The organism is Sinorhizobium kostiense (assembly GCF_017874595.1).
Classification (GTDB): domain Bacteria; phylum Pseudomonadota; class Alphaproteobacteria; order Rhizobiales; family Rhizobiaceae; genus Sinorhizobium; species Sinorhizobium kostiense.
Map to the genome: position 1 here is coordinate 674,421 of NZ_JAGILA010000002.1, position 57,671 is coordinate 732,091.

47 protein-coding genes, 1 tRNA gene and 1 pseudogene (2 of these 49 cut by a window edge) are annotated in these 57,671 nt (G+C 62.1%); 18 read left to right on the top strand and 31 right to left on the bottom strand.

Annotated features, from left to right (window positions below; translation table 11 throughout):
* The 3 genes from ileS to J2Z31_RS09755 form a co-directional block, all read right to left on the bottom strand.
* Positions 1–2,789, bottom strand: the 5' portion of a protein-coding gene (gene ileS / locus J2Z31_RS09745) for an isoleucine--tRNA ligase (RefSeq protein WP_209601695.1). The gene continues 121 nt to the left of window position 1, outside the view; the window shows 2,789 of its 2,910 coding nt (coding positions 1–2,789); the start codon lies at positions 2,787–2,789; its stop codon lies off the left edge, out of view.
* A 259-nt stretch (positions 2,790–3,048) separates the two neighbouring features.
* Positions 3,049–4,032: a bifunctional riboflavin kinase/FAD synthetase gene (locus tag J2Z31_RS09750; RefSeq protein WP_209601696.1), complete on the bottom strand. Its 984-nt coding sequence runs from the start codon at positions 4,030–4,032 to the stop codon at positions 3,049–3,051.
* A 12-nt stretch (positions 4,033–4,044) separates the two neighbouring features.
* Entirely contained in the window at positions 4,045–4,893 is an 849-nt protein-coding gene (locus J2Z31_RS09755) for a TIGR01459 family HAD-type hydrolase (RefSeq protein ID WP_209601697.1), read from the bottom strand.
* 438 nt (positions 4,894–5,331) lie between these two features.
* On the opposite strand from J2Z31_RS09755, the gene groES reads away from it, so the two are divergent.
* The gene (gene groES, locus J2Z31_RS09760) at positions 5,332–5,628 is read left to right on the top strand and encodes a co-chaperone GroES (RefSeq protein WP_012706990.1); all 297 of its coding nucleotides are present in this window, start codon (positions 5,332–5,334) and stop codon (positions 5,626–5,628) included.
* An 80-nt stretch (positions 5,629–5,708) separates the two neighbouring features.
* Positions 5,709–7,346, top strand: a complete 1,638-nt coding sequence (groL, locus tag J2Z31_RS09765) for a chaperonin GroEL (RefSeq protein ID WP_209601698.1) — start codon at positions 5,709–5,711, stop codon at positions 7,344–7,346.
* Positions 7,347–7,959: 613 nt separating this feature from the next.
* Here groL and J2Z31_RS09770 read toward each other — a convergent pair.
* From J2Z31_RS09770 to hisS, 5 genes are all read right to left on the bottom strand, one after another.
* Positions 7,960–9,177 carry an NAD(P)/FAD-dependent oxidoreductase gene (locus J2Z31_RS09770; RefSeq protein ID WP_209601699.1) on the bottom strand — a complete coding sequence of 406 codons (1,218 nt, stop codon included), beginning with the start codon at positions 9,175–9,177 and terminating at the stop codon, positions 7,960–7,962.
* An 81-nt stretch (positions 9,178–9,258) separates the two neighbouring features.
* A complete protein-coding gene (locus J2Z31_RS09775; RefSeq protein WP_209601700.1) occupies positions 9,259–9,966 on the bottom strand; it encodes a glutathione binding-like protein in 708 nt (235 codons plus the stop codon).
* 108 nt (positions 9,967–10,074) lie between these two features.
* Positions 10,075–10,770 (bottom strand): ATP phosphoribosyltransferase, encoded by a 696-nt coding sequence (gene hisG, locus J2Z31_RS09780; RefSeq protein ID WP_209601701.1) that lies wholly within the window; start codon positions 10,768–10,770, stop codon positions 10,075–10,077.
* A complete protein-coding gene (locus J2Z31_RS09785) occupies positions 10,767–11,909 on the bottom strand; it encodes an ATP phosphoribosyltransferase regulatory subunit (RefSeq protein ID WP_209601702.1) in 1,143 nt (380 codons plus the stop codon). Before J2Z31_RS09785 ends, hisG begins: the two co-directional genes overlap by 4 nt.
* Entirely contained in the window at positions 11,909–13,423 is a 1,515-nt protein-coding gene (gene hisS / locus J2Z31_RS09790) for a histidine--tRNA ligase (RefSeq protein WP_209601703.1), read from the bottom strand. Before hisS ends, J2Z31_RS09785 begins: the two co-directional genes overlap by 1 nt.
* Positions 13,424–13,528: 105 nt before the next feature.
* Here hisS and J2Z31_RS09795 point away from each other — a divergent pair, with 105 nt between their 5' ends.
* Positions 13,529–14,113: a hypothetical protein gene (locus J2Z31_RS09795; protein WP_234939348.1), complete on the top strand. Its 585-nt coding sequence runs from the start codon at positions 13,529–13,531 to the stop codon at positions 14,111–14,113.
* Between the two features lie 10 nt (positions 14,114–14,123).
* Here the strand turns inward: J2Z31_RS09795 and J2Z31_RS09800 are convergent, their stop codons facing one another.
* Positions 14,124–14,777: a DNA-3-methyladenine glycosylase I gene (locus tag J2Z31_RS09800; protein WP_209601704.1), complete on the bottom strand. Its 654-nt coding sequence runs from the start codon at positions 14,775–14,777 to the stop codon at positions 14,124–14,126.
* Between the two features lie 205 nt (positions 14,778–14,982).
* On the opposite strand from J2Z31_RS09800, the gene J2Z31_RS09805 reads away from it, so the two are divergent.
* Together J2Z31_RS09805 and J2Z31_RS09810 are read left to right on the top strand one after the other, a co-directional pair.
* Positions 14,983–15,732 (top strand): L,D-transpeptidase, encoded by a 750-nt coding sequence (locus tag J2Z31_RS09805; protein ID WP_408022028.1) that lies wholly within the window; start codon positions 14,983–14,985, stop codon positions 15,730–15,732.
* Positions 15,733–15,915: 183 nt separating this feature from the next.
* Positions 15,916–16,608, top strand: coding sequence for a L,D-transpeptidase (locus J2Z31_RS09810; RefSeq protein ID WP_209601706.1), 693 nt, complete (start codon positions 15,916–15,918; stop codon positions 16,606–16,608).
* A gap of 157 nt (positions 16,609–16,765) precedes the next feature.
* Here J2Z31_RS09810 and glcF read toward each other — a convergent pair whose 3' ends face one another.
* The 5 genes from glcF to J2Z31_RS09835 all read right to left on the bottom strand — a co-directional run bounded on the left by glcF (position 16,766) and on the right by J2Z31_RS09835 (position 22,662).
* Positions 16,766–18,061, bottom strand: coding sequence for a glycolate oxidase subunit GlcF (glcF, locus tag J2Z31_RS09815; RefSeq protein WP_209601707.1), 1,296 nt, complete (start codon positions 18,059–18,061; stop codon positions 16,766–16,768).
* Between the two features lie 47 nt (positions 18,062–18,108).
* A complete protein-coding gene (locus tag J2Z31_RS09820; RefSeq protein ID WP_209601708.1) occupies positions 18,109–18,489 on the bottom strand; it encodes a DUF4870 family protein in 381 nt (126 codons plus the stop codon).
* A gap of 40 nt (positions 18,490–18,529) precedes the next feature.
* Entirely contained in the window at positions 18,530–19,738 is a 1,209-nt protein-coding gene (glcE, locus tag J2Z31_RS09825; RefSeq protein WP_209601709.1) for a glycolate oxidase subunit GlcE, read from the bottom strand.
* Positions 19,735–21,174 (bottom strand): FAD-binding oxidoreductase, encoded by a 1,440-nt coding sequence (locus J2Z31_RS09830; RefSeq protein WP_209601710.1) that lies wholly within the window; start codon positions 21,172–21,174, stop codon positions 19,735–19,737. The genes glcE and J2Z31_RS09830 overlap by 4 nt, the downstream gene beginning before the upstream one ends.
* 213 nt (positions 21,175–21,387) lie before the next feature.
* Complete coding sequence (locus J2Z31_RS09835) at positions 21,388–22,662, bottom strand: DUF3422 family protein (protein ID WP_209601711.1); 1,275 nt, start codon at positions 22,660–22,662, stop codon at positions 21,388–21,390.
* 202 nt (positions 22,663–22,864) lie between these two features.
* On the opposite strand from J2Z31_RS09835, the gene J2Z31_RS09840 reads away from it, so the two are divergent.
* The 6 genes from J2Z31_RS09840 to J2Z31_RS09865 all read left to right on the top strand — a co-directional run bounded on the left by J2Z31_RS09840 (position 22,865) and on the right by J2Z31_RS09865 (position 29,164).
* Positions 22,865–23,653 (top strand): FadR/GntR family transcriptional regulator, encoded by a 789-nt coding sequence (locus tag J2Z31_RS09840; protein ID WP_209601712.1) that lies wholly within the window; start codon positions 22,865–22,867, stop codon positions 23,651–23,653.
* Between the two features lie 231 nt (positions 23,654–23,884).
* Positions 23,885–24,394 (top strand): NUDIX hydrolase, encoded by a 510-nt coding sequence (locus tag J2Z31_RS09845; protein WP_209601713.1) that lies wholly within the window; start codon positions 23,885–23,887, stop codon positions 24,392–24,394.
* 79 nt (positions 24,395–24,473) lie between these two features.
* Positions 24,474–25,994, top strand: a complete 1,521-nt coding sequence (locus J2Z31_RS09850) for an inorganic phosphate transporter (RefSeq protein ID WP_209601714.1) — start codon at positions 24,474–24,476, stop codon at positions 25,992–25,994.
* 11 nt (positions 25,995–26,005) lie between these two features.
* Positions 26,006–26,743 (top strand): 16S rRNA (uracil(1498)-N(3))-methyltransferase, encoded by a 738-nt coding sequence (locus J2Z31_RS09855; protein WP_209601715.1) that lies wholly within the window; start codon positions 26,006–26,008, stop codon positions 26,741–26,743.
* A 134-nt stretch (positions 26,744–26,877) separates the two neighbouring features.
* A complete protein-coding gene (locus tag J2Z31_RS09860; RefSeq protein WP_209601716.1) occupies positions 26,878–28,251 on the top strand; it encodes a glutamate--cysteine ligase in 1,374 nt (457 codons plus the stop codon).
* A gap of 88 nt (positions 28,252–28,339) precedes the next feature.
* Entirely contained in the window at positions 28,340–29,164 is an 825-nt protein-coding gene (locus J2Z31_RS09865) for a DUF937 domain-containing protein (protein ID WP_209601717.1), read from the top strand.
* Positions 29,165–29,393: 229 nt separating this feature from the next.
* On the opposite strand, the gene J2Z31_RS09870 is transcribed toward J2Z31_RS09865, so the two are convergent.
* Positions 29,394–29,684 carry a DUF1127 domain-containing protein gene (locus J2Z31_RS09870; protein ID WP_209601718.1) on the bottom strand — a complete coding sequence of 97 codons (291 nt, stop codon included), beginning with the start codon at positions 29,682–29,684 and terminating at the stop codon, positions 29,394–29,396.
* A 205-nt stretch (positions 29,685–29,889) separates the two neighbouring features.
* Between J2Z31_RS09870 and J2Z31_RS09875 the strand changes: the two genes are divergently transcribed.
* Positions 29,890–30,840, top strand: a complete 951-nt coding sequence (locus J2Z31_RS09875) for a LysR substrate-binding domain-containing protein (RefSeq protein ID WP_209601719.1) — start codon at positions 29,890–29,892, stop codon at positions 30,838–30,840.
* A gap of 195 nt (positions 30,841–31,035) precedes the next feature.
* Entirely contained in the window at positions 31,036–31,953 is a 918-nt protein-coding gene (gene oxyR / locus J2Z31_RS09880; protein WP_209601720.1) for a hydrogen peroxide-inducible genes activator OxyR, read from the top strand.
* 39 nt (positions 31,954–31,992) lie between these two features.
* On the opposite strand, the gene J2Z31_RS09885 is transcribed toward oxyR, so the two are convergent.
* The 3 genes from J2Z31_RS09885 to J2Z31_RS09895 all read right to left on the bottom strand — a co-directional run bounded on the left by J2Z31_RS09885 (position 31,993) and on the right by J2Z31_RS09895 (position 35,712).
* A complete protein-coding gene (locus J2Z31_RS09885; protein WP_209601721.1) occupies positions 31,993–32,868 on the bottom strand; it encodes a dienelactone hydrolase family protein in 876 nt (291 codons plus the stop codon).
* Positions 32,869–33,036: 168 nt separating this feature from the next.
* Entirely contained in the window at positions 33,037–34,539 is a 1,503-nt protein-coding gene (gene guaB, locus J2Z31_RS09890; RefSeq protein WP_209601722.1) for an IMP dehydrogenase, read from the bottom strand.
* 192 nt (positions 34,540–34,731) lie between these two features.
* Positions 34,732–35,712: an MBL fold metallo-hydrolase gene (locus tag J2Z31_RS09895; protein ID WP_209601723.1), complete on the bottom strand. Its 981-nt coding sequence runs from the start codon at positions 35,710–35,712 to the stop codon at positions 34,732–34,734.
* Positions 35,713–35,893: 181 nt separating this feature from the next.
* On the opposite strand from J2Z31_RS09895, the gene J2Z31_RS09900 reads away from it, so the two are divergent.
* A complete protein-coding gene (locus J2Z31_RS09900; RefSeq protein ID WP_209601724.1) occupies positions 35,894–37,303 on the top strand; it encodes a DHA2 family efflux MFS transporter permease subunit in 1,410 nt (469 codons plus the stop codon).
* Positions 37,304–37,336: 33 nt separating this feature from the next.
* On the opposite strand, the gene J2Z31_RS09905 is transcribed toward J2Z31_RS09900, so the two are convergent.
* Genes J2Z31_RS09905 through J2Z31_RS09915 form a run of 3 tightly spaced genes read right to left on the bottom strand, consistent with a single transcriptional unit; the run spans position 37,337 to position 40,038 of the window.
* Entirely contained in the window at positions 37,337–37,720 is a 384-nt protein-coding gene (locus J2Z31_RS09905) for a VOC family protein (RefSeq protein ID WP_209601725.1), read from the bottom strand.
* 3 nt (positions 37,721–37,723) lie between these two features.
* A complete protein-coding gene (locus tag J2Z31_RS09910; protein WP_209601726.1) occupies positions 37,724–38,455 on the bottom strand; it encodes an RlmE family RNA methyltransferase in 732 nt (243 codons plus the stop codon).
* Entirely contained in the window at positions 38,452–40,038 is a 1,587-nt protein-coding gene (locus J2Z31_RS09915; RefSeq protein WP_209601727.1) for a Ppx/GppA phosphatase family protein, read from the bottom strand. Before J2Z31_RS09915 ends, J2Z31_RS09910 begins: the two co-directional genes overlap by 4 nt.
* 315 nt (positions 40,039–40,353) lie before the next feature.
* Between J2Z31_RS09915 and J2Z31_RS09920 the strand changes: the two genes are divergently transcribed.
* Together J2Z31_RS09920 and J2Z31_RS09925 are read left to right on the top strand one after the other, a co-directional pair.
* A tRNA-Gln gene (locus J2Z31_RS09920) sits at positions 40,354–40,427 on the top strand.
* 304 nt (positions 40,428–40,731) lie between these two features.
* On the top strand, positions 40,732–41,433 hold the full coding sequence (locus tag J2Z31_RS09925; protein WP_234939349.1) for a hypothetical protein: 702 nt from the start codon (positions 40,732–40,734) through the stop codon (positions 41,431–41,433).
* A gap of 94 nt (positions 41,434–41,527) precedes the next feature.
* Here the strand turns inward: J2Z31_RS09925 and J2Z31_RS09930 are convergent, their stop codons facing one another.
* Entirely contained in the window at positions 41,528–41,740 is a 213-nt protein-coding gene (locus tag J2Z31_RS09930; RefSeq protein WP_209601728.1) for a hypothetical protein, read from the bottom strand.
* Positions 41,741–41,888: 148 nt separating this feature from the next.
* Here J2Z31_RS09930 and J2Z31_RS29185 point away from each other — a divergent pair, with 148 nt between their 5' ends.
* Positions 41,889–42,077, top strand: a complete 189-nt coding sequence (locus J2Z31_RS29185; protein ID WP_234939350.1) for a hypothetical protein — start codon at positions 41,889–41,891, stop codon at positions 42,075–42,077.
* A gap of 634 nt (positions 42,078–42,711) precedes the next feature.
* Positions 42,712–46,881, top strand: a complete 4,170-nt coding sequence (locus J2Z31_RS29750; protein WP_209601729.1) for a DUF3883 domain-containing protein — start codon at positions 42,712–42,714, stop codon at positions 46,879–46,881.
* A 1,060-nt stretch (positions 46,882–47,941) separates the two neighbouring features.
* On the opposite strand, the gene gcvA is transcribed toward J2Z31_RS29750, so the two are convergent.
* The 9 genes and pseudogenes from gcvA to J2Z31_RS09980 all read right to left on the bottom strand — a co-directional run.
* Positions 47,942–48,853 (bottom strand): transcriptional regulator GcvA, encoded by a 912-nt coding sequence (gcvA, locus tag J2Z31_RS09945; protein ID WP_173510780.1) that lies wholly within the window; start codon positions 48,851–48,853, stop codon positions 47,942–47,944.
* A gap of 124 nt (positions 48,854–48,977) precedes the next feature.
* On the bottom strand, positions 48,978–49,418 hold the full coding sequence (locus tag J2Z31_RS29935; protein WP_408022029.1) for a thiolase family protein: 441 nt from the start codon (positions 49,416–49,418) through the stop codon (positions 48,978–48,980).
* A gap of 21 nt (positions 49,419–49,439) precedes the next feature.
* Positions 49,440–50,179, bottom strand: a pseudogene (locus tag J2Z31_RS29940) (thiolase family protein); the annotation flags it as partial.
* Positions 50,180–50,278: 99 nt separating this feature from the next.
* A complete protein-coding gene (locus tag J2Z31_RS09955) occupies positions 50,279–52,348 on the bottom strand; it encodes an acetate--CoA ligase family protein (RefSeq protein WP_209601730.1) in 2,070 nt (689 codons plus the stop codon).
* 11 nt (positions 52,349–52,359) lie between these two features.
* Entirely contained in the window at positions 52,360–53,160 is an 801-nt protein-coding gene (locus J2Z31_RS09960; RefSeq protein ID WP_209601731.1) for an enoyl-CoA hydratase/isomerase family protein, read from the bottom strand.
* Between the two features lie 132 nt (positions 53,161–53,292).
* Positions 53,293–54,657 carry an MmgE/PrpD family protein gene (locus J2Z31_RS09965; RefSeq protein WP_209601732.1) on the bottom strand — a complete coding sequence of 455 codons (1,365 nt, stop codon included), beginning with the start codon at positions 54,655–54,657 and terminating at the stop codon, positions 53,293–53,295.
* A 95-nt stretch (positions 54,658–54,752) separates the two neighbouring features.
* Positions 54,753–55,946, bottom strand: coding sequence for a CaiB/BaiF CoA transferase family protein (locus tag J2Z31_RS09970; protein ID WP_209601733.1), 1,194 nt, complete (start codon positions 55,944–55,946; stop codon positions 54,753–54,755).
* Positions 55,947–56,025: 79 nt separating this feature from the next.
* Positions 56,026–57,021, bottom strand: a complete 996-nt coding sequence (locus J2Z31_RS09975) for a Bug family tripartite tricarboxylate transporter substrate binding protein (protein WP_066870905.1) — start codon at positions 57,019–57,021, stop codon at positions 56,026–56,028.
* A gap of 171 nt (positions 57,022–57,192) precedes the next feature.
* Positions 57,193–57,671, bottom strand: the 3' portion of a protein-coding gene (locus J2Z31_RS09980) for a tripartite tricarboxylate transporter permease (RefSeq protein ID WP_209601734.1). It continues 1,027 nt past the right edge of the window; only the last 479 of its 1,506 coding nucleotides appear in the window; its start codon lies off the right edge, out of view — the gene reads right to left on this strand; its stop codon occupies positions 57,193–57,195.

Below are 57,671 nucleotides of genomic sequence, written 5' to 3' on the forward strand. Positions count from 1 at the left end.
GCGAGCTGTGGCACGACGCTGACCGTGGGGACCTCCGACAGCGTGAAGGCGCCATCCGGCCCTTCGGATCCGTCGATGCGGATTGCCGAAGTGATGCAAATCTCGGCAAAGTCCTGCCCATCGAGAGCCCTGCGAAGCTCGGGGTCGGCGACATGCACAACCGGCGCCGCTTCGAGCGAAGAACCGATGCGCTTGTCCTTGCGCTCGATCTCCAAGGCACCAGTGACGACCTTGCGCACCTCGCGGATCTTCCGCCACTTCTCGGCGAGCGCATCGTTGCGCCATTCCGCCGGCACCGCCGGGAACTGCTCGAGATGCACCGAGGCGGCGTCCGGGTTGCGCGACAGCCAGGCCTCCTCCATCGTGAAGGGCAGCATCGGGGCTAGCCAGGTCACCAGGCAATCGAACTGAGTGCGGATGACCTGGAGCGCCGCCCGCCTGCGGAGCGACGAAGGTGCATCGCAGTAGAGCGCATCCTTGCGGATATCGAAATAGAACGCAGAAAGTTCGACGTTCGAGAAATCGATGAGCGAGCGGGCGATGCGTTTGAAATCGAAGGCGTCGTAGCTCTCGCGCACGAGACGATCGAGCTCGGCCAGGCGGTGCAGCATCAGTTGTTCGAGTTCCGGCATATCGGCAAGCGCGACCATCTCGCCCTTGTCGTGCGCGAGCGTGCCGAGCATCCAGCGGATCGTGTTGCGCAGCTTGCGATAGGCGTCGATGTTGGTCTGGATGATGGTCTTGCCGAGGCGCTGGTCCTCCCAGTAGTCCGTGGTCATGACCCAGAGGCGGAGGATGTCGGCGCCTGCATCCTTCATCACCTCCTGCGGGGTGACGGTGTTGCCCTTCGACTTCGACATCTTCTCGCCCTTCTCATCCATGGTGAAGCCATGGGTGATGACGGCCTTGTATGGGGCGCGGCCATGGGTCGCGCAGCTCTCGAGCAGCGAGGAATGGAACCAGCCGCGGTGCTGGTCGGAGCCCTCGAGATAGACGTCGGCCGGCCATTTCAGGTCCGCCCGGTCTTCGAGCGTGAAGGTGTGGGTCGAACCGGAATCGAACCAGACGTCGAGGATGTCCATGATCTGGTGCCAGCGGCCATGGTCGTGGGCGTCACCAAGGAATCGTTCCTTGGCGCCCTCGGCGAACCAGGCGTCAGCCCCTTCCTTCTCGAAGGCATCGAGAATACGGGCATTGACTTCATCGTCGACGAGGATTTTGCCGTCATCGTCGGCGAAGATCGCGATCGGCACGCCCCAGGCTCGCTGGCGCGACAAGACCCAGTCCGGGCGCTGCTCGATCATTGCGCGCAGGCGATTCTGCCCGGCACCCGGCACGAAGCGGGTTTCGTCGATCGCCGAGAGCGCGCGCGAGCGCAGCGTCGTGCCATCGCCGAAGTCCTTGTCCATGTAGACAAACCATTGCGGCGTGTTGCGGAAGATGACGGGTTTCTTCGAACGCCAGGAATGCGGATATGAATGCTTCAATCGGCCGCGCGCGAAGAGCGCATGGCGCGCGATCAGCGCCTTGATGACGCGGTCATTGGCATCGCCCTTCTTGCCCTTGTCGTCGATGACGCGGCCGGCGCCGCCTTCGGCATCGGGGCCGAAGCCGGGCGCATCGGCTGTGAAATAGCCGGCATCGTCGACCGTGAAGGGGATCGCCGAGGAGATGCCACGCGCTTCGAGTGCCCGGGCGCTATCCATCCAGGCCTCAAAGTCCTCACGACCGTGGCCCGGTGCCGTGTGCACGAAACCGGTGCCTGCATCGTCGGTAACGTGCTCGCCATCGAGGAGCGGCACCTTGAAGGCATAACCGCCGCCGAGGCCATGCAAAGGGTGGGCGCAGATAACGGCCGCCAATTCGCCGGCTTCGATGTCGCGGACGAAATTGAAAGTGACCTTCGCCTTGGCAGCCGATTCTTCCGCCAGACGCTTGGCGAAGACCAGCTTCTCGCCCGGCTGCGGACCGTAATCGTTCTCGGCGGTTGCGACCTCATAGAGACCGTAGGCATAGCGCGATGAGTAGGCGATGGCGCGGTTGCCGGGTATCGTCCAGGGCGTCGTCGTCCAAATGACGACGAATGCGCCGGCGAGCGCATCCGGGCCCTCGGCGATCGGGAACTTCACCCAGATCATGTCGCTTTCGACATCGGCATATTCGACTTCGGCCTCTGCAAGCGCCGTCCGCTCCACGACGGACCACATGACCGGCTTCGAGCCGCGATAGAGCTGGCCGGCCTTGGCGATCTTCATCAATTCGCCGGCGATGCGGGCTTCCGCATGGAAGTTCATCGTCGTGTAGGGATTCGCGAAATCACCCTCGATGCCGAGACGCTTGAACTCCTCCGTCTGAACCTGGATCCAGCCGCTGGCGAAATCGCGGCATTCCTTACGGAACTCGTTGACCGGAACCTCATCCTTGTTCCTACCCTTCTCGCGGTACTTTTCTTCGATCTTCCATTCGATCGGCAGGCCGTGGCAGTCCCAGCCGGGCACGTAGTTGGCATCGAAGCCGCGCATCTGGAACGAGCGGTTGATGACGTCCTTCAAGATCTTGTTCAGCGCATGGCCGATATGGATGTTGCCGTTGGCATAGGGCGGGCCGTCATGCAGCACGAACTTCTCGCGGCCGGCGGCGGAGGCGCGGAGCTTCTTGTAAAGCTCCATCTTCTGCCAGCGGGCAACGATTTCCGGCTCTTTCTGCGGCAAGCCGGCGCGCATCGGAAACTCCGTCTGCGGCAGGTAGAGCGTGGAGGAATAATCGATCTTTTCAGCGGTCTCTGTCATCTTCTTTGCATTCGCCTTTTCCGCGCGGGGATCGTCACGCATGCGGAAGAATGTCGGTCTCTTGGGGATGCTTAAGGGCGCGAAACGCCGAAAACCCGGACCTCCCGGCGCGGCCTAGCGCGCGCGGAAAGCCGGGCCAATAATTCGCTGATCAACGATCAATCGACGGTGCCGGGTCATAGTGGCCGGTTCTTTAAGGTGTTTTCCGCCTTTTGAAAAGGTCCGCCGGAGTCAGCCTACGGATTTCTTTGGCACGCCATCAAGCAAAATTCAGCTTGCGATCGATCTCGCTCAGCGGCTGGACACCGGCAAGCAGCGCGCGGGCTTCGCCCTCGTCGACTCTCATCTGCGCTATCAGCAGATCAAGGCCATCAAATTTGAGCTCGTCGCGAAGTCGGCCGAAAAACGAGACACCGCAGACCTCGCCATAGAGCTCGTCGGAGAAGTCGAAGACGAAGGTCTCGAGCAGGGCCTCGCCGTCGCTGTCGACAGTCGGCCGGCGGCCGAAGCTTGCGACACCGTCATGGAGCGTTCCGTCCGCCCGGCGGAACCGCACGGCATAGATGCCGCTCCTGAGCTCGACTTCCGGCGGCAGGCGCATATTCGCGGTCGGATAGCCGAGATCGCGCCCGAGTTTCTTGCCGCCGATCACCTTGGCTTCGACCGTGTAGCGGTAACCGAGGAGTCCTGCCGCGTGCACGACGTCGCCTTCGGCAAGGAGCGAACGGATGGCGCTCGAGGAGATGACCTCGGCGTTCTCGTCGCGGAAAGCATCCATCAGCGTCACGCCGAAGCCCTCCCGCTCGCCGGCGGCCATCAGGAAGGCCGGACCGCCTTCGCGGCCCTTGCCGAAATGGAAATCGAAGCCGGTGACGACATGGGAGGCGTGCAGCCATTCGCGCAGGATGCGATGAATGAAATCGGAAGCCGAAAGCTCGGAGAAGGTCCGGTCGAAGGGATATTCGATGACGGCGCCGAAGCCCATACCCTCGAGAATGCGGGCCTTCAGCGGCGCCGGGGTCAGTCGGAAGACCGGCTTGTCGGGGCGGAAGACGGTGCGCGGATGCGGCTCGAAGGTCAACACCAGCGCCGGCACGCCCCGGTTTCTCGCCTCGCCGAGGGCGCGATCGAGCACGGACCGATGGCCGCGATGGACGCCGTCGAAATTGCCGATGGCCACCACGCCGCCACGGAGATGCTCCGGAAGTGGATCACGGGTTTCGTTTCGATGAAAGACCGTCATTTCGTCTTCCCGTCAGCCGAGCCGCGGCATCCACCACTTCGGCGCCGCCCCTTCCCTCTTCAGGAAGGCGGCGAGCTTCGCCTCGTCGGTGCGGCTCTCGTGCATGTATTCCTGCGCGTGGATGCCGGCGCTGATATAGAGCAGATCAAGGCCGGCGTCCTGCGCGCCCTTGACGTCGGTCGGCATGCCGTCGCCGATGGCGATCACGCGGGCAAGATCGAACGCCCCCCTGACCGCCTTCGCCTCCGAAAGGGCGGCCCGATAGATCGCCCTGTAGGGCTTGCCGGCAATTCTCGCCTCTCCGCCGAGCTCTTCATACAACTTGGCGATGGCACCGGCACAGGGGATCAGGCGATGCCCACGCTCCACAACGAGGTCGGGATTGGCACAGATGAACAGTACGTTTCGCTTGGCAAGGGCGGTGAGCGTTGCCCGATAGTGCTCGGGCGTTTCGGTCTCGTCGTCATAGAAGCCGGCGCAGACGATTGTTTCGGCATCTTCCGACGAGACGATCTCGGTGCCAAGCCCTTCGAGCAGCGGCAGGTCACGATCGGCGCCGATGAAGAAAACCCGCTTCTCGGCCGCGGCGATCAATGCCCGCGTCACGTCGCCGGAAGTGACGATACGGTCGTAGGCCTCGTCGGGAACACCAAGGCCGCGGAGTTGAACCTTGACGCCCGGGTGCGGGCGGGGAGCATTGGTGATGAGGACCACGGTCAGCCCTTGCGCACGCGCCTCCGCAAGCGCCTCGCCTGCGGACACGAAGGCCTGGACGCCATTGTGGAGCACGCCCCAGACGTCGCAGAGCACCACGTCATAACGGTTGGCGATTTCCCGAAAACTGTTGATCCTGACGGCCATCTGGCCTCCCGCAAACTCAGCTTTCGGCTGACATCGCAAGGAAGGGGCGAGAATACAAGTCTCATGCACAGAAAATCGCCGCGCTTCCCACGGATTTGCCGGACTCGGCACATCTAAAGGAGACTGAGCAGCCAGCCAACAGCGGCGAAATCGCGTGTGTCTGGACCATGCCCGCAGGAAGCACCCCATGGTACGAGGTCCGTTGGTTGCTTTGAACGCGAAATCCCAGCGTGGCGTCTCGTCGGGCATTGAACGGCGCCCTTCGTGTCAACGCTCTCCGACTTGGTACCGATCGGCAAAAAATCTCGCGGCCAATCCTTGACTTGCCCGGTAGCCGGTCTTATCTCGGCGACGCTAGCACTCGCTTGATGTGAGTGCTAATACCATCCACCGGATCTCTCAATGATCCGCAATGTCATTTGATCGAGGGATTAGACAATGGCAAGCACCAACTTCCGTCCGCTGCACGACCGCGTTGTCGTCCGCCGCGTCGAGTCTGAGGAAAAGACCAAGGGCGGGATCATCATTCCGGACACCGCCAAGGAAAAGCCGCAAGAAGGCGAAATCGTGGCTGTCGGTTCGGGCGCTCGTGATGAAAGCGGCAAGGTTGTTCCGCTCGACGTCAAGGCTGGCGACCGCGTCCTCTTCGGCAAGTGGTCCGGCACCGAAGTCAAGATCAACGGCGAAGACCTTCTGATCATGAAGGAAGCCGACATCATGGGCATCATCGGCTGATCAGCCGGCAACCCCCCAAAAACTTCCGTAATTTGAAACCGGACTTGGGTCCGGAATTTCGATACCAGGAGCTTTGAAAAATGGCAGCTAAAGAAGTCAAGTTCGGCCGTACTGCGCGCGAAAAGATGCTGCGCGGCGTCGACATCCTCGCCGATGCAGTCAAGGTAACGCTCGGCCCGAAGGGTCGTAACGTCGTTATCGACAAGTCCTTCGGCGCCCCGCGCATCACCAAGGACGGCGTTTCGGTCGCCAAGGAAATCGAACTCGAAGACAAGTTCGAGAATATGGGCGCCCAGATGGTCCGCGAAGTCGCTTCGAAGACCAACGACATTGCCGGCGATGGCACGACGACCGCAACCGTTCTCGCCCAGGCGATCGTTCGCGAAGGCGCAAAGGCCGTTGCTGCCGGCATGAACCCGATGGACCTGAAGCGCGGCATCGACCTCGCCGTCGCCGAAGTCGTCAAGGACCTGCTCGCCAAGGCCAAGAAGATCAACACCTCGGACGAAGTCGCCCAGGTCGGCACGATTTCCGCAAACGGTGAAAAGCAGATCGGCCTCGACATCGCAGAAGCGATGCAGAAGGTCGGCAACGAAGGCGTCATCACGGTTGAAGAAGCCAAGACCGCCGAGACCGAACTCGAAGTCGTCGAAGGCATGCAGTTCGACCGCGGCTACCTGTCGCCGTACTTCGTCACCAACCCGGAAAAGATGGTCGCCGACCTCGAAGACGCTTTCGTTCTCCTGCACGAGAAGAAGCTCTCGAACCTGCAGGCGATGCTCCCGGTTCTCGAAGCGGTCGTCCAGACCGGCAAGCCGCTTCTCATCATCGCTGAGGACGTCGAAGGCGAAGCCCTCGCAACGCTCGTCGTCAACAAGCTGCGCGGCGGCCTGAAGATTGCTGCCGTCAAGGCTCCGGGCTTCGGCGACCGCCGCAAGGCCATGCTCGAAGACATCGCCATCCTGACGGGCGGCACGGTCATCTCCGAAGACCTCGGCATCAAGCTCGAAAACGTCACGCTCGACATGCTCGGCCGCGCCAAGAAGGTCTCGATCTCCAAGGAAAACACGACGATCGTCGACGGAGCCGGCCAGAAGGCCGACATCGAAGGCCGCGTCGCCCAGATCAAGGCCCAGATCGAGGAAACCACCTCCGACTACGACCGTGAAAAGCTGCAGGAGCGTCTTGCGAAGCTCGCCGGCGGCGTTGCCGTCATCCGCGTCGGCGGTGCGACGGAAGTCGAAGTGAAGGAAAAGAAGGACCGCATCGACGATGCTCTCAACGCCACGCGCGCTGCCGTCCAGGAAGGCATCGTACCGGGCGGCGGCGTTGCCCTGCTGCGCTCTTCCGTGAAGATCACCGTCAAGGGTGAAAACGACGACCAGGAAGCCGGCGTCAACATCGTTCGCCGCGCTCTCCAGGCTCCGGCCCGCCAGATCGTTGAAAACGCTGGCGATGAAGCCTCGATCGTTGTCGGCAAGATCCTCGAGAAGAACACCGACGATTTCGGCTACAACGCTCAGACCGGTGAATACGGCGACATGATCGCCATGGGCATCATCGACCCGGTCAAGGTCGTTCGCACCGCCCTGCAGGACGCAGCCTCGGTTGCCTCACTGCTCATCACCACCGAAGCCATGATCGCCGAGCTGCCGAAGAAGGACGCTCCGGCAATGCCGGGCGGCATGGGCGGCATGGGCGGCATGGACATGATGTGATAAGGCGAAAGCCTTAGCACAGCAGGGCCCATAAAGCTTCGCCCATGCAATTAAAAAACAGTTCAGCGCGTCAAGCGCGCTGAACGGGCGGCATGGACATGATGTGATAAGGCGAAAGCCTTAGCACAGCAGGGTCCATAAAGCTTCGCCCATGCAGTTAAAAGCAGTTCAGCGCGTCAAGCGCGCTGAACGGGCGGCATGGACGTGATGTGATAAGGCGAAAGCCTTAGCACAGCAGGGTCCATAAAGCTTCGCCCATGCAGTTAAAAGCAGTTCAGCGCGTCAGGCGCGCTGAACGGGCGGCATGGACGTGATGTGATAAGGCGAAAGCCTTAGCACAGCAGGGTCCATAAAGCTTCGCCCATGCAGTTAAAAGCAGTTCAGCGCGTCAGGCGCGCTGAACGGGCGGCATGGACATGATGTGATAAGGCGAAAGCCTTAGCACGATCAATCCGGATCAGAAGGGCGGCTCGAGAGCCGCCCTTCTTGTTGTGAAGATGGAACGTGAGCCACTGCTCTAGCTAACCGATGCACCCCTCATCCGGCCTGCCGGCCACCTTCTCCCCGCAAGCAGGGCGAAGGAGACTCGCGGCGCCCGCTCAGGTGATACCCTTTATCCCAGCAAAGCTTTCAGATCGCTCTGCGGGTCTGCCAAAACCTTGCGATCCGGCGTCTTCCCCGCTTCCAGCAGCTTCTTTCCCGTGACATAGGCCTTAGCGTCGTTGATCGCATCGACGGCGATCAGCTTGCCCTCGCGGAAATACCAGACCGAGACGCTGCCCTCGCGCTGGCCTGGGCGGACGAGTGTCTCGTCATGGCCGAGGCCGAAACCGGCGATCTGTAGCTTGACGTCGTACTGGTCCGACCAGAACCAGGGGTGCGGATCGTAAGGATTGGTCCCGCCCGCGATTATGGCGGCGACCGCCTCCGCCTGATCCACGGCGTTCTGGACCGACTCGAGACGGATGCGCATGTCCTGCCACGGGAGCACCGCGCAATCGCCCATGGCGAAAGTCGCCGGGTCGGAGGTCCTGCCATAGCGGTCGACGATGATGCCGTTCGCGGTTTCGAGACCCGCACCATGGGCGAGTGCGTCGTTCGCCGTCACGCCGATGCCGACGATGACCACGTCCACCGGAACAACCGAACCATCCGCAAGCTCGGCCGCCGAAACGCGGCCGTTGTCACCAATCAGACGGTGGAGCCCCATGCGCTCGCGAATATCGACCCCATGCGAGCGGTGGATGTCACGCACGATCGCCGAGGTGGCGGCGGAGGCAACGCGCTGCAGGATGCGGTCGGCCATCTCAATGACCGTCACCTCCAGCCCCAGGCTGCGAGCAACTGCGGCCGCCTCGAGGCCGATATATCCACCGCCGACCACCAGCACCCGCCGTCCCGGTTTCATTTCCTCGGCAAGCTGATCCGCGTCCCGGTAATCGCGCACCACGTAGACACCTGCGAGATCGCCGCCGATCGAGGCCGGCAGCCGGCGCGGCGTCGCCCCCGTCGCGAATGCCAGCGTCTCGTAGCCGAGCTTCGATCCGTCGCTGAGCGTGACCTCTCTTGCAACCCGATCGACGCGGGTCACGGTCGTCGACAGGCGGATGTCGACCTGATGCTCAGCATACCAGGTCTCCGGCCGATAAAGCAGCCGGTCCAGGGTCAATTCGCCCAACAGATACTTCTTGGAGAGCGGCGGGCGCTGATAGGGCAGGCTCGCCTCGGCGGCGATGACGGTGATCGGACGCTGATCATTGAGAGCCCGCAGTTTGGCGACCAGGGCGAAGGCGGCCTGACCGCCACCGATGACAACAAGCCTTCCCGACACCGTCTCCACCTGTTTCGATTCTATTCCGCTAACCGGTACCCGTCCGGCCGGAGTATCGTCAATCCGGCCGGAGCCGCGCTTCTACTCCTTTTTCGGAATTTCCAGGCCCCTTTGCGCGGCCGGGCGCGCCAAACCGCGCTCTACCCACGCCATGACGCTCGGGAAACTCTTGTAGTCGAGCACCTCGGCGCCCCCATAAAATTTGCGCGCGCCCTCGATCCAGGGAAAAGTCGCGATGTCGGCGATCGTGTATTCATCGCCCATCAGCCATTGCCGACCTTCGAGCCGAGCCTCGAGGACGCCGAGGAGACGCTTCGACTCGTCGCGGTAGCGCTCGACCGGATAGGGGTTGTTGGCGACTTTCTCGGGCGCCCACTTGAAGAAATGACCGAACTGGCCGAACATCGGCCCGATGCCGCCCATCTGGAACATTACCCAGCACAGCGTCTCGTAGCGGCCAGACGCGTCCGAGGGAATGAGCTTGCCGGTCTTCTCCGCGAGATAGACGAGGATCGCGCCGGATTCGAAGAGGCCTATCGGCTTGCCGTCCGGTCCATTCGGATCGATGATCGCCGGGATGCGGCCGTTCGGATTGAGTGAAACGAATTCGGGGGACTTCTGCTCGTTGCTGTCGAAGGCGATGCGGTGTGCCTCGTAGGGCAGTCCAAGCTCTTCGAGCGCGATCGAGATTTTCACGCCGTTGGGGGTCGGCAGCGAGTAGAGTTGGATAATGTCGGGGTTCTTTGCCGGCCAGCGGCTCGTGATCGGGAAAGAGGAAAGATCAGCCATAAAAGGTTGCCTCGAGTTGATCTTGGGAGGTTGATGCTACCGTCCCTACATAGGAGCGCTGATTGCATTTGTCAGGGCGGCGCGACTATTCGAGGTGGAACCGCCGCCTTAGATGGCCGCACGCACGGCAGCGATGATGCGATTGATCGTGGGATTGCCTTCGTGGGCCGTCTTTCGAGCTCTGACGAGGCAGGCCTCGGAGCGCAGAATCACCCCATCGGAGAGGATCTTCAGATGGTTCGCCCGCAAGGTGGAGCCTGTCGAGGTGATGTCGACGACGATGTCAGCCGAGCCGGAGGCGGGCGCGCCTTCGGTCGCGCCCAGACTTTCGACGATGCGGTAGAGCTGGATACCGTGACTGCCGGAGAAGAATTGCTGCGTCAGCCGCCAGTACTTGGTGGCAATCGCCAGGCGACGGCCATGACGGGCGCGGAAGTCGGCGGCAACGTCTCCGAGATCGGCCATCGTATCGACGTCGTACCAGATCTCCGGCACGGCAACGACGACCTCCGCATGGCCGAAGCCGAGCCGCGCCGCGAACTCCACGCGCCCATCGGCGTCGGCCAGACCTTCGCGCACGAGGTCTTCGCCGGTCACGCCGAAATCGACGGCACCGCACCCGACCTCGCGGGAAATTTCGGATGCCGAAAGGAAGGCGACCTCGACGTCGTCCCAACCCTCGATCCGGCCGCGATAGGAGCGGTCGTTGCCGACCGCGACGATTTTCATGCCGGCGCGCTCGAAAATGGCCGAGGCATCGTCCTTCATCCGCCCCTTGGAGGGCAGCGCAATGGTAATGGTCATTTCGCGCCCCCTGCGGCAGCCACGGCCCGTTCGATCCGGTCGAGCCAAAGAGAGAAACCAACCGCCGGAATATGCTCGCGGGCGCCGAGCAGCGTCAGCAGACGGTCGAAGCGTCCGCCACCGGCGAGAACCGCCGGTGCTCCCTCAAGCCCGATCTCGAAGACGAGGCCCGTATAATAATCGAGCGGTCGGCCGAAGGCCGCACGATAACGTATGAGGCCGGCATCGGCACCGACCCGTGCCAGCGCCGCCACCCGCGCATCGAAAAGCGCAAGCGCGCCGTCGATCTTCAGCCCTGATTTATCGGCGAACTGGTGAAGGGCGGCCGCTGATTCACCGAGCGGCAGGTCGAGCGCCAGGAATTCGCGCATGATGGCAAGCGCTGCCTTGTCGAGCCGTGTCGTCGCAAGCTCCATCTTCTCCTTGAGCCGGCGGGCAATATCCCCGGGCGAACGACTGGCATTGGTGGAATAGCCTGTCGCTTCCATGGTCCCGGCGATCTCGGCGACGAGCCGCTCCTCGTTATCCAGGATGCCCATACTCGCAAGCCGCTCGACCTCAGGGCCGAAAACGCCGGGAGATTTTGGATCGGCGAGTTTCGCCAGCAGCCTCTGTAAATGCTCCTGGTCGCCGAAAGCATGGATAAGCCGCTTCTGCCAGCCGGCTGGCAGGCCGCAGGCGGCAATCACCGCCTCGAACACCGATTGGTCGCCGACCGTTACCCTCAGCCGCCGGCCAGGTAACCGGTTGCTCAAAACCAGCATCGCGTCACCGATCGCCCGCGCGTCAGCGCCGGCCGTGTCGAGATCACCGAGGTCCTCGATGCCCGCCTGATAGAACTCGTTCGAGCCGTCGCGACGCTGACGGAAGACTTCGCCGAGATAGGCATAGCGCTGCGGCGTGCCGGTCGCTGTCTCGATATGCCTGAGACAAACCGGAATGGTGAATTCCGGGCGCAGGCAAAGGCTCTCGCCGGTTTCGCTTTCGGTCAGGAAAATGCGCCGGCGCAGGTCCTCTCCTGCCATATCCAGGAAGGGCTCGGCCGGCTGGATTACCGGCGTGTCGACTCGCAGCGTCTTCAACCGCTCGAAATCGGCAAGCAACTCACCGGCAAAGGCGGGGAGATTGATCAGCGGCATCAGCCTGCCCTTTTCCGATCCTCGGCCTGTTCCGCGAGGATTTCCCGGACTTTTGCCACGAGTTCGCTTTCCGGGACGGAGATCTGGGCGACGCGCGCCTCGCGCCATGCGACGTTGTCTTCGATTTCGCCCGAGAGGCGCTTACCCTCGATCAGGTCCTTTATCTGCAAGGTGCCGGAGGCGCGCTCGTCGCCGCCCTGGATGATCGCAATCGGCGAGCCGCGACGGTCGGCATATTTGAGCTGGTCGCCAAAATGCTTCTTGTTTCCCTGGTACATTTCGGCGCGGATGCCGGCATGGCGCAGTTCCTGCACGAAGCGTTGGTAGCGGCCCATGCTTTCGAGGTCGCGATCCATCACGCAGACGACGACCGGCGCGATCACCTCCTCGACCCCGAGCTTGCCGAGATTCTTGAGCGCCGTCATCAGGCGCGACACGCCGATCGAGAAGCCTGTCGCCGGCACCGGCTGGCCCATGAATCGGGATACGAGCCCATCGTAGCGGCCGCCGCCGCCGACGGAGCCGAAGACGACTTCCTCGCCCTTCTCGTTGGTGACGGCAAATTGCAGTTCCGCTTCAAAGACCGGGCCGGTGTAATATTCAAGGCCGCGCACCACCGACGGGTCGATCTTGATGCGATCCGCCTCGTAACCGGCGCTGAGCACGAGACTGCGGATGGTGTTGAGCTCCTCGACGCCCTCTCTGCCTTTCGCAGTGCCGGCAACCAGCTCGGCCAGTTCATCGGCGCTCTTGGCGTAATCGGTGATGCCGACGAAGAACAGGATCTTGCCGATCTGCTGTTCATCGAGGCCAGCGCCCGTGGTGAAGTCGCCGCTTTCGTCCTTGCGCCCCTCGCCGAGCAGCAGCCGCACGCCCTCGGGCCCGAACTTGTCGAGCTTGTCGATGGCGCGGAGCACGGTCAGCCGCCTGTTCGAATGTCCCTCGCCGTTAAGGCCGATCGCCTCGAGCACGCCGTCGAGCACCTTTCGGTTGTTGACGCGGATCACGTAGCCGCCGCGCTTAATGCCAAGCGCTTCCATCGTGTCGGCCATCATCATGCACATCTCGGCATCGGCCTGAACGCCGGCGGCACCGACCGTGTCGGCATCGAACTGCATGAACTGGCGGAAACGGCCCGGTCCCGGCTTCTCGTTGCGAAATACGTAGCCGGCGCGATAGGTGCGGTAGGGAAGCTGGATTTCGTTGAAATTCTCCGCCACGTGACGGGCGAGCGGCGCCGTAAGATCGTAGCGAAGGCTCATCCATTGCTCGTCGTCGTCTGTCAGCGAGAAGACGCCCTCGTTCGGACGATCGCTGTCGGGAAGGAACTTGCCAAGCGCCTCGGTATATTCGAACAGCGGCGTTTCCACGGGGTCGAAGCCGTAGCGCTCATAGACCTCGCGGATCTTCGCGATCATTTCGTCGACGGCGCGGATATCCGCGGCCGAGCGGTCGACGAAGCCGCGCGGCAGCCGCGCCTTGAGCTTCTGCGTTTTCTTGGTTTTGTCGTTCATGGAAGGTGTTCCGGCTACTCAAAGCTAGGTCGGTGCCTTCCCTAAAGGATCATGTCAAGGGCGGCAAGGGCGGCTGCCGATAAAGGCTATCGCGTGGGCATGCTTATGGAGGTCGCCGTCGCCCTGTTTCATTCGCAGGCACAGGGGAGCGAGATTGTATTTCTTTGCCCACTCGCCTATAAGTTAAGCGAAGGAAAATGCACGGAAAGAAAGATCTTTCAACCAAGTTGTATTTCAGTGAGGGTTATACCAGGGAAACGACGGAGGGGCGATATGCTGAGACTCATGGCGCCGGGCGCGGGAGCCATAAGGCCATTGACCCCGGGTTCCCACGAGGCCTGGACCCGGTATGCGAATAGAGCCGGTTACCCGACCGAAGCCTGGCACTGCGACATCGGCAGCGGGACCTTCGTGCTCGGCCCGGAAATCTCCTCTCTCCTCGGCCTGCGGGACAATCCTTGCGGCATCGTGGATCTCGTGCGAGCCTATGACAAAGACAATCGTGCAACGATCCTGAATATTCTGGAAAAGGCGACCACAACCTCCTCGTCCTTTTGCTTTTCAGCGGTCGTTTCCAAGTCAGGGGCGCGTTCCGCGCAAGTTTTCTGCATCGGCAAATCCACCCTCAGCGATGGAGGCCGCAACGGCATCTTGCAGGGCATTTTCGCGATACCCACGCTTTGGGCGTGAAGCCCCACGATCAAGACGTTGCGCCTAGTCCCGCCGTTGGCCGGACGAATCGCTGCCGCATCTCTTCTATACCGGCTCGGCAGAAGCAGCCCTCGAGGTGGTCATTGACGAGCCCCATTGCCTGCATGAAAGCATAGACGGTCGTCGGCCCGACGAAGGTCCAGCCGCGTCTTTTCAGATCCTTCGAAATCCTGACCGAGGTCGGCGACGTAGGATTGGCTCTTAGCGCATCGTAATCCACGATCTCTGGACGCTCTCCTCCGCCAGGTTCCTGCGACCAGAAATAGGCGGCGAGCGATCCGAATTCATCGCGCATCTCCCTCGCCCGTCGGGCATTGTTGATGGTCGATACGATCTTGCCGCGATGGCGGACAATGCCGGGATCGGCAAGGCAACGCTCGACCTCGGCCCCGCCATATTCGGCAATCGCGTCGAAGTCGAAACCGGCAAAGGCGGCGCGGAACGCTTCGCGCTTCCTCAGGATCGTCAACCAGGACAGGCCCGATTGGAAGCCTTCGAGGCAGATCTTCTCGAAGAGCCTGCGGTCGTCCGCCACGGGCCGGCCCCACTCCTCGTCGTGGTAGCGGCGATAGTCTTCGAGATTGCCGTGCCAGGCGCAGCGCAGGAGCCCGTCTTCGCCCACTGTCAAACCTTTTTCCGGCATCAGCCCAGACCTCGCTCTCGTTTCCCTTTTGTTCCATTTACCATTTACAAACCAGATTCATAAAGCCGCAAATAACCCTACCCAAAGCTTTCTTGCGTAAGCGGCCTTTTAACGGCGGCCGTTTACCTTTCGGTGGCGAGCCGATGCGACCATCCCGGCTCCGAACCCTGGCTTAATTTACGGCGTTATGTAGCGAGTCCGTCCGATTATGAAGAAATTCCTTTTGCTTGCCACGTCCTTCCTCTGCATGCTCCCCTTCAGCGCCGGCGCGCAGGACCGCTATCAAAATCGTCCGCCGGTCATCGTCAGCCCGGATCTGACGGCCCCCTGGGTGATGCAACTGATCGGCGAAAGGGTGCGCCCCGTCGTCTACCGGTCCCAGGCGCCGGCCGCCACCCGAAAACCGCTCGAGCGGCGTCAGGTAAAACGCCGGCCAAACCCCGCACTCGTGCAACCCGTTGCCGCCCCGCGCGCGCAAAAGCCGGTCAAGACAAAACTGGACCCGCAGTTCCTGCCGCAGATGGTGGCGTATGAGACCAAGGAAAAGCCCGGCACGATCGTGATCGATACCAACAACCGCTTCCTGTACCTCGTTACAGGAAGCGGCGAAGCCCGACGCTACGGCGTCGGAGTGGGCAAACCGGGCTTTGAATGGGCCGGCGAACACAGAATCACCCGCAAGGCCGAATGGCCGAGTTGGACGCCGCCGCAGGAGATGATCGCGCGTGAGGCGGCCAAGGGCCATTACCTTCCTGCCCGCATGGACGGCGGGCCCGACAACCCGCTTGGCGCGCGCGCCATGTATCTCGGCTCCACCCTCTACCGCATCCATGGCACCAATGCCCCCTGGACCATCGGCTACGGCGTCTCCTCCGGCTGCATCCGCATGCGCAACGAGGACGTTGTCGATCTCTATGAGAGGGTCAAGGTCGGCACCAAGGTCGTCGTTTTATAGCAACGGGTAGAGTATCTCCCGGCGACTATGCGTCTTTACTTTACGGTCGTGATCAAAAAGCAACAGCGGTTACCTGCGATACAAGTGCCGAGGCGTCCTCTGGTCTATCGCATGTATCGCAGGCTTGAAGTTGCGACTACAACGCATAGCCTGCCTGGAACGAGGGTTGAGAGGGAATCATAGATGAGACTTCATGCCAAGTTGGTTGCGCTCAGCGTCGCGGCCGCTGCCCTGCTTGCTGCGGCGAATGCTTCGGCGTTCACGCCCGCCGCAGATGCTAGGCCCGCCGCCAAGCGCTCGGATGTCGTGCTGGTCGCGCAGCAGAAGAAGCCGCCGAAGAAATATTGGCGCACCAAGGTTCGCTTCCGCACCGAGGAGGCTCCCGGCACGATCGTCGTCGATACCAACAACAAGTTCCTCTACTATATCGACGGCCCGAACCGCGCGACGCGCTACGGCATCGGCGTCGGCCGCGAGGGCTTCGGCTGGTCCGGCATTGTCAAGGTGGGCCGGAAGGCCGAGTGGCCGAGCTGGACACCGCCCGCGGAAATGCGCGCGCGAGAAGCGGCCAAGGGCCGGATCCTGCCGATCACCCAGGAAGGTGGCATCGACAACCCGCTCGGCGCCCGGGCGCTTTATCTTTACAAAGGTGGCCGCGACACGATTTTCCGCATCCACGGCACGAACCAGCCCTGGACTATCGGCCAGAACATGTCGTCCGGCTGCATCCGAATGATGAACGAGGACGTCGAGCATCTTTACGATCGGGCGCCGATCGGAACCAAGGTGATCGTAATCGGCCCCGGCAACAAGCACGGCGATATCAGCTTCGACGACCGCGGCGTCGACATTTTCCGCACGATCTTCGGCGGCTGAGGGACACCGCGATTGCCCCTCTCCTCGGGTTTAGCCCGAGGACTAGCCCTCTCCCCGCTCCCGGGGACTGGAGCGGGCGCCTCGTCGCTTCTCCCCGTCAGAACGGGGAGAAGGACGCGGCAGCGAAACGAGGGGCGCGTCTCTCACCTCTCACCCGTCAAAGCTCCGCCGGCTTCTCCCCCCCATAGGCCCAATCCAGCAGCTCGACGGTATGCACGATCGGGACGCCGGTTCCGGTTGCAATCTGCGTGATGCAGCCGATATTGCCGGTCGCGATCACGCTCGCCTTGGTGGCTTCGAGGTTTTTCACCTTTCGCACCTTTAGTTTTGCCGAAATCTCCGGCTGCAGGATGTTATAGGTGCCGGCCGAGCCGCAACAGAGATGGCCTTCCGCCGGTTCGCGCACTGCGAATCCGGCACGCCTTAGAAGCTGCTTCGGCGCACTCACGATCTTCTGGCCGTGCTGCATCGAGCAGGCGGAGTGATAGGCGACGGTCAGCCCACGCGCCTCCTGCTCCGGCAACTCCAAGATCGCAAGATATTCCGTCACGTCTTTAGCGAGCGAGGAGACCTTCGCGGCTTTTTCGGCGTAGGCGGGATCGAGCCGCAGCATATGGCCGTAGTCCTTGATCGTCGTGCCGCAGCCGGATGCGGTGATGACGATGGCGTCAAGACCGTCTTCCTCCGCGGTCTTCAGCCAAGCGTCGACATTGCGCCGGGCGGAGTCCAGGGCCTGCTCCTCCCGACCCATATGGTGGACCAGCGCCCCGCAGCAACCCTCACCTTCCGCCACGACGACCTCGATTCCGTGCCGCGTCAGCAGCCGGATCGTCGCCTCGTTGATCTCCGGGCGCAACACCGGCTGGGCGCAACCCGTCAGCAGCGCCACTCGGCCGCGGCGGATACCCTTTGCCGCATGCACCGCGGGCCTTGCAGCGTGGGATGCGGAAGGGAGCGTGGCCGGTGCGAGATCGAGCATGACGCCGAATGTCTTTAGCCAGGGAACGCGCTTGAGCAGCCCCGACAGCGGCCGCGCAAGACCCGCCGCTCTCAGCGCCAGGCGAAAGCGCTTCGGCGAGGGCAATGTCGCGGCGATGACCGAACGGGCGAGACGTTCGCCGAACGACCGCCGAAAGGTCTTCTCGATGTGGATGCGGGCATGGTCGACGAGATGCATGTAGTCGACACCGGAGGGGCAGGTTGACACGCAGGAGAGGCAGGAGAGACAGCGGTCGATATGCGTGACGGTTTCCTTATCGGCCGAGCGGCCGTTTTCCAGCATGTCCTTTATGAGATAAATCCGCCCGCGCGGGCTGTCGAGCTCGTCGCCGAGGAGCACATAGGTGGGACAGGTGGCGGTGCAGAAGCCGCAATGGACGCACTTGCGCAGGATCTTTTCGGATTCGGCGACATGCGGATCGGCTAGCTGTTCAGGGGAAAAGTTCGTCTGCAACCGAATACTCCAATACCAGGCTCAGCACGCATCATATTCGGCTGAGCCTAAAGCCACCAGCTTTCCGGGTTGGTGATCGGCTCCTCTCGCGCTGCTTTCTGAAGGCCGACGACACAGCGCACGACGATCCACACCGCCGTGGCAACGAAGCCGAGCACACCAATCAAAACAACGGACAGCAGCGCCGAGACAACGACAAAGAGCAAGGCGATCCAGAAGGTGCGGATCGCCCAGTCATAATGCGTTCTCGCCCAGACGTCGGCGGCTCCACGATTGAGATAGGCGAGCACAAGCCCGATCAGCGGCGTGATCCCGATGGCAAAGCCGAGCAGATACGAGACGTAGACGATCTGGATGTTGACCTTGCCGGGTTCCAGCCAGCGATCGGTCTCTCGGGAATGCGGCATCTGCGAACCAGGATCGGTCATCGAGGTCTCCTTCGCCGTTGGGCGTGTTTGTGGCGATGCTTCACGCAACCGCCATTCGCCCGGGATTAAAAATCCGCGATGGGTCGAACGACGCACGCAGGCGCTCCGCCAATTGTGCCACAGCGGGGGCCTGCGGTTCGAAGGCCGGTATGCGGGTGCGTTCCCCCTCTCCGGCGCGCAGAAGCGTCGCGTGCCCGCCCCCAACTGCCCGGATGTAGCGACGCAGGAGCTCGGCCTCGCATTCCGCCTCCATGCGCAGCCAGACGAGGCCGCCCTGCCAATCATAGAAGGCGTCCACCCCGGCCTGCAAACGAAGCGCGGCAACGAGCTGGTGCCCCGCCGAGGGCGCAACCGAGACGCGCCAGAGCGGCCGCATGGTGCCGTCGGCATAGGGTTTTGCGTCGCGGATCTCGGTCCAGAGCGCCTTCGTTTGATCGAGATCGAGCGTCGCGACCGGGCCGAAGCGCGCGAGGGCCGAGGCAAGCTTTTGCGCCCGCAGCGAAACGGAGGCCGCCAGGCCCTCCAATCTCAGCGCGGTTGCCGCCCCCTCTGGCAGCGCGCCGCCGATGAAGCGTCCTCCCACGCTCTCCGGCAGATGCGCCGCGCCCGACACCTCCACCGGTTGGGCCATCGCCTCGGCCATGACTGCCGCAGCCTCCGCATCATTGAGACCGGAAACAACAATGGTGGCGGCCGCCGGCGGAATCGGCAGCACCTTGAAGGTGACCTCCGTCAGAATGCCGAGCGTGCCATAGGATCCGGCCAGGAGCTTCACCAGATCCAGCCCGGTGACGTTCTTCATAACCCGGCCGCCGGCCTTGATCACCTCACCGCGGCCATTGATGAACCGTACGCCGAGCAGGCTGTCGCGCGCGGCTCCGGCGACGTAACGGCGCGGCCCGGAGACGTTGGCGGCGAAAACTCCGCCGATCGTCGGCTCGCCCGAGGTGCCGAAGACCGGGCGATGATCCATCGGTTCGAAGGAGAGCATCTGGCCCTTCGCATCGAGCGCGGCCTCGACCTCGGCCAACGGCGTTCCCGCGAGCGCGCTCATCGTCATTTCTGCCGGATTGTAGGTGACGATGCCGGCGAGGCGTCGGGTCGAGAGGGTTCGGTCCGCCCGCACCGGATTGCCCAGGCCCGAACGCGTACCGCCACCGACAATGGAGAGGGTAACGCGCTCTGCGGCGGCCGAGCGGACGACTGAAGCGATCCCCTCCTCGCTTGCCGGTTCGAAATGGACGATCATGCGGCGGGCCGTCCTTCGAGCGGAAACACTTTCGACGGGTTCAGGAGCCATTGTGGATCGAAGGCCGCTCGTACGGCCATCTGCTGGTCGAGGTCGGCCTGGCTGTATTGATGCCGCATCAGCTCGCGCTTCTCGATGCCAACGCCGTGTTCGCCGGTCAGGCAGCCGCCGGCTTCGACGCAGAGCTTCAGGATATCGTTGCCGGCGGCTTCCGCGCGGGCGGCATCCTCCGGATCGTTGATATCGTAGAGGATCAGCGGATGCATGTTGCCGTCGCCGGCGTGGAAGACATTGGCAACGCGAAGGCCGTAGCCCGCGACGATCTCGCCGGTCCGGCTTAGGACATGGGAGAGCTGGCTCAGCGGCACGGTGCCGTCCATGCAGATGTAGTCGGCAATGCGACCGGTGGCGCCGAAGGCGGATTTCCGGCCTTTCCAGATCAGCGCCGCTTCCATTGCGGATTGCGATTCCCGGATCGTCATCACGTCGTGACGCCGAGCGATCTCGATGATGCTTCGAAGCATTGCCTCCATCTCGACTTCCGAGCCCTCGACCTCGACGATCAAAAGGGCCTCCACGTCGAGCGGATAGCCGGCATGGGCAAAGGCTTCGCAGATCTCGATCGCCGGCCTGTCCATGAATTCGATCGCAACCGGAATGATGCCTGCCCCGATGATGTCGGCGACGCAGGAACCGGCCGCCTCCGACGAAGCGAAGCCGAAGAGCACCGGGCGCGCGCCTTCCGGCTTGGCGATCAGCCGGACGATCGCTTCAGTGACGATGCCGAGCTGGCCCTCCGAACCGCAGACGAGGCCGAGAAGATCATAGCCCGGCGCATCGATCGCCTTGCCGCCAAGCTCGATCACCGTGCCGTCGAAAAGCACCATCCTGACGCCCAGAAGGTTATTGGTCGTCACGCCGTATTTCAGGCAATGGGCGCCGCCGGAATTCATGCCAATATTACCGCCGATGGTGCAGGCGAGCTGCGAACTCGGATCGGGAGCGTAGAAAAAGCCATCCGCAGACACCGCTTCGGAAATATTGAGATTGGTGACACCCGCTTGCACCGTGGCCGTGCGGTTGAAGAGATCAATGTCGAGAATGCGCGACATTTTCGAGAGGCCGACGACGATGGCGTCCTCCTGGGGAATGGCGCCGCCGGAAAGGGACGTGCCGGCGCCGCGCGGCACGACGGGAATACCATAACGGCTGCAATACCTAAGCACGGCGGCAACCTGTTCGGTCGACTCCGGCAGGACCACTGCCAGCGGCATACGCCGATAGGCGAGAAAGGCGTCCGTCTCGAAGGGTTTCAAGCCGCGCTCGTCGCTGATCAGACAACCGTCCGGCAACAGATCGGCGAGGTCGGCAATGATCTCCCCTCGGCGGTCAAGAACGGCCTGCCTGGGTTTCAGAAAGCCGATCGTTTCCGGCATGAACTCCTCCGAGCAGATTCGCCTAGGGCAGACATCGGCAGCCAATGACGGCTGTACTGACGGCCATCGCGGGCTGGTATTTTTTGTTTACCACTGGAGCGCCGGCCGGGGCAAATGCTAATGGGGTACTTCGTGTCGATCACCTACAGCGCATGCAGGGACCGCTCTCAAAGGCCCCTGCCCTGGTGCATTGGCAATGGAAGCGGGCGGATGCTACTTGTGCGCTGCCTCTTCATGATGGCGGCGAATCCGCCTTACCACCATCCAGACACCCACCACCGCGATGGGGACGGCAAGGCCGGTGAGGACGCCGGGGTCGATCGGAATCTCGTGACTGAGAGGCTTGGCGAGGTAGCCGAACAGCCCAACGACGTAATAGGAGATCGCGGCAACGGAGAGGCCCTCAACTGTCTGCTGCAAGCGCAATTGCAGCTTCGCACGGCGGTCCATCGAGTTGAGCAGCGCGCTGTTTTGCCGTTCGAGTTCGACGTCGATCCAGCTTCTCAAGAGCGACGTGGCGCGCGTCAACTTGGCCGAAAGATTGGCCTGCCGTTCTTCAACCGATTGGCAGGTCCGCAGGGCTGGCGCCAGCCTCCGTTCGAGGAAGGTCCCAATCGTCTCATAGCCGGGCACGGGCGTTTCGGAGAGCGTGCGGATGCGTTCCTGAACGATACCGTAATAGGCACGGCTCGCGCCGAAGCGATAGAGACTGAGGGCTGCGCCGGCTTCGAGATCGGCGGCGAGACGGGTGATTTCGGAAAGCATCTCGTCCGCTTCCTCGCGGACATTCTCCTTCATCCGCTGCGTGATCGCTGTCAGTGCGTCCTCGGTGCGACGGATTTCGGGCGAAAGTGACTGTGCCAGCGGCAGGCCGAGCATGGCAAGCGTTCGATAGGTCTCGATGTCGAGCAGTCGCTGCACCAAGGCGCCAGTACCCGCTTCAGTCAGTCCCCTGTCAATGACGAGAATTTGGGTGAGACCGTCGCCGTTTTGGCGAAAATCCGTCAGGAGCACCGCTTGGCCATTTTTCGTCTCGCTGTAGCAGAGGCTCTTCGGATCGAAGAGATCGATCGCCTCTCGCGTTTGCGGCGTGTCGGGGCGTATCTCGAGGCGAATGCCGGAAATCAGCAGGCCCGGCGGCGAAAAACCGTCACCGAAAGGGTGGATGGCGACGTCGTCGCCGAAGCGTTCGGGAGCCGGTGCATCCCAGAAATAGGTGGAAAATTCCGTATGCCTTTCCCAGCGCAGAGTGCCTTGTCCCCACGGCATCGCATGGTGGCTGGCGTCACGGCCAGGCGGCGCGATGCCACGGGAACGCGACAGTTCGGAGAGCACGGCATGATCGACGATCGATCCGCCTTCGGTGAGGAAGGCAAGTTGGAAAATCACGCGTGGCGTCGTCACCAGCGCGTAAGGACGTGCGTGAACTTCGCCCAGCGCCTGGGCGCGCAAGGGTGCAACCGGAAATGCAAAACTGCCCTTTGGCATGAAGCGCTTCGTCCCCCTCACGCATTCATCACCATTTTCTTATCAACCCGTCGAGAAAAAAGTAATGGGCGCATTGACGCAGTTTGATCTTTGTGAAACCGCAAAGTGGACAATCAATTTGACCACTTGCCGTGGGCTGCTAGATTTCCGATGAGCGGAAGGCGTGAGGACAAAGCGGTTTTTCGCGCGGGGAGAACACGCCGTGACTGAAGACCAGACCGACCTCTATGCTCGTATCAGCCATAGCCGCACCGCTGACGAGGTCGTGCAGCAGATCGAGCTTCTGATCCTCGAGGGCGTGCTGCGCGACGGCGACCGACTGCCGGGCGAGCGGGAGTTGTCGAAGCGATTCGACGTGTCGCGACCGATCCTGCGCGAAGCGCTCAAGGAACTGGAGGCGCGCGGCCTCCTCGAGAGCCGACACGGTGGCGGCACCTTCATCGCTGACGTGGTCGGACAGATCTTCTCGAAGCCGCTGATCGAACTTATCGGACGCCACCCCAAGGCGACGCAGGACTATCTCGAATACCGGCGCCAACTCGAGGGCCTGACCGCGGAGCTCGCCGCCACACGCGCCACGGACTTTGACCGCGATATCCTGACCCGGGTCCTCGGACGCATGCGAGCGGCGCACCGCATCGGCAATTTCGACGAAGAGCTCGAGGCGGACATCGAGTTGCATAACGCGATCGGCGAGAGCGCCCACAATATCATCCTGCTGCACACGTTGAGAGCCTGCTATCGTCTCTTGACCCAGGGCATCTTCTTTCACCGCAGCACCGTCTTCAGCGCACCGGGCGCACGCGATCGGCTGCTGGCGCAGCATGAGGCGATCTATGACGCGATCATGGCGCGCGATGCAGAGGCCGCCAAGGCAGCAGCCCAAAGCCACATCGATTTCGTCGCCGCCGCGGCGCGTGAGGCGGAGCGCAGCGGCGAGTGGGCGCGCATCGCCCGGCTGCGCCTGCAGCAACGGGATCGCGGCGCGTAGAGCACAAAGATTTCTAGATGACGTGTCCACATGCTTGAAATCGGATCTGCGACTGGCGACGTCGCTTCCGCGGAGTCCAAGCAATTGTTCAATCTATCTAAAGTTGCGCTTCGGGTGTGGAACCTCAGCGCTTCTCAACGGTTAACTCCGCGCGGCCATTTACAGGCAGAGCAAACGGCCTATTTTTGGGATGTCTAATTCTACTGATTCGCGAAGAGGAGCAGTAATCAGTTGAGTCTATTGCACCGGCTGGCCTCTGATGTGCATCTGATGCTGCGTCGCCCAGCGCGCATGCAATATGCCGCGCTGTGCTACCGCGTCCAGAAGAAGGCGAACGCCGTCGAAATCCTCCTGCTTACGAGCCGAGATACCGGTCGCTGGGTCATACCCAAAGGGTGGCCGATGCAGGGAAAGCGCGCCCATGAAGTGGCCGAGCGCGAAGCTTACGAAGAGGGCGGCGTCAGGGGCAAGGTGCACAAAGCCACGATCGGCTCCTATGTTTACCAGAAGCGGATGGACCATGGCCTGCAGATCACCTGCAAGGTTCAGGTTCACGCGCTCGAGGTTGAGAACCTCGAAAAGAACTTCCCCGAAAAGGGCGAGCGCAAACTCGAGTGGTGCGACTACCGCGAAGCCTCGAGCCGTGTTGCCGAACCCTCGCTGAAGCGACTTATTCTCGACTTCGGCAAACGACTGACCGCCACCCGGCCGAAACCCGCCTCGAAGGCGGCCAACGGCTGACGGCACGCGCGTTCCCCGTCGCCATCCCCCCAATTCCGCTTGAATGCGCCGGCTCCTGCCGCTACTGGCGAGCATGACAATGGAGAAAAGATTGGTGACGAGGCCGCACCGGAGCCTGGCAAAGCAGACACTGGACAAGGATCTCGACAAGGTAAGCCTCGCCGAGGAAGCATCCTATTACGTCATGCGCCGGCTGGCGGCTCCAGGCTTGGCCGCGCTGTTCCTCATTCTCAGCATGACAATCGCTGCGAGCTATTTCACCGGCGCATCTGGCATTGCCATAGTCGCGGTCGCCGCCGTGGTCGCCGCGTATATGGCGATGAACATCGGCGCCAATGACGTGACGAACAATGTCGGCGCTGCCGTCGGCGCCAAGGCGATGACAATGGCGACGGCGCTGGTGCTCGCCGCTACATTCGAAATCGCCGGGGCACTGATCGCGGGGCGTAAGGTCACGCTGACCATAGAAGCCGGTATCGTCGACGGCGCGCGTCTGATCAACGCCGAAGCGCTGGTCTGGGTGATGATGGCGGCGCTGATCTCTGCGGCGGTCTGGATCAACTTTGCCACCTATGCCCGCGCGCCGGTTTCAACCACACATTCGGTCGTCGGCGGGATTATTGGCGCCGGAGTCGCGGCCGCGGGACCTGGCAGCGTCAAATGGTTGACCATCGCCGGCATCACCGCCAGCTGGTCGATCTCGCCCCTGCTCGGCGGCGCCATTGCCGCCCTCTTTCTCGCCTTCCTCAAGGAGTTCGTCATCTACCGCAGCGACAAGATCGCCGCTGCGAGGCGTTGGATGCCGGTCGTTCTCGGAGTGATGGCTGGAGCTTTCACCGCCTATGTGCTGGCTTTCGCGCTTGTGCGCGTATCCATCATCTCGCTTCCGACCGGATTGCTGGCTGGTGCCCTTGCGGGCGGCGTCTGCTACGTCTTGAGCAAGCCGTGGATCCATCGCCACTCTGAAGGGCTGGACAACCGCAACCAGTCCCTTCGCAAGCTGTTCCGCCTGCCCCTGATCGTCGCCGCGGCACTGCTTTCCTTCGCCCATGGAGCCAATGACGTCTCGAATGCCATCGGGCCCCTTTCGGCGATCGTCGCAGCTGTCGGCGGCACGATCTCGGCCCAGAAGTCGGAGGCACCGTTCTGGGTACTCATGATCGGAGCGCTCGGCATTTCGCTCGGTCTCCTGCTCTACGGTCCCCGGCTGATCCGCGTCGTCGGCGAGGAGATTACCCGTCTCAACCCGATGCGCGCCTTCTGTGTCGCGCTCGCAACGGCAGTGACCGTCCTCCTCGCCACGGCGCTTGGCCTGCCGATCAGTTCCACGCATACGGCGGTGGGCGCCGTTTTCGGGGTTGGCTTCTTCCGCGAATGGTACATCCGGCATTCCAGGCGGCGGCTCGAATATGTTCGCCAAAAGACCGGTCAGGCGGACTTCATGGAAGCGGTCGAGACGAATTTCGCCGAGGTGCGTCGCCGGAGACTGGTGCGCCGCTCGTATTTCCTGACGATCGTTGCTGCCTGGGTGATCACCTTGCCGATATCCGCGCTGCTCTCGGCACTCGTCTATCTGGTACTTGCCCGGCTGTTTCTCTGAAGGTGATCTTGATGCGTGCCAACTTCCGTATGCAGCGCCTGTACGTCGAAAGTCCGCTTCATGGCGGCGCGGAGCACAATGCTACAAAGGAGCAGTTCAACTATCTCGTCAACGTGCTGCGCCTTGGCGAGGGCGCGTCGATCCTGCTTTTCAACGGTCGTGACGGCGAATGGCGCACTGAGCTTTCGCTGCCCTCCCGCAAACAGGCGAGGTTGACCGCGGTCGAGCAGACACGGCCGCAGCCCGCGCCTTGCGACCTCGTCTATCTGTTTGCTCCGCTCAAGGTGGGCCGGCTGGACTATCTCGTGCAGAAGGCGGTAGAAATGGGTGCCGGCGTGCTGCAGCCAGTAATGACGCAGCATGTCCAGGGCAAGATCGGCAGTCTCGACCGCGTGCGCGCCAATGTCATAGAGGCGGCCGAGCAGTGCGGCGTGCTCGCAATTCCGGCGGTCAATCCGCCCCGCAAGCTCGAGGACCTCCTGGCGGAATGGCCCCATGACCGGCGCATCATCTTCTGCGACGAAGGCAACGAAAGCCAAAATCCGCTGCCGATTCTCCAAAGCCTCGCCGAATGCCGGCTTGCGCTGCTGATCGGCCCGGAAGGCGGCTTCTCCGAGGCCGAGCGAACCCTCTTGCGCGGCCTGGACTTCGTGACGCCGATACCGCTTGGTCCGCGCATTCTGCGCGCCGACACGGCGGCGGTTGCGGCGATGGCGGTCATTCAAGCCTCGATCGGGGACTGGCGATAGAGCACGGAACTTCTGCGGAGTTTTTTTGAGGGCATCTTGAAAGAAATTGACTTGCACCGCACTTGATTACGGTTCAAGTGCCCTCCAGTCCTTCCTGCTATCCGGCAGGAGCCGTTCAAACGAAGAAGACGAATATGGCCCGAGACACCACCGACCAGACGCCGGTTACCTCCGTTGCCGACCTGACCGCCTATCTGGCCTCGGGATCGAAGCCGAAGGAGCAGTTTCGGATCGGCACGGAGCACGAGAAATTCGCCTTCTTCAAGGCAGACAACAGCCCCGTGCCGTATTTCGGCGAGGCCAGCATACAGGCGCTCCTCAAAGGTATGGCCGAGCGTAACGGTTGGGAGCCGATCGTCGACGAAGGCAACATCATCGGCCTCGCCGACAGGAGCGGCAACGGCGCGATTTCGCTGGAGCCCGGCGGCCAGTTCGAGCTTTCCGGCGCTCCGCTCGAGAACCTGCACCAGACCTGCAAGGAGTCGAACCAGCACTTGGCTGTGCTTCGCGAAATCGCCGAGCCGCTCGGCATCGGTTTCCTGGGAGTGGGCGGCAGCCCAAAGTGGAGCTTTGCCGAGACGCCGCGCATGCCGAAGTCGCGTTACGCGATCATGACGCGTTACATGCCGAAGGTCGGGACAAAGGGCCTCGACATGATGTACCGCACGTGCACCATCCAGGTAAATCTCGACTTCTCCTCGGAAGAGGACATGCGGCGCAAGATGCAGGTATCGATGAAGCTGCAGCCGCTCGCAACCGCCTTCTTCGCGAGTTCCCCCTTCACCGAAGGGAAGCCGAACGGTCTTCTTTCCTGGCGGGGCGACATCTGGCGCGACACCGATAACCAGCGCGCCGGGCTCCTGCCGGCCGCCTTCTCGCCCGGCTTTGGCTTTGTCGACTATGTCGAATGGGCGCTCGACGTGCCGATGTATTTCGTCGTGCGCGGCGGCCATTACCACGACTGTACCCACATCACCTTCCGCCAGTTCATGAATGGCGCGCTGAAGGGCGAGATCGCCGAATGGCAGCCAAACATGGGCGACTGGACCAATCACCTTTCGACGCTGTTCCCCGACGTCCGTCTCAAGCGCTTCCTGGAGATGCGCGGTGCCGACGGCGGTCCATGGCGACGGATCTGTGCGCTGCCGGCCTTCTGGGTCGGGCTGCTCTATGACGACGACGCCTTGACGGCGGCAGAGCAGCTGACACGCGACTGGACGCTTGAAGAGGTCCAGCTTCTCCGGGATACGGTGCCCGCGCAGGCGCTGAGGGCGCAACTCGGAACGAGGTCGCTCTTCGACATCGGCCGTGAAGTGCTGGCGATTTCGCGCTCCGGTCTGAAGCGGCGCAGCCGCCTGAACGGCGACGGCATCGATGAGAGCCAATTTCTCGCGCCGCTTGAAGAGGTTCTGGCGAAGAAGGCGACGCTCGCCGAGGACCTGCTGACGCTCTACAACGGCCGCTGGAGTGAATCAGTTGAGCCGATCTTCGCGGAATACCAGTACTGACGGAACCTCCCCTTACAAAAACCGGTTTCTCGACCATCGATTCCCGTTATAGTGCAACGACATGCGTCGTTCGGCCGGGAGAAATGGGATGGCACCGCTTTTTGACATGTTCGCACAGGCGCAGAACGGCCGCGCCATTGAATTGATGGCAAAACAGTTCGGTCTTGCACAGGAGCAGATGGTAAAGGCATCGGCGGCGCTGATGCCCGCTTTTTCCACCGCCTTCAAGCGCAACACGACCAATCCCTACGACCTCGGATCGCTGATGACGGCGATCTCGACGGGCGATTACGCCAAGTACTTCGAAGATATGAAACAGGCCTTCACGCCGATGGGCATCGCCGACGGCAACGACGTGCTCGACCAGCTCTTCGGCTCGAAGGAAATGTCGCGTGCGATCGCCGCCCAGGCAGCGCAGATGACCGGGATCGGCCAGGAAATCTACAAGCAAATGCTGCCGGTGATGGCGAGCACACTGATGGGCGGCCTTTTCAAGGAAACGATGAGCCAGGCCAACGAGGCGCTTGCGAACAACCCCATGATGCAGCTGATGCGGCAGTGGATGGAGGCGACCAACCTTGTCCAAAAGCCGGTACCGCCTGCGAACCCCTTCGACAATCCCTTCATGCAGGCCATGCAAAATTTCTACGGCATCGGCAAGGCGAAGGAGGAACCGAAGGCACCTGATCTTTTCGCCGATAATCCCTTCGTCAAGGCTTTCCAGGACATGATGCGAAGCAGCGCCGGCATCGGCCAGAAAGCGCCTGAGCCCGAACGGAACCAGGCCTTCGCCCAATTCTCGCAGATGATGAACAAGATGTTCGACACCGGCCTGGAAATGCAGAAGGAATATCAGAAGAAGATCGACGCACTGTTCGAGAGCTACAAGACCGGCTCGGGCGACAAGAGTTAGGCCAAGCTGATTTGCTCCTCACTTCGGCGAAAAAAAGCCCGGCACATGTCTTTGCATGTACCGGGCAAGGGGCAGGGTCTATTGGCTCATACCCTGCGGGGAACGGGTCGGTGCGTCATCGTCACCGTAACTCGGAACTTTCGGCATGATCCGCGCAATGGCGGCAAACTATTGCGGGATCATGCCGTAATTGGCGCATCCAAGGTGGCGGGGATACGCCAGGGGAAAATCAGTCGTGCCGGACTCCTCTGTAGAAGAGGCTCGCCCGATTGCGCGAGGCGCGCGTCAGATAGCTCGCGGGATTGTCGAAGAAGGGTGAAGTCAGAGCCTCGTTCAGGTCTTTCCGTTTGAGGCCCATGTCAAGCAGCTGCCGGTCGTCGAGCTCGTGCAGGCGCGCGATCTGGGATCGATTTCGATAGAGACGCCAGACAGACGTCAGCACACCCATCACGGCTGCGGCACGGGATGCAAGCGACGGCTTGCCGGCAACGAGGTCGAGGGCGTGATCGGTCGTGCGCATGACGGTGCTCCTTTTCTAAGGCACGCAGATGCCCATCCCTGCGGGGAGGTCATGCGCAGGGCAGGCGGGGATGGTTTGGGGCGGCTCGGCGAGCTTCGCCGAGTGCTTTGAAGTGATTTGCAACCTATGAATCGCAAATCGTTATTGATCAGTCCAACGAATGTTTCTAATGATATTCATCAAACACTCTTATGGGTATACGGCCATGTCCGCACCGCTCGATATCGACCAGTTGCAAACTTTCGTTGCCATCGCAGATACGGGTAGCTTCACCAAAGCGGCCGAACGCGTCTTCAAGACCCAGTCCGCCGTCTCGATGCAGATGCGCAGGCTCGAGGAGCGTATCGGCAAGCCGCTCTTCATGAAGGACGGTCGCGGCAACCGGCTGACGGTCGAAGGCGACCGTCTGCTGAATTTCGCCCGGCGAATGATCCGTCTCAACAACGAGGCGATCGCCTCCTTCGATGACAACCGGCTCGAAGGCACACTGCGCATCGGAACGCCAGACGACTACGCCGATCGCTACATGCCGGAGATCATCGTTCGCTTTGCCAAGACGCACCCGAACGTCGAACTTTACATCGTCTGCGAGCCATCGGCCGACCTGGCGGAGAAAATGGCGAAGGGCGACCTCGATATCGCCTTGGTGACGCACAATCCCCGCGCTCGTGCCTCCGACGTCGTCAGGACCGAGCCGCTCTGCTGGGTGAGTTCGGTCAACCATCCGCTCCCCGAAAACGCGCCGATCCCGCTTGCGGTCGGACGCCGTGACTGCCTGTGGCGGCAGGCGGCCTGCGCCGCCCTCGATGCGACCGGTCGCGAATACCAGATCCTGTTCACGAGCTGGTCGTCGACGGTCGTTGCCGCGGCCGTGCTTGCCGGCATGGCCGTCTCCGTGCTGCCGGAATCGGCGCTTCGTCCCGGCATGAAGGTGCTAACGCTCGCCGACGGCTTCCCCGCCCTGGCGCCGGTGCAGATCGGTATCATGAAGCGGCCGGGCCTGTCGCCTTCGCTCTCGAACGCCATCACCAACCACATCACCGCCTGCCTCGACAACATTACGCCGATCGCCGTCAACGACGACCTCGACGGCGAAATCAAGGGCTATCCCCGGTACCCGCGTCTCCGGCAGAGCCACATGCTGCCGGGCTGGTGAGGCATCAAGCAAACCCGTAAAGACAAGGTCACGCCCGCTAGAGCATGGCCTTTCTTCCCGCGCGCACTTATCCACGTTCCGCCACTTGGGAGACCGGCCTCCCCGTACAGGTCGCTTCCAGTGCTCATACCGATGATCACGGACAAGATAATCTCGACTTGTATTCACGATTGATTTCGATAGTTGTTTCGGATCATGCTGACCCTTCGACAGATGCGCTATTTCGACGCCCTCGCCACGGCGCGTCATTTCGGCAAGGCGGCCGAACTCGCCCATGTCAGCCAGCCGGCGCTCTCGGCACAGATCATGGAGATGGAAGACCATCTGGGCGTCAAACTCGTGGAGCGGAGCCGCGCCGGCGTCTTCCTCACGCCCGCAGGCGAGGATGTGCTGGTGAAAGTGCGCGCCATTCTGGCCGACGTCGACAGGCTGGAGGAGAGCGCGCGTGCGCGTTCCGGAACGCTTCACGGGCGAGTTCGACTTGGCGTGATCCCGACGCTTGCCCCCTACTTGGTGCCGAAGCTCATTCCCCATCTGCGAAAGCACTATCCGGCGATCGAAATCGAGCTCAAGGAATCCGTGACCGATCGGCTGGTTGCCGATCTCGGCGAAGGCCGGCTCGACGCGGTCATCGCCGCGCTGCCGATCGACAATGACGCGGTCCTCACCCGTCCGCTCTTCTCGGACCGCTTCTTCATGGCGATCGCCGACAACGACCGAAACGTGCTGATGTCGCCGCTGACGGAAGACAACGTGGACATTTCGCGACTGCTGCTGCTCGAGGAGGGCCATTGCCTGCGAGATCAGGCGCTGGCCGTCTGCAACACCGCGGGAAAGCGGCAGCTGACGAGTTTCGGCGCCACCTCAATGGCCACCCTGCTGCAGATGGTCGCCAACGGCATGGGTATGACGCTCATTCCCGAGATTGCTGTCCCGACCGAGGCGGCGCGCAACGCGATCCGCATCGTGCCCTTCGCCGCTCCCGAACCATCACGCGAAATCGGTCTCGTCTGGCGACGCAGCAATCCGCGCCGGCGCGACCTGGAGGCGCTCGCCGAAGCGATCGTCGCCTGCGGGCGAACGGCGTCTGCGACGCCGGTCATTGTGGGATAGAGCGAAGCCCCCTCCCCTTTGGCTGCCCGTCATCGCGTTTCAGGCAAGCTTTTCCCTGAGGAAGGCAACCGTGCGCTCCCAGGCGAGATCGGCCGCAGCCTCGTCATAACGGGCGGCAGACGTATCGTTGTTGAAGGCGTGGTTGACGCCCTCATAGACATGGATCGTGAAGTCCTTGCCGGCTTTCGCCAGAGCCTGCTTATACGCCTCGATGCCGGCATTGATGCGCTCGTCCAGACCCGCATAATGCAACAGCATCGAGGCCTGGATCTTCGGCACGTCTTCCGGCTTCGGCTGCGAGCCGTAATATGCGACCCCCGCCCTGAGGTCTGGCGAATTCACGGCAAGCCGGTTGACGAGACCGCCGCCCCAGCAAAAACCGATCGCCCCGATGTTGCCTGTGCTTTCCTCATGCCCCTTGAGAAAGGCGACGGTCGCGACCGCGTTCGCATTGGTCTCTTCCGCATCGAGCGCGCTGATCATCTCCCGTGCCTTGTCCTCGTCGCTCGGCGTTCCGCCGTCGGGTGAGAGAAAATCCGGGGCAAGGGCGACGAACCCCTCGATCGCGACCCGGCGCGCGACATCCCGGATATGCGGATTGAGGCCGCGGTTCTCATGGATGACGATGACCGCCGGCAGCTTGCCCGAAGCATTGGCCGGGCGCACGAGATAGCCTTTCATTTCGCCATCGGCGCCGGGATAGGTGATGTCCTCTCCCTTGATGCGCTCGTCGCTCGCGGCGATCACCTCTGCCCTGGCGCTGTTGGCCGCCAGCATCGGCGCAATCGCGGCTGCGGCCGCAGCCGATCCGGCAAGCGCCGTCAATCGCTCCATGAAGCGGCGACGATCCAGCGTCAAATGCGTGTATTCGTCATAGGCATCGATCATCGCCTGGGTAATGATAGGCTGGTCCATGGCGCCCTCCGTCGGCAAATCCCTGCAGGCGGCGCGCCAAAGCGAGAACCGCCCGCCAACAACATAGGTCAGCGAGCGGCGAATCGACGTCAAAACTGCGTTACCGGCGGAAGACGATGTGGCCGTCGGCCCTGACTTCTTCCTTGCACTGCAAGATGACGTTGATGCTCAGGCGCCGCCCGGATAGTTCGGGCTCTCGCGGGTGATCGTCACCCCGTGGGCGTGGCTTTCACGCAAGCCCGCCCCGGAAATGCGCACGAAGGTAGCCCGCTCTTGGAAGCCCTTGATCGTCGCGCCGCCGACGTAACCCATTGAGGCTCGCAGACCGCCGGCCAGCTGGTGCAGGACGCCACCGACCGGGCCCTTGTAGGGGACCTGGCCTTCGATGCCCTCCGGCACGAGCTTCAGCGTGTCACGAACTTCCGCCTGGAAATAGCGATCGGCCGAGCCGCGGGCCATTGCGCCGACGGAGCCCATGCCGCGGTAGGCCTTGAAGGAGCGGCCCTGGTAGAGGAAGACCTCGCCCGGGCTTTCCTCGGTGCCTGCGAGAAGCGAGCCGACCATGACGGCGGACGCGCCGGCGGCAATCGCCTTGGCGAGGTCACCGGAGAATTTGATGCCGCCGTCGGCGATGACCGGGATGCCAAGGGCCTGAGCCGCTTCGACCGCTCCCATGATGGCCGCAAGCTGCGGCACGCCGACACCGGCGACGATGCGGGTCGTGCAGATCGAGCCGGGGCCGATACCGACCTTGACGGCATCGGCGCCGGCATCGATCAGCGCCCTGGTGCCGTCAGCCGTCGCCACATTGCCGGCCATGACGCGAACCGAGTTCGACAGCTTCTTGACACGCGCGACAGCGTCGAGCACGCGCTGAGAATGACCATGGGCCGTATCGACGACAATCAGGTCAACGCCGGCGTCGATCAGCCGCTCGGCACGCTCGAAACCGTCATCGCCGACGCTGACGGCGGCGGCCGCGCGCAGGCGCCCCTGACCATCCTTTGAGGCGTTGGGGTTTAGCTGCGACTTCTCGATGTCCTTGACCGTGATCAGGCCGACGCACCGGCCTTCCGGATCGACGACCAGGAGCTTTTCGATACGGTGCTTGTGAAGGAGGCGCTTGGCTTCCTGCTGATCGACGTTCTCCTTGACGGTGACCAGGTTCTCCCGGGTCATCAGTTCATGGATCTTCTGGGACGGATCGGAGGCGAAGCGAACGTCGCGATTGGTGAGGATGCCGACAAGGCGGCCCTGCTTCTGACCGCCGCTCCCGCCATTCTCGACGACCGGAATGCCGGAAATTCCATGCGCCTTCATCAGGCCCAGCGCGTCGGCGAGCGTCGCCTCCGGCCCGATCGTCACCGGATTGACGACCATGCCGCTTTCGAACTTCTTGACCTGGCGGACCTCTTCCGCCTGCTCGGCCGGCGTGAGATTGCGGTGAATGACGCCGATACCGCCGGCTTGGGCCATGGCGATTGCAAGCCGTGCCTCGGTCACCGTGTCCATCGCTGCGGAAAGGATCGGCAGGTTGAGGTCGATGTCCTTGGCGATGCGGGTGGAGATGTTCGTCTGGCCCGGCATGACCTCCGAATGTCCCGGCTGGAGCAGAACGTCGTCGAAGGTCAAAGCCTCCAGACCAGTTGCCGTTTCGATGATGCGCGCCATGGCCAATTCCTCTTCGATAAACGAAAATCCCCGGGGACGCTCAGCGATTTGTCCACCGGGTGACTTCAAAGCTTGTCTTGGAAGTTGGCGAGGGCTCGTAACACGGATATGTCGGAATGGAAATAGTAAAGGCCCGGAAATCGCCCGGGCCCGGCACAAATTTGTTGCAGAGCAATAAACGGCTCCGGCATGTCAGATGTCGAACTGGTAGCTGGCTGGGACGAAACGGTATCCCTGATCCTTGCGTTCAACGAAGCCTACAGCCGGAAACGGCATGTGGTAGCCGATGAAGGGCAGCCGATCCGTCGCTATCAAATCGAAAACCTTCTTGCGCGTCGAAGCCGCGGCGGCCTTGTCCATGTCGAAGCGGACCTCCCAATCGGGGCGCTGCAGCGACAGCACGTAGTGGTTCGCCGTGTCCGACGTCAGGATCAGGGCCTGCCCGTCCGAATCGACTCTGAAGATCAGGTGTCCGGGGGAATGGCCGAACGCGGCTATAGCCGAAATTCCAGGCACGACTTCGGCTCCGTCGCCGATGAAGGTGGTCTTCTCGGCGAGCGGCACGACCTTTTCCAGCACGGCCTTGTGCCCGTTTTCGGCCGGCGTTCCGACACGCGCCGTATCCTTCCAGAAGTCATATTCGACGTGACCGGTCACATAACGGGCATTAACGAAGGCCGGCTTGCCGCCCTCCGTCAAGCCACCGATGTGATCGCCATGCATGTGGGTGATGACGACGACCGTCACCTGGTCGGGCGCGTAGCCGGCGGCGCGAATACCTTCTGCCAGTTTCCCCATGCCATTCTCGCGACCGCCTTCTCCGAAGCCGGTATCGAACAGCACGAGATCCGATCCGGTATCGACGAGTACCGGGGAGAAGCCGTTGACGAATGCGGATGTCGGCAGGAAGTTCTCGGTCAGAAGCGCCGAGACCGCGTCGGCCGATTGGTCGGTGCCATAGGTCTCGTGCGGACTGCCCGAAGTCCGCGTGCCGTCGCTGATCACCGTGACTTTGAAGCTTCCGAGCTTCAGAGTCCTGAACCGCGTCCGGCCGGACGCCACTCCTTCTTCCCTGCTTTCCTGAGCCATCGCAAGCCCTCCCCAAAGACCCGGCGCCGCCAAGGTCCCTGCGGCTGCTCCAAACAACGTCCGGCGTTTCAGTGAAAATGGCATCTATCCTCTCTCCTCAAACGATGAGTGCTTTCGAAGCGCCCCTGGCATGCAACGGACAGGTGGTGCCTTGACAGCAAAGGGCAACCGGAATCACAGGCTTTTGATCTGCAATTCCCGGTTTTGCCCCGACAAAGCCATCGCGAGCCTCTACCGGCGCCATAACCAACCCGAAAGCATCTCGATGAACCGCATCGTCCCGATGATCCTCGCCGTAGCGCTCTTCATGGAGCAGATGGATTCCACCGTGATTTCGACGTCGCTGCCGGCGATCGCGCGCGACATCGGAGTTGGGCCGATCACGCTGAAGTTGGCGCTGACCTCCTACATGGTGGCGCTGGCGATCTTCATTCCCCTGAGCGGCTGGATGGCGGACCGGTTCGGCGCCAAGCGCATCTTTCGCGCGGCGATCATCGTCTTCATTGTCGGCTCGGTGTTCTGCGCCGTCGCCGACAGCCTCGTTGCTTTCGTGCTCTCGCGCTTCCTGCAGGGCATTGGTGGCGCGATGATGACGCCGGTCGCCCGTCTCGTGCTCGTCCGCGGCACCCCGCGCAGCGAGCTCGTCTCGGCCATGGCACTGCTCACCATTCCCGCGCTGGTCGGGCCGCTGACGGGCCCGCCGCTCGGCGGCTTCATCACCACCTATTTCTCCTGGCACTGGATTTTCCTGATCAACGTGCCGATCGGCATTGCCGGCTACCTGCTTTCCGGCATCTATCTGCCCGAGATGGAGCGGCGGAACCCGCCGCCGGTCGACCTTCTCGGCTTCCTGCTTGGCGGCATTGCCGCCGCCGGCGTCGTCTTCGGCCTCTCCGTCATCAGCCTGCCGGCGCTGCCGCCGGCGGTCGGCTTCGCTTCGATCTCGGCCGGGATCGCCGCCACGCTTCTTTACATCCTGCACGCGCGGCGGCATCCTGCGCCGGTGCTCGATCTCCGCCTCTTTCGCGACGGCACCTTTCGCGCGGCCCAGGTCGGCGGGACAATCTTCCGCATTTCCGTGGGCGCGGTGCCGTTCCTGATGCCGTTGATGCTGCAGATCGGCTTCGGCCTCAACCCGTTCCAATCGGGTCTCATCACCTTCATCGGCGCCGTCGGCGCCATTACCACCAAGTTCTTGGCCCGCCGGGTGCTGGCGCTTGCCGGTTTCCGCACCACGCTGATCATTGCCGCGGCGATCGCGGCCGTGACCACCTTCGCCAACGGCTTCTTCACGCCGGCGACACCCTACCCGTTGCTGCTCTCAATCCTGCTCGTCGCCGGCTTCGCCCGCTCCTTCTTCTTCACCAGCGTCAACGCGCTCTCCTTCGCCGAAATCGACGATGCGGACGCAAGCAAGGCGACATCGATGAGCGCCGTGCTGCAGCAGATCAGCCTCGCCCTCGGCGTTGCCGCGGCCGGCGCCATCCTCGAGGTCGAGACGACCATCAGCGGCGAAGCGCTCAGTCTCGAAGACTTCCACATCGCCTTCATGATCATCGCCGTTGCCAACCTGCTGGCGGCGATCCCCTTCCTCACCATGGCGAAGAATGCCGGCGCTTCCGTTTCCGGCCACCGCCTGCCTATGCGGGAGGCGGAGACGACGGCGGTGAAGTGACACCCGAGCCTACCTTCAACAGGCCGGTGGCGACTATTCCGGCCGCTCGCAGACGGCAGACAGCTTGTTGCCGTCGGGATCGCGGACGAAAGCGGCGTAGAAATTCGGGTGGAATGGCCGGAGGCCCGGCGCGCCCTCGTCCGTGCCGCCATTAGCGAGCGCTGCCGCGTGGAATGCATCCACGGCCGCCCGCGTCTCCGCCACGAGCGCAATGGTCGTGCCGTTTCCGAAGGTCGCCGGCTCGCCGTTGAAGGGGGTGACGACCCAGAAGCGGCAACGCACGTCTCCATCGAGGCTGTAGCCTATTTCCGTACCGTCCTGTCGCTGGCGGCGATAGCCCAGGGTTGCGAGAACGGCGTCATAGAAGGCACCCGCCCGATCGAGATCGTTGGTGCCGATCGTCACGTAGAGAAGCATGTCCTACTCCGCCGCATTCTCCTCGGTCGACTCTCCCACCGCGCGCCGGCCCTTGAAGCCCTTGGCGAGCAGGAACATCTCGACCGATTCGGCCCGGGACGAGGCCGGTTTCACATGCACGACCTGACGGAAATTCTGCTTGAGCATGCCGAGGAGGTCGCGCTCGGTGCCGCCCTGGAAGGTCTTTGCCAGGAAATGCCCGCCCTCGGCGAGCACGTCGACTGCGAAATGGGCGGCCACCTCGCAGAGGTGCATGGTGCGCAGATGGTCGGTCTGGCGATGGCCGGTGGTCGGCGCCGCCATGTCTGACATGACAATATCGGGCGCCCCGCCGATCGCCTCCTTCAGCTTTTCCGGCGCCTCAGGATCGAGAAAGTCCAGTTGCAGGAATCGGACGCCGGGGATCGGATCCATCTCGAGAAAATCGATCGCCGCGACGCGCGGATCAGCATCGGTGGAATGCGTGACCTTGGCGGCGATCTGCGACCAGCTGCCCGGCGCCGCCCCGAGGTCGATGATGCGTTTGGCGCCGGCGAGAATCTTGTGCTTCTCGTCGATTTCCAGAAGTTTGAAGGCCGCCCGCGCCCGGTAGCCCTCGAGTTGCGCACGCTGCACATAGGGGTCGTTGATGTGGCGCTCCAGCCAGCGGCGCGAGGAAGCCTTGAGCTTACCCTTCTTCACCTTCTGGCCCAGCTTGCGGCCGCTGCGGTTGCTGCCGATCGGCGCTTTCGTCATGCCTGATTTCCCTCGTGCACCCTTTCCCTGCTCCGCTCCTCGCCGGAAGTGAACGGACGCTGGAAGCGGCGCGGACGCTGACGCCGCCAGGCCCCGTCATCGGCCATCATGTCGGTCAGCAGCCCCTCGCGCAGACCACGGTCTGCAACCCGCATGCGCGTCGAGGGCCAGCGCCGGCGGATCGCCTCCAGGATCGCGCAGCCGGCCAGCACCAGATCCGCCCGGTCCGGCCCGATGCAGGGATTGGCGGCACGCGCGGCGAAATCCCAGGAGAGGAGCCGTGCCTGCATCGCCGAGACCTCCTCATCCGAGAGCCACAGCCCATCGACGCGACGGCGATCGTAGCGTGGCAGGTCGAGATGGACGCCGGCGAGCGTCGTCACGGTTCCGGACGTGCCGATCAGATGGAAGCCGCTGCCGGAGGTGCCGCTCGCGAGAATGTCGACCGACGGGCTTTCGAAGGCCGCGAGCATGGTCTCCACCTCGCGCACCATCAGCTCGAAACTTTGCGGCGTCACATGCTCGCCGCCGTGGCGCTCAGACAAGGTGACGACGCCGACGGGCAGCGATGTCCAATGGGTGATATGATTGGCAAGCCGGCTCGAGCGGTTCTCACCGATGCGGATCACGGCGATTTCGGACGAGCCGCCGCCGATATCGAAGAGCACGACGGACTTCGTCTCCCGATCGACCAGCGACGAGCAGCCGGAGACGGCAAGCCGGGCTTCCGTCTCGCGGTTGATGATTTCGAGCTCCAGTCCGGTCTCCTCGGCGACGCGCTTCAGGAAGTTTTCTCCATTGGCCGCCGAGCGCGCCGCCTCGGTCGCGATCAGCCGCCGCCTACGAATCGAGCGGGCATCGAGCTTTGCGGCGCAGATCTTCAGCGCCTCGACGGAGCGCTCCATCGCGTCGTCGGAGAGCCGGCCGCTGGCGCCGAGCCCCTCGCCGAGCCGGACGATTCGGGAGAAGGCGTCGACGACGCGGAACTGGCCCGGCCGGGTCGGCTGCGCAACAAGCAGGCGGCAATTGTTGGTGCCGAGATCGAGCGCGGCATATAGCGGCGCCTGCAGGCCGCTGGGCGCGACATAGGGTGCACGCAGCCTCTCCGAGCGCGCCGATTGCTGAGGCGATGCGGCAGTTTCGGCCGGGCGCGACCTTGGCGATTCGCTGGAGCGATCGGCGGTCGCCGGCTTGCCGCCGGAAGCCAACGGCCGACCCTGAAGGCCGCGCTGACGACGCGCCTTCTTGCCGTGCTTGTGGCCCTTCCTGTCACTGATTGCCGGATCGGAATGCGTGGCGGTTCCGCCGGAACCGACGGGCGCAGCCTGGCCCTGCGGCCTTGCCGCCTTGGAACGTCGGCGCCTCTTGCGCTTGCGCGCCGGCTCCGCCTCATCCAGCGCTGCGGGACGCCCTGCTTCTCCGGAAATCCCGGATCGGCTGGCAATTGCAGACGGCAAACCGGATGGCTTGCGCCGCCTCCGTTTACCCTTGCCGCCGCGCGGCGCGTGCTTCTGCGCCCCGCCACGATCTGCTGCCGACGCCCCGGATTCAGACGGCTTTTCGCCGTGATCGGGGTCTTTCACTTGTCTCAACCATGGCGCCGCGCGAAGCCTTCCGGCCGCTCAAGGCGCTCTCTCGATTTTGCGTTGGCGCGACTGTACCAGCGCCTCCCACTTTCGCCAAATTGTTTTTGAGGCGACGGAGGTGATCCGCACGGTAGGCACTTGTCACTGCGCCCGCCTCACAAAAACAATCTCCGCCGGTCGGGCCGCCGCAACGGAGAACGAGCCGATCACGAACCGGCCGCATTTTTTTGCCAAAAGGTATTTGCATCCGCCGTGCTTTTGTTTATAAGCCCGCCACACCGACGCGGGCGCCCACGCCTCGCCAGCGAACCTTGGGGAATAGGTTAACGGTAGACCAGCGGACTCTGACTCCGTTAGTCCTGGTTCGAATCCAGGTTCCCCAGCCAATTCTCGCTAAATCCCCTCAATTCCTTGATTTTCCAGTCGTGCCGGATCCCGTTTTGGCGTCATTGGCGACCTGATGCCCAGAACTGTAGCCCATAGGTGATGCCCACGCGAAACTTGCGCGGCGGCCTCGCCGGTGGCAGGCAAGGGCAACATACCCATGGCAGTGCGCCACGACGTCGAGAATCTCATTCGCCGCGGCAACATCTTCTACTGGCGGGCACGCGTCCCCATCTCGTTTGCGCGGTGCCGACCGTGCAGTCGGCTTTCACTCAGCCTTCACTGTTCCGACCATAAGAGGCGCAGGTGATCGGTCGCAAGCTCAACATGCTGATGGCCGAGCTGAAGATGAAATCAAAGGAACCGATGTCCAAGCAGCAGCTCCAGAAACTCTGCGAACACGAGCGCGACGTCATGCTCTTGCATCTCGAAGACGTCGCGCTCGCGGCTAGGCGGTATGGTCGACCTGCTGCCATCGAGGAGCTGGAACTCGACCTGGAGAATGGTTGGGCCTACAAGCTGCTCGCCACGTTCGGCATCCGCCAACATCTGAGGCTGAAGGAAGGCTGCAGCGGGCATCGGTACCTGGTGGCAAACGGGATCCCCGCCTCGCATATCCCGGCAATCAAGTCGAACTACATCGAACTTTTTGACGAGGCAAACAGCAGAGCCTTCCAGGACGGGATCCGGATGCTGATGGATCAGTTCGGAATCGCTCAGCACCCGCTCAATCACGAGAAGGCCATGAAGGCCTATTTCGAAGGACGGGCATGCCCGTCATTCGATGGATCGGCGAACAAATGGCTTCACCAGCGCCTTGGGATCGAAAGCTCTCGTCGCCCATGCCCGCCAGCCCCACTTGGCCATTGGCCGCGTGGGGAGATGGACGAGGCCTACGTCTCGCCGTCACCGTTCAGGAAGCGCCAAGCTCGCTTAATTTGGGTCAAATATCCCATGGAGACTACTCATGGAATGACCTGTCACATCGCGCCCTCTCAGGCTTTGTGAAGAGGGCTCAAGAAAGCCGATTGCGCTATCCCGAAGGTTTCCTTGAGCGCCTTGAGGCTCGACTACGGTGATTGTTGGATCGGCGCCTGCTTTCTCAATAGCGCTTTATGGACACGACATGAGCAGCGACAACGACACCTCGGTGATCTCGACTATAGGAACCCTCGAAGATTTGTGCCTGACCGTCCTGCAAATCACCCAGTAATTCCTTGCGGGCGAGTAAAGGTACTTTGTTACCAGCTCCTCCTTCATGCCGGAGAAACCACTTACCGTCTTCAAGAAACGTCGTTCCCATCACTTCATTCAAGAAATCTCTCCTTCCCATCTAGTCCCGGATATGGTGCCAAAAGATCGCGATACCGCTAAGCGGAAACAATTTCCGGTGGCATCAGCAGCTGTATGAGACCCTGCCGCCGCGCATACCATCTCATGGTCACGATGACAAAAAGGCTAACATGCCAGACACTGATATCGCAAACACAGCCGCTGCTTCGGAGCGTTTCTTCCGACTGTATGAACGCCACTGCGTTGAACCGAACGAAGACACGTTGTTCTCCTTTTTGGAAGCGAGTCACAGCCTGAATGACCGTTTAAAAATTGGTGCTAACCAAGATTTTTTGATGTTGGCCAATTCGCAGCGCTGAAATGCCTCAGGAACTATTTCCATCACCATCAGGAACTAAGACATCTTGTAAGTTTAGCACCCCTTGGCGACTATCCACTCGTAACGGACCTAATGTGGTTGTGCCTGGTACCGCGCACCTCCGTGGAGGCGGCGATTAGGAAACAATGCCTCGTCACAAAGACGCGACATGCCAGGAGTTTTTCCATTGGTACGGGCCAGTGGTTGACATCAATCCTTGTATTTTCAACTTGGTCGTTTTGGCCTACGAACGCTTGATGGACGCCGGCATTCCACTGAGCGGCTCATCAATCGAACAATTCCGTGCGAGCTATGATCATGAGGAACGAAACCGGATTCCGCACTTTATCGATGGGCGTATATCCACGTCGGCAGGAAATGTTGACGAGCTAGTGTTGGCGATCGTTAGTATGCCGAGGTTCTCGTAGTTTGAACCTCGTCGCTTTCGTTTTTTATTGAATATTGCTTTGCCCATAGTCACCAACTACGTTCGATCAACGCATGGGGAATGGTGGGCACGGGGTTAAGTCGTGGCGGACAGGAGGGAAGATCCGGCGAGTTCGGCGTCGGCGATCGCGAGTGCCAAGGCTTCTCGGCCGGTGAGAAAAGCAAGGGCTACATCTTCGCCGGATGTCGTGATTGACGAACCCGACTATGTGCCGCCCGATTATGGTGCCAGCCGGCGCACGCGCATTGGTTCGAGTGTCATCGAACAATTCGTGGCCGGCCACGATGCCGGCGACGTACTACGCGAGCTCGTTCAAAACGAGTATGACGGCGGTGGTGACAAGCTCACGCTGACGTTCGGGAGCAAATCGGTCGAGGTGATCGGTTCTGGTCGCAATATCGAGCGCAGCGGCTGGGAGCGGCTCTCGGTGATCGTCGGGACCGGCAATGTCATGGGCACTCGGGGCGCAGAAGTCGTCGCGCCGAAGGAGAATGGAATAGGCTCAAAGAATTTCGGGCTGCGGTCGCTCTTCCGCTTCGGGGATGAAATCCACGTCCGATCTTCCGGGCAGGTAGCCCTCCTCGATCTTCAGACGCAGGAGACCGGTCGCGCCCCCGATCCGGAATCTCGGGGCGTGAAGGGCGTCCGCCTGTTCGTGCCCTATCGGACGCGATCGACCGAAACCCTGGAAGCGTTCACTGTTGAGCGAGAGGCGCATGCGCTGGAGCTGATGGCGACGAGCATGCCCGATACACTGCTCAAGCTGGCGCATAGCGGGAAGAAGTCAGGCCTTCGCGAGGTCAACGTTCGTTCGATTCGAACCGGGCGCGTCCTGCGCTGGCGACAAGAGGCGTCACCAGATCGCTGTCGTACGTCCGGCATATCGATGATCTCCCGGCGCGGCCGGATGAGTGATGGCGACGCGCGCGTCATCTCTTTCCAGGAAGAGGAGTTCTCGCGAACCGTCGAATTGCCGGCGGAATATGCGGCTCGGCGGTTCCCATCGTACTACAGGGCCGCCGGCGGCAGGGTGAAGATCGCGGTCTCGGTGCCGATCGCGCGACGCAAGATCGATATCGGCCATAACGGCCACTTCTACTATCCATTGAAGGCTCCGGCCTCGCGAACCGGTTGCCCGGTGAGCGTGAGCGCTCCGTTCGACCTCAACCAAGATCGCAGCGCCCTCAACGACCTCCAGTGGAACGACTGGCTAATCGATCAGGCGGTCGAACTGGTGATGGACCTGCTCGTTTCCGACTGGTTCGTGCGATATGGCGCCGATGCCTTCACAATGCTTGCGGGTGCCGGCGCCGCCACGCCCGATCGATTCGCAACGACGTTGGCGGAACGGCTCAGAGAGGATGCGTGCTGGCCAACGCGCGCAAGGGGCGACAAGCGATTTGCCAAAGCGGGTGCGATCGTGCTGCCAAGCGACGACCTATATGCCGGCTTCCTCGGCGACACGCGCTATCTCGATCCCGCGTTCAGCGCCGACGAGAATCTGCGCAAGCTTGCGGAAAAATGCGGGGCGAAGCCGTTTACCGTCGCATCCCTCGTTCGGCTGCGCTGCGCGGGTGAAAATGAGAAGAGCCTGAAAACCACGATCGAAGGGGCGGCGAACTCTCATTTCACCAACTATGACGAGTCGACGCGCGAGCTGGACATGCAAAAGCGCCAAGCATCGGCGCTTTCGGCATTCCCGCGACGGCTCTCAAAGCAGATGCGGTTCGATCTCGGCAACACGGCCTCGACGCTCAGCGCAACAGGCAACCTGAGACCGGCCGTTGAGCTGATGATCGTCGACCCGGACCTCTGGGCTGATTGCCCAGAACCCGAGGCGAACCGACTTCACCCCGACCTTGTGCCGTTCAAGGCGATTTCCGGCCACTGCCGCGTCTTCGACGAAGAGCAATGGCTGATCGACGCTTCCAAGCGCGCCGCGGAAGCGGCGCCGGACGACCGGGAGCGCGAAACGCTCTACCGAAAGCTGCTCGCACGTGAGGCGCCGATCAGCCGAGCTGCTCTGTCGGCATTGCGCAGCAATCCCGTGGTGAAGAACCAGCGTGGCGACTGGGTCGCTCCGGTGGAGATGGTCAATCTCAAGAAGACGCTCGCCCGTTTCCTTGATCCCGCGATCGACGGACCGTCCAAGGAATTGCTTGCAGCACCAAACCTGATGGCGCGCCTGCGGATTCGTGAAAACCTGAGCGGTGCCGATCTCGTTCGCTTCGCCGGCCTCGTCGAGGATCGGCCGGAGACTGCCGAGCGCTTCGAGAAGCTGCTCACCGAGAATCTCAAACTGCTGAGCACCGCGATCGTCGAAGAACTGCGCGAGATCGCCTGGCTTAGGACCAGGTCCGGACGACGCGCCGCACCCGAGACTCTCCACCTAGATACTGCGGCCAACCGGCTCTGCATCGATAACGATGACTTGATTGTCGCCGGCACGAATGAGCTTCTTCATCACAAGCTCAAGCTGAAGACCGCGCCGGACAGCGACACGCTGCTCGAGATCATCGAGGCGCATCGCGACCGGACCGAGCCGCTGCCGCGGCCGGACCTCGTTTATCCTGCCCTTGTAGCGGCGATCGGACGCGAACGACGCGCAAAGGCCGAGTTCGCGGACCAAAGCGTCTGCTGGGTACAGAACGACTATTACGCCCCGTCGGATATCTTGGTCGGCCCGCGGATCCCCGCGCTGTTGGCCGAAGCAATCCCGGTCTTTCGACACGCCGACGATGTCGGACACGCCTATCAGGCCCTCGGCGCGCCGGCGTCGCCAACGGACGAGCATTGGACGCGATTCTTTGAATTCGTCGATAGCGAGTGGGACATCGAGGGACCGGTCGACCAGCGCCGACGTCGTGTACTGCTCAAAGCATATAATCTTCGCGGTCTACTGGGATTGCCGGCCGGCTTGGAGAATGTTAGCTGCTTGCTCGACGATCGTTCTCGCCTGTTCACGCTTGCCCAGCTCAGGGCGGGGCAGCTAGTCGAGCCCGACTTTGCAGCGCTCGAACAGGAATTGCGCGCGACCCATAGCAACATCGGCATCATCGAGCGCTCAGAGCGTTCGCGGGTTTTCTTTACCGCCCTCGGGATTCGACCGCTATCGGCCATCGCCGGAACCGGCCAGCCCGAGCTTGGGTCACCCGGACGACCGCATCTCTGGTACAAGCCAAAGCATAGCGAGCGCGTCCTTGCGATGTTGCATCGGCCGCAATTTGCCCGCGCGCTCTATGAGGTCGCATTCCGCAACCGCCACGGGCATGCGGGGTTCGTTCCGGCGAGCCACAGCGAGATCGCCGGGCGCTTGGCGACGATCACCGAGATTGGGTTCTTTCAGTCGATAGGACGTCGCTACTCGGTCGGCGACGCCAGCGTGCTGATACCGGCGCAAGTTGCCGTCAGCGAGCAGCGTATCGAATTCGTGGCGCCAAAAACCAAGGGTGGCTTCCAGCTATTGCTGGCCGAGGCGCTCGCGGAAATCGCCGGCGCGACCAGCGTAGGAACGATGCGCAGTCTTGCCAATGCCTTCCCTCCATTGATCCTCGCAGGGACGCTCGAAGAGCTTACCGACTATCTCGATCGCATGGGGATCCCGCGCGGGCGGGAATGGGAACTCGAAGACGACGGTGATGGCGATTTCGAGGAGGAGGATGGTGACGACGACGCGGAGGAGATCGCGCTCCGCCAGGTCTTCGACAATCTGGACACCGATTGGGAGAAGAGCGCCTCCGAGCCGCCACCGGTCGAGCCCGCACCGCCTCCTCCCCCTAATCCCCCACCGCCACCTACGCCACCGCCTGCGTCGCCACCGTTCAAGCTTCCCGACATCAATGAAGTCGATCTGACGGTCGCGCCTTCAAAGGGAAGTCGGATCGAGCCGCAGCAATCGTCGGGCGGCGGCGGCAGCTCCGGCACGTGGCTACCGCCGACGCCGGCGGAGGTCGAGCGCGCCGGGTTGCTCGGCAGGCGCGGCGAGGAACTGATCTACAGGATGGAGCTGAAGAAGGTCCGCGAGTTCGGCTACGACGAGCCGGAGCGCTACGTCATCTGGACCTCTTGCGACGAACCCGGTGCCGACCATGATATCCGCTCGATCGACGCGGAAGGGCGTCCGCGATGGCTCGAGGTCAAGGCCACCACTGGGACCGATGGCCGATTTGATTGGCCGCGTAAGGAATTCGAGAAGGCGTTCCGCGAGCGCGATCGTTACGAGCTGTGGCGGGTCTACCGCGTCGCCGATCAGGCGCCGATCGCGAAGTGCTTTCCAAATCCTGCGAAGTTGCTCGGGACTGGACAAATACTGCTTGAGCTGGGTTTGCTGCGCGCCAAGATTGAGGATGTCGGCTGAGCGCCAACATTATCCGGTCCGCGTCCCGCCTCTAAGAGGCGCAAAAACCGGTGCACTGGCGCGAGAATCCGCGGCGCATGCTGAGGCACCTGCTGCTGCAGCAGCGGTGCGACCAAGCGCGCCAGCCTTCACGATTCGAAAAGGGCGATCTTGCCGGCCTGAAGGCATTGATTAACCGCGCACGCTACTTGGCGTTCCGCTATGAGGTGGTGATTGTGCAGTCGGGCACCGGGCATGCGAATCTCACTCCGCAATTCCTAATCGTGCTGGGCGCCACCGAGCTACGGCTACTTTCAGGAAGTAGGCAATCGCGGTTGAGCGACCGAAATAGCGGAGCAAGGCTGCCAAGCGCTTTATGGCCGCCTCAACGCAAACTTGAGGTCCTAAAGCGGAAATTATTGCCGCTCGCCCGCCCTGTTGACTGATAGCCAGGGCACAAAGGTGGCATCCACGGTCGCTCGCGATGGGAAAATATAGGGAGATCAAAGGCAATTTCGCTAACCCTCTGAAATCATGTGAGAATCCGAGGTCCCCAGGCAGGCACAATTTACGCCTGTACCGCCTCATTCTGATCCTATGATCGCCTCCAGAAATCCTGTAGGTTTTACAGCTACATGCCACCTTTTCCGCGCCGGCAGCCGCAGCTTCGCGCCACTCCGATTTTGCAATCTACGATCGCACAAAAATCGGCTGGGGACCCAATATGTCAGAGGTAAATCCTTCCGCTTTGCGCGCCAAGAGCTATCATCCGCAGGCCGGTCGGCGCAGGCCCGTTTCGACCCTAAGCGGTCGTCCAGCCATTTTCTGGTGGACGACCGCTCCGGGCGGAGTTAGGGGGCGTTGGCTCGGCTATTAGAATGAATCTGAGCCGTCATCTACGACCGCAGCATTTCGCCTGGCTCGACACAATGGCTTCATCGTCGAGGACGTGGCATTCGCGCAAGGAGCCTCGGCAGGGCAACGGTCCAAAGCTGAGTTGAGCTAGGCCGTCGACGCGTTGCTGCTTGCCGAACCGGGCGATCGCATGTTTCACTCATTCCAAGCAGATGCCTGCTGGCACTTATCTCCGCGGATCAGAAATCAATAGCTCGTCTCTATCGATTTGCTCGCGCATCCAAGAGAGAAACTTCTGAAGAGGCAATGACGGAGTGACGTTCTTAGGCCACGTGAGATAATAACCCTCGCCGCTGTAACACGTCATATCAAACGGAGCGACGAAGCTACCGGCCTGAAGGTGTCTCTTCACGAAGACCTTGGTTGCGATCGCGACACCGATATCCAGAGAAGCGGCCTCATAGGCGAGTGCCGAACTTTCGAAACGGATGCCAGGGCCGGGGTCGACGGTCGATCCGACGCGTTTGAGCCAGGCAGCCCAATCGGTGGGACGTGCCATGGAATGCAGCAGCCGCACACGGCTCAAGTCATCAGGGGACCTGAGCTTGTGGGCCTCCTGGAAGGCTGGTGAACAAATCGGAATCAGTTCAACGTCGACAAGCTTTTCGCTGTGGAGATCGGGCCAATTTCCTTTTCCGGCGCGAATGGCAGCATCCAGGTTCTGAGTCTCGAAATCGACCGGGGCGGTAGACGAACTCAGACGCACCTCGATTCGTGGGAATGCTTCATGAAACTGCGTCAGCCGTGGAATAAGCCAGCGCTGGGAAAAGGTCGTGTAAGACTGGATGGCGAGAATATCCCGCCTACCTCGCCGGGACACACGCCTTGCCGCATTCCCGATTTCGACGAAGGCTCGAGTGACGCCTTCATAGAGTTGCCGTCCCTCGTCGGTCAGCTCGATGCCGCGATGCAGCCGCTTGAACAGCACAACGCCGAGATATTCCTCCAGCACTTTCACCTGGCGACTGACCGCCACCTGAGACACGTTCAGCTCTTCTGCGGCCTGCGTCAGACTGGACAGGCGGGCAGCAGCTTCGAAGGTCCTTAGCGGGTTTAGAGGGGGTATCATATTGCTCATTCGTTAGTCATACGTCATGTCCGATCGTGCCCAAACATATTTCGGCGCTTCAGGCGAGGCGTCCCGCTAGACCTTGGTTTACCGGTCTGTCCGCGCGTCTGAACCGGGTTTGCGAGCCCGGTGCTCACACCCGTTCCAGGGCAATGGCAATCCCCTGCCCCACGCCGATGCACATGGTGGCAACGCCATAGCGGCCATTGATCCTCGCAAGTTCCAGTGCCGCTGTCCCGGTAATACGCGCGCCGGACATGCCGAGCGGGTGGCCGAGAGCGATCGCACCACCGTTGGGATTGACGCGGGGATCGTCATCGGCAATGCCGAGGTCGCGCAGACAGGCTAGGCCCTGACTTGCGAATGCCTCGTTCAGCTCGATGACATCGAACGCCTCCGGCTCCAATTCTAGCCGCGCCATCAACTTCCGACAGGCCGGTGCCGGCCCGAAGCCCATGATCCGTGGAGGAACGCCAGCCGTTGCCCCGCCAAGGATTCGCGCAATGGGCATCAGGCGGTGACGCTTTGCGGCAGTCTCATTGGCAAGGATCAGGGCGGCCGCTCCATCGTTCACACCGCTCGCGTTGCCTGCCGTGACCGACCCACCTTGACGGAAGGGCGCCTTGAGACCTGCCAGTCCTTCCAGCGTCGTCTCGCGCGGATGTTCATCACGGTCGAACAGAACCGCGTCGCCCTTCGCTGGGGGATTTTCACCGGGAAGATCTCTTCGGCCAGCCTCCCGCGTGCCTGGGCGGCAGCGGCCTTCTGCTGCGAGCGGAAGGCGAACGCATCCTGGTCCGCTCGCGATATCCCGAACTCCTCCGCGACATTCTCGGCAGTTTCAGGCATCGAATCGACTCCGTATTGAGCCTTCATGACCGGATTGATGAAACGCCACCCGATCGTCGTGTCCTGTATCGACGACTCCCTGCTGAAGGCCGTCTCGGCCTTCGGCACCACGAAAGGGGCGCGGCTCATGCTTTCCACGCCGCCAGCGACTATCAGTTCGGCCTCGCCGGATCGGATGGCACGAAACCCAGTGATGATCGCATCCATTCCGGAACCGCAGAGCCTGTTGATCGTCGTTCCGGGAACCTCCACCGGCAATCCGGCAAGAAGCGACGACATGCGGGCCACGTTGCGGTTGTCCTCGCCCGCCTGATTTGCGCAGCCAAAGATCACCTCGTCAACCGCTGCCCAATCCAGGGACGACTGACGGATCATCAATGCTTTCAGCACGATGGCGCCGAGATCATCCGGCCTCACCGGCGCAAGCGTCCCGCCGAAGCGGCCGATCGGGGTGCGGATGTAGTCGCAAATGTAGACGTCAGACATAGGTGCAGGCTCCGAGGATAGGTAACTAATGGGGCCACGCCGGCCGCACGCATCCAAGGCCCGACGCGGGGCGAGCCACTGGTGACCGGGTCGCCGAAATCAGCGAAGCACAAGCAACGCGTCGCCGGCGCGCACGCCGGAGCCCTTGGGCAGCACGAAGACCGGATTGATCTCCGCCTCTTCCAACCGATCGTCCAGCGCCACCGCCATGTCCGCGAATACCAGGACGGCGTCGATCAAAGCCTCCGTATCGGCGACCGGCCGACCGCGGAAGCCCTCCAGAAGGGCCGAACACTTCAGTTCGCGGACCATGTCGCGAACCTGTTGGCGCGTCACCGGCAAGAGCCGCATTGCGACGTCCTGGTACAACTCAGTGGTGACACCCCCCGCGCCCAACAGAACGCACGGCCCGAGATGAGGATCGCGGTTGTAGCCGAGGATGAACTCAACGCCGCCCCTGACCAGCTCCTGGATCAGGAAGCCATCGACCTTCGCGCCGGGCGCAGCCACCTGGATGCGCGACAGCATCTGCTCGCATACCGTTTCGACGTCCGCTGTGGCGACGCCGACTTCAACACCTCCAACCTCCGACTTGTGCAGGATTTCCTTCGAGAGGATCTTAATCACTACGGATCCTTCGAATGCGGTCGCCTTGGCCGCTGCGTCTGCCGGCGTTGCCGCCTCGATTTCGCGTGTGACCGGGAATCCGAAGCGGGCGTAAAGGCGCTTCGCGTCGGCCTCATTCAACGAGCCTTGCGGTAGGTCCGCACCGTCCACAGCAGGGGGCCGCCGCCGCTCGGACGAGTCTGCTTCGCCTCGCGGCCGCAGTGCGCATAGCGCCGCTGCGCAGCTTTCGGGAGCCGCATAGGCCGGGATCCCGTTGGTATTCAAGTGTTGCACGATGCCCGGCGCTTCGGGGCTGACATAAGCGATGATGGGCTTGTTACTGATGTCCATCGACTCGAGTAGCGGCCGGGCGACGACATTCGGCTGCCCTATCGAGGACGACCCCACGACAACGACGATGGCGTCGTAGGTGGCGCTCTCCGACAGGATTTTCAGGATGGATCGGAAGAGATCCGGACGCAGGCCGGCCAACGTGACGTCGATCGGATTGCGGTCGAGAACCGCCTCCTTGAGATCGAGCGCCAGCAGCTTTTCCGCAGTGTCGGGATCGGGGCTCGGCATTTCGAGGCCGGCAAGTCCGACATTGTCGGCGACGATCGTCGCCGCGCCGCCTGTCGACGTCACGATTGCAATGCGCTTGCCTGAAAGAAGACGCCCCTGGGACAGGCCGGCAGGGATGTCTAGGAGGTCTGCGAACGTCTGCGCCCGGATGATACCGAGTTGCTTGAACAAGGCGTCATACACCTTGTCCGCGCCGGCCAGCGCGCCGGTGTGGGAGATGGCGGACTGCGCGCCGGACTCCGACCGACCGACCTTGTAGGCGACGATGGGTTTGCCGGCCGCAATAACCCGCGCGGCGGCATTGCGGAATTTCTCCACGTTACGCACGGTTTCGAGATAAAGGGCAACAATCCTGGTTGCCGGATCGTCCGCCATGGCATCGAGAAGGTCGGCAACTTCGATGTCGGATTCATTTCCCGTTGCAATCAGCTTGGAAAAACCGACCCCGCGTCCGACCCCGCGCGAGAGCAGAGATCCGAGAAGCCCCCCGCTCTGCGACAAAAGGGCAATTCCGCCGGCACGGAAGTCCGTCATCTCCATGGCGCCGCTTGCCGTCAGCATGATCCGGTCCGTCAGGTTGACCAGTCCTATCGTATTGGGGCCCAGAATCCGCATCGAACCCGCGGCCGCGCGCAGCTCGGCCTGGAGACGAAGCCCCTCCTCGCCGGCCTCGCCGAAGCCGCTTGCGAGAACGATCGCCGCTTTGGTGCCCACAGCGGCAAGCTGGCGAACGGATTCGATCACTCGATTGGCACCGACGAGCACGAGCCCGAGATCCGGCGCCTCGGGCAGTGCCTGCGCATCCGCATAGCATGTCAGGTCGCCGATCGTTTCATAGCGCGGGTTGATGGGGTAGATCCGACCCTTGTAGCCGTGCTGTTGCAGATAAGCGATCGGCCGTCCCGTAAGCTTCGCAGCATCAGAAGAGGCGCCAACGACGGCTACGCTGGAGGGGTTCAGAAGCGCATCAATGAAAGTCATCTTGGCCTGCCTCACGCGCTGGTCTTGTTGAGGAATGCTTCGACGGACGCACGATGTTCGGCCGTGGTGTAGCAGATTGCCTGCGCCTCGCGGCCGAGAGCGAAAATCGCCTCATCGCTGCTCTCGAAGGTCTTGTCGAGAATGGCCTTTGTCAGGGCAATGGCGGCCGGCGAGCCGGCGCTCACCTGTTCCGCCCAGAGCTGAGCGTCATCAATCAGGGTATCCACCGGCGAAATTCTGTCGATCATGCCGATCCGCAGCGCCTCCTCAGGCTCGACCACCCTCCCCGTCAGAATGAGCTCCTTGGCGCGGGCGAGGCCCACGCGACGCGGCAGGAAATACATCCCGCCGCCATCCGATACGAGGCCACGCTTGATGAAGCTCATCGACATTTTCGCGCCCTCTGCTGCGACAATGAAATCGCAGGCGAGTGCCATATCGAGACCGAGCCCGAAAGCTGCGCCATTGACCGCGGCAATGACCGGCTTAGAGAGGCCATGGATGACGGCCACTCCCTTGTGCGTGCTGCGCTGGCGAGTCCAGCCGTTGAAGGCGACTTCTCCCGCAGGGACCTCCAGACGCGCGCGCATGCCCGATACATCGCCACCGGAGCAGAAGCCCTTGCCGGCGCCCGTCAGAACGACCGCACGAACCGATCGGTCGGCACCAACCTTCTCGAAGGCTTCGATCAGTTCAGACCGCATCTGATCGTTGATGGCGTTGCGGACATCAGGTCGGTTCAATGTTACCGTCGCGATGCCGTTCTTGTGGGAAACCGCTATGAACTCATGTTCACGAACATCAACGGTCATTCCTTTTGTTCCTTCCTCTTCGAGCGCCGATCTAGTGGCACTGGCGCGATCTTTCACTTGGCTAAGGCATCCATGTCTTCGGACTGTCGTCTGGACAACTGATCATCTGGCCTCGTTAGCCCAACCATCGGTTTAGGGGAGACTCCCTCCTGCCGGGGCGACCAGCATTTTTCGCGGCAGCTCGGCGCCGTACAGGATCGCATCGCGAAGCGAAGCCGCATCGGTGTCCGAGAGAATTCCGGACGCCAGTTCGTGGAACTTCGCGACTATCTCCGCGTCGTTCAGAGGATTCTCGGGATCGCCTCGCCGCGTCTGTTGAAGATGTTCAAGCACACGGCCATCGCGCAAGATCACCCTCAGACGGGCCTGTCGACGGCGTGGATATTCAACGGTAAGGTCTGGATCCTCGGTCACGGAAATTCTCGTCATCAGTTCGCGAATGTCCGCGCGCGCCAGGGTCTCCTCCTCAAAGGCGGCGAGGCGGACCGCTCCGAGGATCAGTCGTGCGGCAAGGCAATATTGCAGGCTGAAACGCGCATCCTGCGCCGACGCGGGATCTGGCCGATTGCACATCGCTTCGGTGGCGCGATAACCGTGCACTTCGATCCGCGCGATGTCTTTTTCGCGGAAGGAGTGACGCTCGCTCATAACTGCAATGGCATCGAGCGCAGGAAAGATATGGCCGCAACATCCGTGCGCCTTGACTGTCATGCGGGTGATCGGTGTCCACTCTCCAAGGCCCGCAAGCGCCGCTTCCCAATTGCCGGTCGTATCGCTTGTCGCAGCCGCAAAACCGTTCTCTGCGTCGAGACTATCCGACGAGCCGGCAATTCCCACCGCGGCTGCCATCGCAGCCAGCAAGCCTGCATCTGCCGCATGCCCCGGATGCAGGGCCTTTGCGAGGCCCTTTCCCTGGAGGTTCTGCTGGTGCCCGCCCGCGAAACTTGACGACAGCGCGATGGCATTGCCGAGACTCCTATCATCCGCGCCGAGAAGCATCGCCCCCGCGACCGCCGCGCCGATGGTGCCGACGGTCGATGTGGTGTGCCAGAAGGTGTAGTGGCTGGGCTGAATGGCCAGCGAAATCCGGCAACCCACTTCGTAGCCGGCGACTATCGCGCGGTGCAACTCTTCAAGGCTTGACCCGAGATGCTGCGCGAGAGCGAGAGCGGCCGCAATAGTCGGGCTGCCCGGATGATAGCCGCCATCCTTGAAAATGTCGTCGAATTCGACGGTGTGGCTGGCCGTGGCGTTGAGAAGAGCCGCACGGCGCGGCGTAGAGGCGCGGCCGTCGACGTAGGACCATGCGCCGCCGCTGCCATCCGTCTCCGGCACCGCCTTGGCCAGCATTATCGCCGGCGCGCGCACGCAGCCGGGCAACGTCGTTGCAAACCAGTCCAGAATCGCGCGGCGCACCGCCCACTCAACGGCGCCGTCAATCGGCCTTCGGCGCCAATCGCAAGCCGCCTGGGCCAAAGCCGAAAGCGGATTGCTCATCGCAAGGTCGCTCCCAGCCTATCCTCCCGAGAGGGTGAGACCCGCTGCGGTGTAAGCATCATCAAAACATGTCGGCGTCTCATGTTCTCCGCCTTTCAGTTGATCGCGCCTTCAGCACGAAGCCTCTCGAGGTCCGCACTGCCGAAACCGATCCCCCGCAGGATCTCCTCAGTTTGCGCACCGAGGGGCTGCGGCGGGAAACTCAGGCCGGGCGCGCTCTTCGACATGGTGAAGCCCGCGACGGGAACCACCAAGCCATCCGTCGACGTACCGGGCGCCGAGTGTTTGTGCAGAAGCGGCCGCGATGCAATTTGCGGATCCGCAAGCGCCTCTTTGAGCTGGCGCACTCGCGCCGCTGGTATCCGCCTTTCCCGGAAGAAATGCTCCCAGTAGTCGGCAGGCATGGTGACGATGATGCTGCTGAGCGCAGCCTCCTCCTCGGCATGGCTGTCCAGCCGCTGATTGTTGTTCTGCTTTATAAGATCCTCGCGCCCGAGGGCGATCCACAGGCGGCGCTGCTGCTCGAGGTTCGACGCCGCTATCATCAGTTCCGCGTCAGAGGCGCGGTACTGGCCGATCGTGGCGAAGGGAAATCGATTGCCCTTCGGCTTCGGATGACTGCCATTCCACAGATATCCCGTGACGTAGGGGCTACACAGGACGAGCGCCACGTCCAGCATGGAGACGTCGACGAACTGCCCGCTGCCGCCGTTGCGTTCACGCTGCAGGAGGGCCGCCGTGATGGCATAGGCGGCCGTTGTACCTGTTGCATAGTCAACGACGGGAGCGCCGCATTTCAGAGGATCGCCATCGTCGCTGCCGGTCATAGCCATCATGCCCGAGAACGCCTGCAGAACGGAATCATAGCCCGTCTGCTCCCGGCGCGGTCCGGTCGAGCCGAAAGCCGAGATCGAGCAGTAGATCAGGCTGGGATTACGTTCGCGTAGTTCTTCGTAGCCAAGCCCCAAGGCTTCAAATGCACCGGGCCGGTAGTTCTCGACGAAGACGTCCGCCGTTTCGATGAGGCGCTTCAAGGCGTCACGGCCGGATTCGGTCTTCAGGTTCAGTGCAACCGCCTTCTTGTTCGACGCCTGTGCCATGAAGGCAGTCCCCATGCCGGCACTGCTGAGATCGCGATCTGAGCCCTGAAGGCGCGCCTGGTCCGGATCGGACGGATCCTCGACCTTGATCACGTCGGCGCCGAGCACGGCCATCTGATAGCTGGCGAACGGTCCCGCCAGCACGTGGGTGGTGTCTATGACACGGAAACCGGCAAGGGCCCTCGTCATGGTCTTTCCTTATCCATTCTTCCTTCATTTACTCAGGCGGATGCGGTTCCGCCGGAGCATCTCACGCAGAGGCATCCGACTACTGCAGAAGCCCGGCTGCCTCGAGCTGTTTGGTCGCGATCTTGCTGACGTCGCGTACGAAGGCGTCATATTCCTTCGGCCCCATCCAGGAATCGATGACACCAGTGCTGCGGGCGTAGTCCTGGTAGGTCTTCGCCTTCATCGCCTCGTGGATGGCGTCGGCAATCTGCTGCTGGAGTTCAAGCGGCATGTCCTTCGGACCGAAGACGCCGCGCACCTGCACCCAGCTCGTATCGACCTTGTAGCCTTGCTCGCCGAAGGTCGGAACGTCCGGCAGGCCATTGAGCCGCTTTTCACCCAGAACACCGAGACCGATGATCCGCTTGGATTCGAAGAAGGGTGCGGTCGGCCCGAGATTCGAAACGCCCACATCCACGTGCCCACCAAGCAAGGCCGTCATGATGTCGGGAGTCGAGTCGAAACCGACCCAATTGAACTTTACGCCTGCTGCGCTCTCGAGCATGGCCGTGCCAAGATGCTGCATTGAGCCCACGGGCCCGAACCCGCCGATATTGATTGTGCCGGAGCTGGCTTTCGCCTTTGCGACGAGGTCCGACAGTGATTTGATTTCGGAATCCGTGCGAACGAAATAGATGATCGGGTCTTCCTGCGTGGAGGCTATCCAGGAGAAGTCGTCGACCGAGAATGTTCCCTTGAGATTGGTCAACATGCTCGTGAAATGGCTCATCGTGTTGATGCCAATCGTCACGCCATCGGGCTTGGCTTGGCTGACATGAGCCATCTGGGTCGCCCCTCCGGCACCCGGCGCGTTCACCACGACAATCGGCTGACCGATCATAGGCTCCAGGGATTGCGCCAAAGTGCGGATGAAGATGTCCGCCGTTCCGCCCGGTTTGGTATGCATGACGACGTTGACAGGGCCTGATGGCTTCCAAGCCGTCTCCGCGACGACGGGACTGCCCAGAGAGGCAACGACTGAGAAAGACGCAACCGCCGTAAACGCGCGCGCTGCCTTGAACAGATTGAATGACATGAAACTCCTCCCAAGTTTGAATGAAAGAGACAGGGTCCTCCACGATGTGACCAGTGTGGTATCTCGGACCCGCGGAATGAACTGAGATTTAGTCAGGTCAGATGACCGCAATTCTTGGTCATCATGCTCGGACAGCGAATGGATGAACCGACTGTCCGAGCATTGTCAGCCCTACACCGAAGGATCGGCGGCCATGGCGGCACGCCGGCGCTTCCGAATGAAGCCAACGGCCGGAAGCGCGAATGCGAGGATGGCTGTCAAAAGCAACGCGACCGTCAGAGGCGAGGTGTAGAAGATCTCAAGAGAGCCATGGGACGTAATCAGCGCCCGCCGGAAATTGGTTTCCATCATCTCGCCAAGCACCAGAGCAAGAATTATCGGAGCCAGCGGAACCTGCAGCTTTCTAAGCAGGTAACCGAGGATACCGAAGGCAGTCATCACGTAGACCGGAAACATGGTGCCCTCGGAGGCGTAGGCCCCCACAAGGCAAATTCCCGCGACGATCGCCGCGATAGCGGGACCGGGAATGTTTGCCACATGAGCCCAGGCACGCGCACCGGCAAGCCCGATGAACACCATGACCGGCACGCCGATCCAGAGCGACGCGAAGATAGTGTAGGGAATCTCGGGGTTGCGGCTGAACAGCAGAG

Coding starts and splice junctions, on each gene's coding strand:
- J2Z31_RS09960 (WP_209601731.1), bottom strand. CDS start 53,160: ATGACCGTTGATGTTCGTGAACATGAGTTCATAGCGGTTTCCCACAAG.
- J2Z31_RS09885 (WP_209601721.1), bottom strand. CDS start 32,868: ATGGACCAGCCTATCATTACCCAGGCGATGATCGATGCCTATGACGAA.
- J2Z31_RS09905 (WP_209601725.1), bottom strand. CDS start 37,720: ATGCTTCTCTACGTGACGATCGGCACCAACGATCTCGATCGGGCGGGT.
- groL (WP_209601698.1), top strand. CDS start 5,709: ATGGCAGCTAAAGAAGTCAAGTTCGGCCGTACTGCGCGCGAAAAGATG.
- J2Z31_RS09800 (WP_209601704.1), bottom strand. CDS start 14,777: ATGCCGGAAAAAGGTTTGACAGTGGGCGAAGACGGGCTCCTGCGCTGC.
- J2Z31_RS09965 (WP_209601732.1), bottom strand. CDS start 54,657: ATGAGCAATCCGCTTTCGGCTTTGGCCCAGGCGGCTTGCGATTGGCGC.
- glcE (WP_209601709.1), bottom strand. CDS start 19,738: ATGATCGTCCATTTCGAACCGGCAAGCGAGGAGGGGATCGCTTCAGTC.
- J2Z31_RS09850 (WP_209601714.1), top strand. CDS start 24,474: ATGGAGAAAAGATTGGTGACGAGGCCGCACCGGAGCCTGGCAAAGCAG.
- J2Z31_RS09900 (WP_209601724.1), top strand. CDS start 35,894: ATGAACCGCATCGTCCCGATGATCCTCGCCGTAGCGCTCTTCATGGAG.
- hisS (WP_209601703.1), bottom strand. CDS start 13,423: ATGAACGACAAAACCAAGAAAACGCAGAAGCTCAAGGCGCGGCTGCCG.
- J2Z31_RS09820 (WP_209601708.1), bottom strand. CDS start 18,489: ATGACCGATCCTGGTTCGCAGATGCCGCATTCCCGAGAGACCGATCGC.
- J2Z31_RS09860 (WP_209601716.1), top strand. CDS start 26,878: ATGGCCCGAGACACCACCGACCAGACGCCGGTTACCTCCGTTGCCGAC.
- J2Z31_RS09855 (WP_209601715.1), top strand. CDS start 26,006: ATGCGTGCCAACTTCCGTATGCAGCGCCTGTACGTCGAAAGTCCGCTT.
- J2Z31_RS09875 (WP_209601719.1), top strand. CDS start 29,890: ATGTCCGCACCGCTCGATATCGACCAGTTGCAAACTTTCGTTGCCATC.
- J2Z31_RS09795 (WP_234939348.1), top strand. CDS start 13,529: ATGGAGGTCGCCGTCGCCCTGTTTCATTCGCAGGCACAGGGGAGCGAG.
- guaB (WP_209601722.1), bottom strand. CDS start 34,539: ATGGCGCGCATCATCGAAACGGCAACTGGTCTGGAGGCTTTGACCTTC.
- J2Z31_RS09775 (WP_209601700.1), bottom strand. CDS start 9,966: ATGGCTGATCTTTCCTCTTTCCCGATCACGAGCCGCTGGCCGGCAAAG.
- J2Z31_RS09755 (WP_209601697.1), bottom strand. CDS start 4,893: ATGGCCGTCAGGATCAACAGTTTTCGGGAAATCGCCAACCGTTATGAC.
- gcvA (WP_173510780.1), bottom strand. CDS start 48,853: ATGAGCAATATGATACCCCCTCTAAACCCGCTAAGGACCTTCGAAGCT.
- J2Z31_RS09865 (WP_209601717.1), top strand. CDS start 28,340: ATGGCACCGCTTTTTGACATGTTCGCACAGGCGCAGAACGGCCGCGCC.
- J2Z31_RS09895 (WP_209601723.1), bottom strand. CDS start 35,712: ATGCCATTTTCACTGAAACGCCGGACGTTGTTTGGAGCAGCCGCAGGG.
- J2Z31_RS09975 (WP_066870905.1), bottom strand. CDS start 57,021: ATGTCATTCAATCTGTTCAAGGCAGCGCGCGCGTTTACGGCGGTTGCG.
- J2Z31_RS29185 (WP_234939350.1), top strand. CDS start 41,889: ATGCCAGACACTGATATCGCAAACACAGCCGCTGCTTCGGAGCGTTTC.
- hisG (WP_209601701.1), bottom strand. CDS start 10,770: ATGACCATTACCATTGCGCTGCCCTCCAAGGGGCGGATGAAGGACGAT.
- J2Z31_RS09955 (WP_209601730.1), bottom strand. CDS start 52,348: ATGACTTTCATTGATGCGCTTCTGAACCCCTCCAGCGTAGCCGTCGTT.
- oxyR (WP_209601720.1), top strand. CDS start 31,036: ATGCTGACCCTTCGACAGATGCGCTATTTCGACGCCCTCGCCACGGCG.
- groES (WP_012706990.1), top strand. CDS start 5,332: ATGGCAAGCACCAACTTCCGTCCGCTGCACGACCGCGTTGTCGTCCGC.
- J2Z31_RS09810 (WP_209601706.1), top strand. CDS start 15,916: ATGAGACTTCATGCCAAGTTGGTTGCGCTCAGCGTCGCGGCCGCTGCC.
- J2Z31_RS09970 (WP_209601733.1), bottom strand. CDS start 55,946: ATGACGAGGGCCCTTGCCGGTTTCCGTGTCATAGACACCACCCACGTG.
- J2Z31_RS09785 (WP_209601702.1), bottom strand. CDS start 11,909: ATGCCGCTGATCAATCTCCCCGCCTTTGCCGGTGAGTTGCTTGCCGAT.
- J2Z31_RS09830 (WP_209601710.1), bottom strand. CDS start 21,174: ATGCCGGAAACGATCGGCTTTCTGAAACCCAGGCAGGCCGTTCTTGAC.
- J2Z31_RS09910 (WP_209601726.1), bottom strand. CDS start 38,455: ATGACGAAAGCGCCGATCGGCAGCAACCGCAGCGGCCGCAAGCTGGGC.
- J2Z31_RS09835 (WP_209601711.1), bottom strand. CDS start 22,662: ATGCCAAAGGGCAGTTTTGCATTTCCGGTTGCACCCTTGCGCGCCCAG.
- J2Z31_RS09750 (WP_209601696.1), bottom strand. CDS start 4,032: ATGACGGTCTTTCATCGAAACGAAACCCGTGATCCACTTCCGGAGCAT.
- J2Z31_RS09870 (WP_209601718.1), bottom strand. CDS start 29,684: ATGCGCACGACCGATCACGCCCTCGACCTCGTTGCCGGCAAGCCGTCG.